This is a genomic window from Acinetobacter sp. S54 (genome assembly GCF_016624945.1).
In the GTDB taxonomy this organism is placed as follows: Bacteria; Pseudomonadota; Gammaproteobacteria; order Pseudomonadales; family Moraxellaceae; genus Acinetobacter.
This window is the reverse complement of record NZ_JACVUI010000011.1, coordinates 1-57,671: the sequence shown is the minus strand read 5'-3', so window position 1 is coordinate 57,671 and position 57,671 is coordinate 1. Positions and strand designations below refer to the sequence as shown.

The 57,671-nt window shown below is 40.3% G+C and carries 54 protein-coding genes and 1 pseudogene (1 of these 55 running past the window's edge); 33 read left to right on the top strand and 22 right to left on the bottom strand.

The annotated features are described in order from the left end of the window. On the top strand, window positions 1–173 hold the 3' end of the coding sequence (znuD, locus tag IAE20_RS13515; protein WP_200482529.1) for a zinc piracy TonB-dependent receptor ZnuD. The gene continues 1,885 nt to the left of window position 1, outside the view; 173 of the gene's 2,058 nt are visible here — the last part of the coding sequence; the start codon falls outside the window, past its left edge; the stop codon is at window positions 171–173. A 142-nt stretch (window positions 174–315) separates the two neighbouring features. Beyond that, the gene (locus IAE20_RS13510) at window positions 316–1,779 is read left to right on the top strand and encodes a phospholipase D family protein (RefSeq protein ID WP_200460551.1); all 1,464 of its coding nucleotides are present in this window, start codon (window positions 316–318) and stop codon (window positions 1,777–1,779) included. 83 nt (window positions 1,780–1,862) lie between these two features. On the opposite strand, the gene IAE20_RS13505 is transcribed toward IAE20_RS13510, so the two are convergent. Next, a complete protein-coding gene (locus IAE20_RS13505) occupies window positions 1,863–2,309 on the bottom strand; it encodes a hypothetical protein (protein WP_200460550.1) in 447 nt (148 codons plus the stop codon). Window positions 2,310–2,478: 169 nt separating this feature from the next. On the opposite strand from IAE20_RS13505, the gene IAE20_RS13500 reads away from it, so the two are divergent. From IAE20_RS13500 to IAE20_RS13490, 3 genes are all read left to right on the top strand, one after another. Further along, window positions 2,479–2,937 (top strand): RcnB family protein, encoded by a 459-nt coding sequence (locus IAE20_RS13500; protein ID WP_227611075.1) that lies wholly within the window; start codon window positions 2,479–2,481, stop codon window positions 2,935–2,937. A 144-nt stretch (window positions 2,938–3,081) separates the two neighbouring features. Next, window positions 3,082–3,438: an RcnB family protein gene (locus IAE20_RS13495; protein WP_200460549.1), complete on the top strand. Its 357-nt coding sequence runs from the start codon at window positions 3,082–3,084 to the stop codon at window positions 3,436–3,438. A 354-nt stretch (window positions 3,439–3,792) separates the two neighbouring features. Beyond that, window positions 3,793–4,218, top strand: a complete 426-nt coding sequence (locus tag IAE20_RS13490; RefSeq protein ID WP_200482530.1) for an RcnB family protein — start codon at window positions 3,793–3,795, stop codon at window positions 4,216–4,218. 50 nt (window positions 4,219–4,268) lie between these two features. Here the strand turns inward: IAE20_RS13490 and IAE20_RS13485 are convergent, their stop codons facing one another. From IAE20_RS13485 to IAE20_RS13470, 4 genes are all read right to left on the bottom strand, one after another. Then, window positions 4,269–4,763 carry a phosphate-starvation-inducible protein PsiE gene (locus IAE20_RS13485; protein ID WP_200460547.1) on the bottom strand — a complete coding sequence of 165 codons (495 nt, stop codon included), beginning with the start codon at window positions 4,761–4,763 and terminating at the stop codon, window positions 4,269–4,271. A 133-nt stretch (window positions 4,764–4,896) separates the two neighbouring features. Further along, window positions 4,897–6,678: an acyl-CoA dehydrogenase C-terminal domain-containing protein gene (locus IAE20_RS13480; protein WP_200482531.1), complete on the bottom strand. Its 1,782-nt coding sequence runs from the start codon at window positions 6,676–6,678 to the stop codon at window positions 4,897–4,899. Between the two features lie 173 nt (window positions 6,679–6,851). Further along, a complete protein-coding gene (locus IAE20_RS13475) occupies window positions 6,852–8,654 on the bottom strand; it encodes an acyl-CoA dehydrogenase C-terminal domain-containing protein (protein WP_200460545.1) in 1,803 nt (600 codons plus the stop codon). Window positions 8,655–8,947: 293 nt separating this feature from the next. Further along, window positions 8,948–9,328 carry a hypothetical protein gene (locus IAE20_RS13470; protein WP_200460544.1) on the bottom strand — a complete coding sequence of 127 codons (381 nt, stop codon included), beginning with the start codon at window positions 9,326–9,328 and terminating at the stop codon, window positions 8,948–8,950. Window positions 9,329–9,457: 129 nt separating this feature from the next. Here IAE20_RS13470 and baeS point away from each other — a divergent pair, with 129 nt between their 5' ends. Next, window positions 9,458–11,155 carry a sensor histidine kinase efflux regulator BaeS gene (baeS, locus tag IAE20_RS13465; RefSeq protein ID WP_200482532.1) on the top strand — a complete coding sequence of 566 codons (1,698 nt, stop codon included), beginning with the start codon at window positions 9,458–9,460 and terminating at the stop codon, window positions 11,153–11,155. Between the two features lie 6 nt (window positions 11,156–11,161). Beyond that, window positions 11,162–11,848, top strand: a complete 687-nt coding sequence (locus IAE20_RS13460) for a response regulator (RefSeq protein WP_200460542.1) — start codon at window positions 11,162–11,164, stop codon at window positions 11,846–11,848. A gap of 65 nt (window positions 11,849–11,913) precedes the next feature. Here IAE20_RS13460 and IAE20_RS13455 read toward each other — a convergent pair whose 3' ends face one another. From IAE20_RS13455 to IAE20_RS13445, 3 genes are all read right to left on the bottom strand, one after another. Continuing rightward, window positions 11,914–12,291, bottom strand: a complete 378-nt coding sequence (locus tag IAE20_RS13455) for an MmcQ/YjbR family DNA-binding protein (RefSeq protein WP_200460541.1) — start codon at window positions 12,289–12,291, stop codon at window positions 11,914–11,916. Window positions 12,292–12,439: 148 nt separating this feature from the next. Next, complete coding sequence (locus IAE20_RS13450) at window positions 12,440–13,882, bottom strand: protein adenylyltransferase SelO (protein WP_200460540.1); 1,443 nt, start codon at window positions 13,880–13,882, stop codon at window positions 12,440–12,442. A 92-nt stretch (window positions 13,883–13,974) separates the two neighbouring features. Beyond that, on the bottom strand, window positions 13,975–14,763 hold the full coding sequence (locus IAE20_RS13445) for an SDR family oxidoreductase (RefSeq protein ID WP_200460539.1): 789 nt from the start codon (window positions 14,761–14,763) through the stop codon (window positions 13,975–13,977). Between the two features lie 116 nt (window positions 14,764–14,879). Between IAE20_RS13445 and mazG the strand changes: the two genes are divergently transcribed. The 9 genes from mazG to yjgA all read left to right on the top strand — a co-directional run bounded on the left by mazG (window position 14,880) and on the right by yjgA (window position 21,531). Further along, a complete protein-coding gene (mazG, locus tag IAE20_RS13440) occupies window positions 14,880–15,653 on the top strand; it encodes a nucleoside triphosphate pyrophosphohydrolase (protein ID WP_200482533.1) in 774 nt (257 codons plus the stop codon). Between the two features lies 1 nt (window position 15,654). Next, window positions 15,655–16,089, top strand: a complete 435-nt coding sequence (locus IAE20_RS13435) for a ComEA family DNA-binding protein (protein ID WP_200460537.1) — start codon at window positions 15,655–15,657, stop codon at window positions 16,087–16,089. A gap of 130 nt (window positions 16,090–16,219) precedes the next feature. Beyond that, complete coding sequence (gene pcnB, locus IAE20_RS13430) at window positions 16,220–17,674, top strand: polynucleotide adenylyltransferase PcnB (protein WP_200460536.1); 1,455 nt, start codon at window positions 16,220–16,222, stop codon at window positions 17,672–17,674. Further along, window positions 17,671–18,159 (top strand): 2-amino-4-hydroxy-6-hydroxymethyldihydropteridine diphosphokinase, encoded by a 489-nt coding sequence (gene folK, locus IAE20_RS13425; protein ID WP_200460535.1) that lies wholly within the window; start codon window positions 17,671–17,673, stop codon window positions 18,157–18,159. The genes pcnB and folK overlap by 4 nt, the downstream gene beginning before the upstream one ends. Before the next feature lie 35 nt (window positions 18,160–18,194). Further along, complete coding sequence (gene panB / locus IAE20_RS13420) at window positions 18,195–19,004, top strand: 3-methyl-2-oxobutanoate hydroxymethyltransferase (protein WP_200460650.1); 810 nt, start codon at window positions 18,195–18,197, stop codon at window positions 19,002–19,004. 3 nt (window positions 19,005–19,007) lie between these two features. After that, window positions 19,008–19,853, top strand: coding sequence for a pantoate--beta-alanine ligase (gene panC / locus IAE20_RS13415; protein ID WP_200460534.1), 846 nt, complete (start codon window positions 19,008–19,010; stop codon window positions 19,851–19,853). 21 nt (window positions 19,854–19,874) lie between these two features. Beyond that, a complete protein-coding gene (rapZ, locus tag IAE20_RS13410) occupies window positions 19,875–20,726 on the top strand; it encodes an RNase adapter RapZ (protein WP_200460533.1) in 852 nt (283 codons plus the stop codon). After that, complete coding sequence (locus tag IAE20_RS13405) at window positions 20,723–20,992, top strand: HPr family phosphocarrier protein (protein WP_200460532.1); 270 nt, start codon at window positions 20,723–20,725, stop codon at window positions 20,990–20,992. The genes rapZ and IAE20_RS13405 overlap by 4 nt, the downstream gene beginning before the upstream one ends. Before the next feature lie 2 nt (window positions 20,993–20,994). After that, window positions 20,995–21,531 carry a ribosome biogenesis factor YjgA gene (gene yjgA / locus IAE20_RS13400; RefSeq protein ID WP_200460531.1) on the top strand — a complete coding sequence of 179 codons (537 nt, stop codon included), beginning with the start codon at window positions 20,995–20,997 and terminating at the stop codon, window positions 21,529–21,531. A 77-nt stretch (window positions 21,532–21,608) separates the two neighbouring features. Here the strand turns inward: yjgA and IAE20_RS13395 are convergent, their stop codons facing one another. After that, complete coding sequence (locus tag IAE20_RS13395) at window positions 21,609–23,249, bottom strand: acyl-CoA synthetase (protein WP_200460530.1); 1,641 nt, start codon at window positions 23,247–23,249, stop codon at window positions 21,609–21,611. A 412-nt stretch (window positions 23,250–23,661) separates the two neighbouring features. On the opposite strand from IAE20_RS13395, the gene thrS reads away from it, so the two are divergent. From thrS to IAE20_RS13375, 4 genes and pseudogenes are all read left to right on the top strand, one after another. After that, the gene (gene thrS / locus IAE20_RS13390; protein ID WP_200482534.1) at window positions 23,662–25,584 is read left to right on the top strand and encodes a threonine--tRNA ligase; all 1,923 of its coding nucleotides are present in this window, start codon (window positions 23,662–23,664) and stop codon (window positions 25,582–25,584) included. A 5-nt stretch (window positions 25,585–25,589) separates the two neighbouring features. Beyond that, window positions 25,590–26,141, top strand: coding sequence for a translation initiation factor IF-3 (gene infC / locus IAE20_RS13385; RefSeq protein WP_200460649.1), 552 nt, complete (start codon window positions 25,590–25,592; stop codon window positions 26,139–26,141). A 131-nt stretch (window positions 26,142–26,272) separates the two neighbouring features. Further along, a pseudogene (locus tag IAE20_RS13380) lies at window positions 26,273–26,604 on the top strand (hypothetical protein). A 155-nt stretch (window positions 26,605–26,759) separates the two neighbouring features. Further along, on the top strand, window positions 26,760–27,380 hold the full coding sequence (locus tag IAE20_RS13375) for a glutathione S-transferase N-terminal domain-containing protein (RefSeq protein WP_200460527.1): 621 nt from the start codon (window positions 26,760–26,762) through the stop codon (window positions 27,378–27,380). Window positions 27,381–27,537: 157 nt separating this feature from the next. Here IAE20_RS13375 and IAE20_RS13370 read toward each other — a convergent pair whose 3' ends face one another. Together IAE20_RS13370 and IAE20_RS13365 are read right to left on the bottom strand one after the other, a co-directional pair. Beyond that, a complete protein-coding gene (locus IAE20_RS13370; protein WP_200482535.1) occupies window positions 27,538–28,275 on the bottom strand; it encodes a TonB family protein in 738 nt (245 codons plus the stop codon). Between the two features lie 80 nt (window positions 28,276–28,355). After that, window positions 28,356–29,609, bottom strand: coding sequence for an MFS transporter (locus IAE20_RS13365; RefSeq protein WP_200460525.1), 1,254 nt, complete (start codon window positions 29,607–29,609; stop codon window positions 28,356–28,358). 236 nt (window positions 29,610–29,845) lie between these two features. Between IAE20_RS13365 and rpmI the strand changes: the two genes are divergently transcribed. From rpmI to IAE20_RS13350, 3 genes are all read left to right on the top strand, one after another. Beyond that, complete coding sequence (gene rpmI / locus IAE20_RS13360) at window positions 29,846–30,040, top strand: 50S ribosomal protein L35 (RefSeq protein ID WP_002054552.1); 195 nt, start codon at window positions 29,846–29,848, stop codon at window positions 30,038–30,040. An 11-nt stretch (window positions 30,041–30,051) separates the two neighbouring features. Beyond that, a complete protein-coding gene (rplT, locus tag IAE20_RS13355; RefSeq protein WP_000124858.1) occupies window positions 30,052–30,411 on the top strand; it encodes a 50S ribosomal protein L20 in 360 nt (119 codons plus the stop codon). A 576-nt stretch (window positions 30,412–30,987) separates the two neighbouring features. Next, window positions 30,988–31,185 carry a hypothetical protein gene (locus IAE20_RS13350; protein WP_200482536.1) on the top strand — a complete coding sequence of 66 codons (198 nt, stop codon included), beginning with the start codon at window positions 30,988–30,990 and terminating at the stop codon, window positions 31,183–31,185. 57 nt (window positions 31,186–31,242) lie between these two features. Here IAE20_RS13350 and IAE20_RS13345 read toward each other — a convergent pair whose 3' ends face one another. Beyond that, window positions 31,243–32,286, bottom strand: a complete 1,044-nt coding sequence (locus IAE20_RS13345; RefSeq protein WP_200482537.1) for a hypothetical protein — start codon at window positions 32,284–32,286, stop codon at window positions 31,243–31,245. A 176-nt stretch (window positions 32,287–32,462) separates the two neighbouring features. Here IAE20_RS13345 and pheS point away from each other — a divergent pair, with 176 nt between their 5' ends. Genes pheS through IAE20_RS13330 form a run of 3 tightly spaced genes read left to right on the top strand, consistent with a single transcriptional unit; the run spans window position 32,463 to window position 36,149 of the window. After that, on the top strand, window positions 32,463–33,443 hold the full coding sequence (gene pheS, locus IAE20_RS13340) for a phenylalanine--tRNA ligase subunit alpha (RefSeq protein ID WP_200460522.1): 981 nt from the start codon (window positions 32,463–32,465) through the stop codon (window positions 33,441–33,443). A 34-nt stretch (window positions 33,444–33,477) separates the two neighbouring features. Continuing rightward, window positions 33,478–35,859, top strand: coding sequence for a phenylalanine--tRNA ligase subunit beta (gene pheT / locus IAE20_RS13335; protein WP_200482538.1), 2,382 nt, complete (start codon window positions 33,478–33,480; stop codon window positions 35,857–35,859). Next, window positions 35,856–36,149, top strand: coding sequence for an integration host factor subunit alpha (locus IAE20_RS13330; protein ID WP_200460520.1), 294 nt, complete (start codon window positions 35,856–35,858; stop codon window positions 36,147–36,149). The genes pheT and IAE20_RS13330 overlap by 4 nt, the downstream gene beginning before the upstream one ends. A 484-nt stretch (window positions 36,150–36,633) precedes the next feature. On the opposite strand, the gene IAE20_RS13325 is transcribed toward IAE20_RS13330, so the two are convergent. From IAE20_RS13325 to trxA, 3 genes are all read right to left on the bottom strand, one after another. Continuing rightward, the gene (locus tag IAE20_RS13325) at window positions 36,634–36,930 is read right to left on the bottom strand and encodes a hypothetical protein (RefSeq protein ID WP_200460519.1); all 297 of its coding nucleotides are present in this window, start codon (window positions 36,928–36,930) and stop codon (window positions 36,634–36,636) included. A 414-nt stretch (window positions 36,931–37,344) separates the two neighbouring features. After that, entirely contained in the window at window positions 37,345–38,613 is a 1,269-nt protein-coding gene (gene rho / locus IAE20_RS13320) for a transcription termination factor Rho (RefSeq protein ID WP_200460518.1), read from the bottom strand. Between the two features lie 334 nt (window positions 38,614–38,947). Further along, window positions 38,948–39,274 (bottom strand): thioredoxin, encoded by a 327-nt coding sequence (trxA, locus tag IAE20_RS13315; RefSeq protein ID WP_004993046.1) that lies wholly within the window; start codon window positions 39,272–39,274, stop codon window positions 38,948–38,950. Window positions 39,275–39,552: 278 nt separating this feature from the next. On the opposite strand from trxA, the gene ppx reads away from it, so the two are divergent. The 5 genes from ppx to IAE20_RS13290 all read left to right on the top strand — a co-directional run bounded on the left by ppx (window position 39,553) and on the right by IAE20_RS13290 (window position 44,704). After that, window positions 39,553–41,073, top strand: coding sequence for an exopolyphosphatase (gene ppx / locus IAE20_RS13310; protein ID WP_200460517.1), 1,521 nt, complete (start codon window positions 39,553–39,555; stop codon window positions 41,071–41,073). A gap of 74 nt (window positions 41,074–41,147) precedes the next feature. Further along, window positions 41,148–41,972, top strand: coding sequence for an acetyl-CoA carboxylase carboxyltransferase subunit alpha (locus IAE20_RS13305; protein ID WP_200460516.1), 825 nt, complete (start codon window positions 41,148–41,150; stop codon window positions 41,970–41,972). After that, on the top strand, window positions 41,909–43,288 hold the full coding sequence (gene tilS / locus IAE20_RS13300; protein WP_200482539.1) for a tRNA lysidine(34) synthetase TilS: 1,380 nt from the start codon (window positions 41,909–41,911) through the stop codon (window positions 43,286–43,288). Before IAE20_RS13305 ends, tilS begins: the two co-directional genes overlap by 64 nt. After that, complete coding sequence (gene proC, locus IAE20_RS13295) at window positions 43,285–44,121, top strand: pyrroline-5-carboxylate reductase (RefSeq protein WP_200460514.1); 837 nt, start codon at window positions 43,285–43,287, stop codon at window positions 44,119–44,121. The genes tilS and proC overlap by 4 nt, the downstream gene beginning before the upstream one ends. 16 nt (window positions 44,122–44,137) lie before the next feature. After that, window positions 44,138–44,704: a YggT family protein gene (locus tag IAE20_RS13290; protein WP_200460513.1), complete on the top strand. Its 567-nt coding sequence runs from the start codon at window positions 44,138–44,140 to the stop codon at window positions 44,702–44,704. Window positions 44,705–44,774: 70 nt separating this feature from the next. Here IAE20_RS13290 and polA read toward each other — a convergent pair whose 3' ends face one another. Further along, the gene (gene polA, locus IAE20_RS13285; protein WP_200482540.1) at window positions 44,775–47,537 is read right to left on the bottom strand and encodes a DNA polymerase I; all 2,763 of its coding nucleotides are present in this window, start codon (window positions 47,535–47,537) and stop codon (window positions 44,775–44,777) included. Window positions 47,538–47,691: 154 nt separating this feature from the next. Here polA and IAE20_RS13280 point away from each other — a divergent pair, with 154 nt between their 5' ends. Then, the gene (locus IAE20_RS13280) at window positions 47,692–50,538 is read left to right on the top strand and encodes a DUF2339 domain-containing protein (protein WP_200482541.1); all 2,847 of its coding nucleotides are present in this window, start codon (window positions 47,692–47,694) and stop codon (window positions 50,536–50,538) included. A 55-nt stretch (window positions 50,539–50,593) separates the two neighbouring features. Here the strand turns inward: IAE20_RS13280 and IAE20_RS13275 are convergent, their stop codons facing one another. Further along, the gene (locus IAE20_RS13275) at window positions 50,594–51,514 is read right to left on the bottom strand and encodes a mechanosensitive ion channel family protein (protein WP_200460510.1); all 921 of its coding nucleotides are present in this window, start codon (window positions 51,512–51,514) and stop codon (window positions 50,594–50,596) included. A 9-nt stretch (window positions 51,515–51,523) separates the two neighbouring features. Beyond that, window positions 51,524–52,348 (bottom strand): hypothetical protein, encoded by an 825-nt coding sequence (locus tag IAE20_RS13270; protein ID WP_200460509.1) that lies wholly within the window; start codon window positions 52,346–52,348, stop codon window positions 51,524–51,526. Window positions 52,349–52,447: 99 nt separating this feature from the next. Between IAE20_RS13270 and gspE the strand changes: the two genes are divergently transcribed. Then, window positions 52,448–53,935, top strand: a complete 1,488-nt coding sequence (gene gspE / locus IAE20_RS13265) for a type II secretion system ATPase GspE (protein WP_200482542.1) — start codon at window positions 52,448–52,450, stop codon at window positions 53,933–53,935. 14 nt (window positions 53,936–53,949) lie between these two features. Here gspE and IAE20_RS13260 read toward each other — a convergent pair whose 3' ends face one another. The 4 genes from IAE20_RS13260 to IAE20_RS13245 form a co-directional block, all read right to left on the bottom strand. After that, entirely contained in the window at window positions 53,950–54,774 is an 825-nt protein-coding gene (locus IAE20_RS13260; RefSeq protein WP_200460507.1) for a carbon-nitrogen hydrolase family protein, read from the bottom strand. 31 nt (window positions 54,775–54,805) lie between these two features. Continuing rightward, complete coding sequence (gene gigB, locus IAE20_RS13255; protein ID WP_200460506.1) at window positions 54,806–55,327, bottom strand: anti-anti-sigma factor GigB; 522 nt, start codon at window positions 55,325–55,327, stop codon at window positions 54,806–54,808. Between the two features lie 113 nt (window positions 55,328–55,440). After that, the gene (gene gigA, locus IAE20_RS13250) at window positions 55,441–56,409 is read right to left on the bottom strand and encodes an RsbU family protein phosphatase GigA (RefSeq protein WP_200460505.1); all 969 of its coding nucleotides are present in this window, start codon (window positions 56,407–56,409) and stop codon (window positions 55,441–55,443) included. Between the two features lie 125 nt (window positions 56,410–56,534). Beyond that, window positions 56,535–57,449 carry a VacJ family lipoprotein gene (locus tag IAE20_RS13245; RefSeq protein WP_200460504.1) on the bottom strand — a complete coding sequence of 305 codons (915 nt, stop codon included), beginning with the start codon at window positions 57,447–57,449 and terminating at the stop codon, window positions 56,535–56,537. Window positions 57,450–57,671: the final 222 nt, after the last annotated feature.

Sequence of the window (57,671 nt, the reverse complement as noted above, 5' to 3'; positions counted from 1 at the left end):
TGCTTAATCTGGGCCTAGGTTATCAGGGGCAATTAAACCAGAAAGCAGGGTATCAGCTTTATGCCAAAGCCAATAATCTACTTGACAGTAAAGTCTATTTACATGAGTCATTTTTATCAGATGTACCACAAATAGGGCGCAATTTTACCGTCGGTGTAGATTTTAATTTTTAAATCACTAAAATTTTATCGAAGGGAAAGCGAAATGCTTTCCTTTTATGTTTTTGCAGATTTAGATCAGCTAATTTAACTAAATGTGTCTTGAAAAATAAGGAAATAAACTCTAGCCTGACGCTAATTGTTTAGGTTGTTTGTTATGCGTATTTTTCAACGAATTCACAAGAAACTGAATTGGACAGGGCGACGTTATATTGCCTTGATTGCAGGTGTTTTAGTTCTTAGTTATGTCGCTTCCGCGATTTATCATGTTTATAAACCTTTACCAGTGGGTTTAAATTTTACGGGTAAATTACGCCATGCCGATGTCAAATTTCTTTCTGACCAGACTTATGTGAATGCGCAGGGGCAGCAGCAACAGGATCATCAGATATTTAATGAAATTTTAAATCTCATTCATCAGGCTAAAACTACCATTGTGCTGGATATGTTTTTATTCAACTCAGAAACGGGTGAATCCAAACTGACTCAACGACCTTTAACCCAGCAATTGACTCAAGCCCTTATTCAAAAACGTCGTGAATCGCCTAATGTTGAAATTACCCTTATTACTGATCCGATTAATTCGGTATATGGGGGAATCTTGCCAGAACATTATCGACAGTTACGTCAAGCTGGCGTCGATGTAATCGAAACCAATTTGACGCCATTACGTGCCTCAAATCCTGCATGGTCAGGTTTTTGGTATATCTGCTGTCAGGATCTAGGTAATAATCCAGAAAAAGGCTGGTTATCCAACCCATTTGGGAAGGAAAAAATTACTTTACGAAGCTATTTGCAATTGGCAAATTTTAAGGCTAATCATCGTAAAACCTTGGTGGTCGATACTGAGGATGGCTGGAAATCGTTAGTCACATCGGCTAATCCGCATGATGGTAGTTCACGTCATTCTAACGTCGCTTTAGTCGTCTCGGGCCCAACGGCAATGGATGTATTAAAAACTGAGCAAACTGTGGCGCAAATGTCAGAAGGTTCATCTCCTGTGATGGTAATGGGGGAGATGAATGCCGAGAATAATACACCCCAAGTTCAAGTGTTGACCGAAGCTGCGATTTATCATGCTGTTGTGGATTTAATTCAGACTGCGAAAGCCAATGATCAGATTGATCTAGCGATGTTCTATTTATCAGAACGTCAAATTATTAATGAGTTAAAAGCCGCACAAAAGCGTGGCGTGAAATTACGCATTCTACTTGATCCAAATAAAGATGCGTTTGGTCGCCAGAAAAATGGCATTCCAAATCGTCAGGTCGCTTCAGAGTTAAATGCGGCAGGAGTACCTATACGCTGGTGCGATACACATGGTGAACAATGTCATAGTAAGATGATCATCAAATCTGGTGCTGATGAGACAGATATGATTTTAGGATCTGCCAATTTTACGGCGCGGAATCTGAAAAACTATAATCTGGAAACAGATTTATTGGTAAAAGGACAGGCACAGGCCGCCGTTTTTCAAGATGCGGAACATTATTTTAATACGGCATGGTCCAACTTAGATGGCCGTCAAATGAGTGTGGATTATGCCAAATATGCAGATGAGTCCAAACTAAAATATTGGATTTATCGTTTTATGGAATGTTCTGGATTATCTACTTTTTAGGATAAAGAACTCGACTGAGAACTTATGTCATTTTAAATGAAAAAAGAGAGGATATTCCTCTCTTTTTATTTTTATGATGTCGTTTAATGGGTTGGAGGAATAAGTTCATCCAGCTCTTTAGCAGTGAGCTGATCTAATTCTGTTAAATTGGTCGAGATGTTCCATTGGCTTTCATCTTCAACAGGAGTGGGTAACCGTGCCTCTAGCCAGTCACATACGATATCGGGTGTAAAGTCTGGATGATTACACTGAATTACCCAAGCCAGAAATTCTTTAGGACCACCATTCATATAAGGTGGAGGAGAAACTGGAAAAAATTGGGTGGGTAAACGTTCATTGGTCGATAAATAATTAAGCACATGTCCCAATTCTTGTACAGTCTGCCAAGCTAGAGGATGTTCATTATCAATCTGAAATTTAAACCACCATGCGTCTTTGCCATCTGTACCATGGGCATCAATTCTACTTTCCTGAATACTTGGTACTTTACTAAAAAATTGATAAAGGCGTTCAAAACTTAATTCAGCCACAAGATCTCATCCAGTCATACAATGAAGATCTAGTATAACGGCTTTTTCGATAAAGAAATGCTGGCTCCTTAGCCAAGTACAACTTTAAACAAAGCCTACATTTATGATGCAGATACTGTCTGTTTTTTAAGCTAAAATAATGCAAAGAGTACAAAATAAGCGGGGCGATATGATGCATATTTATGGTGTATATGCCTGTATTGGGGTAATACTATTCAGCCTCTCAACTCCAAGCATTGCCGAAAATCAGTGGGGAAATTATCGAGGCGTAGAACGACCTACCCCCCCTTCAAGACCCCCACAATGGAATCGTCCACCTCCGTCTCAAGGGCATCGGCCTCCGCCAAACTGGGGAGGACATTATCCTGAGTATCCACAGCGACCTCGTCAGGGTAGTTATATTGAGTATCACTATCAACCGAGTACCCAGTATGAATACCGGACTGAACGTTACGTGTTTGTTAGAGGTAATACACTACCTATCGAATATCGTAATGAACAATATTATATTAATGACTGGTCTGGGCATCAGCTTTATGAACCGCCATGGGGAACACGTTGGTATTCAGTAGGTGGACATTACTTACTCATCTCAGATGATGGTTTTCGTATTGAGGTTGTGCGTTAATGAAGGCTGATCTCATATGTTTTGTTACATATTCTTCATCTTTGAGAAAGTTGGCTTACAATCCTTAGCAAACTAGCAGTTTTCATCCATGCTTTCTCCTTGACTGTCGCCTAAGCTGGTGACAGATCAGAAGAGGATGAAGTTATGAAATTATCATTGAAGATGGCACTTGTTGTACTGGGTTTGGGTATTTCTGCAACAAGTATGGCGGCACCAAATGACTGGAATCAATATCGTGGCGTAGACCGCCATCACCATCAAGCCCAACCCGTGCCAAAAGCGCCACCGAAATGGTCAAATTCGAATCATGATCGTGATCGTTACGTCAATTTTAGAAAAGGTGATCGCTTGCCTAATCAATATCGTGACAATCGTTATCATGTCTCGAATTGGCGCAGCTCGCGCTTATCTGCACCGCCGCGTGGCTATCATTGGGTAAGAGCAGATCATCGCTATTTACTGGTTTCAAATAGTAATCATCGGATTTACGCTGTCCGATAAGTCTATTCAAAGATCATTAATCCCACCATCGCAAAGGTGGGATTTTTATTGTAAATTTCAAAATTCATTTATTTTTCATTCTATTATCTAAAGTGAAGGAGCATTTCTCATTCTAATAAAAAAAGCGATTTCATCGCTGAATTGATGGCTAAAGATTAGCTTTATGATATCGACCTATTCGTCATCTTTATTTTAATGTATGGAGGTTTTTTAAGGTAATTTACAATGCAATATGAACCGTATTACAACCCACTAAAATTATAACAATTGATTGCAGATGCATTCGTTTTATCCATTATTTCTCCCTGAGTATTTTCTACACTTTAGACTTGGCGTTATTGCGGACAACTGGATATGAAAAGGATCATTTCCGTTTCACTTTGTGTGTGCATGCTTGGTGCATCCACACTTTCACTGGCTGATGCACCATCTCACGACTGGGGTGGACAGGGTTGGGGGCGCTATCATGCGGGGCCAGACCGACATGCAGATTGGCATCCTCATGAGTGGCGACCTGATGGGCCACTGCCACCAAGGATAATCGAAAACCGTTATTATTATGCGCCACCACCGCCACGATATTACCGAGTACATGATTTCCGTCCGGGTTATCGTTTGCCACCGCAATATTTGGCAGAGAGATATTATGTCAATAATTGGTATGACTATCAGCTCCCATCGCCTCCACCACAGCATCGCTGGGCATATATTGACGGACGCTATGTGTTAGTAGCTGTTGCCACAGGAATTATTGCCCAGATTCTTCTTGGTGGGCATTAGATATCAGTTTTTATTAAACACCATAATCTGAGTAGAAAAATGGTGTTTTTTTATGCTAACTCATCATCCTCGGGCCTTGGAGTTTGACCTTTAGCTAGTGGGCGCTCCTGATGCTTATCTCGAATCACCGAAGGATAATGCCATGACGCATAACGTACTATCAAAATAGCGATTGCCAATATCAGAATTGAACCTGTCACAATCAATAAATCCACATCTGCCTGATGGTTATGTTGTATATCGGAGATGAGCAAACGTGTAAGCGCGGTAATCGCAACATAAATCAAAAAACGCACGGGCATATGATTGGTTTTGAAATAAATTCCAACCATTGCTCCCAACTCTAAATAGATAAATAACAATAAAATATCGTCAATCGTGGCATATTTTTTAACTGTAAAAATATCAATAGTGGTATGAATTGCTGACCATGCCACCATACAGCCAATAATAAATAAAGCCAGATAATGAAAAGCTTCTACAGCACGATTACCGAGTTTATCCAGAAAAGCCTCTATATTTTTGGGGGAGTTGGGAGTGGGCATGATATAACTCTTATATTGATTGATGGTGGTTATTAAATATCAAGCAAATTTCATGCACATGACGGTCTAATTTAAACCATTTAGACATAAAAAATGCCTGACGAATCAGGCATTTTTTATTTGAGCAAAACTCTTAAGACTGAGTAGTGAAGTAATCTTCACTAAACGCCATCACTAGTTCTGAACCAGCTTCAATTTTCTTGATGCGTGCTTCAAGTTCAGGCAGGATGCGAGCCACAAAGTACTGTGCAAGAGATAATTTATTTTGGTAGAAATCACCCGATTTTTCTTGAGCAGCGGCTGAAATTTTGGCAAACATATAAGCAAAGCTGAGTAAGCCAACAGCATGCAAATAATCAACTGCTGCTGCATTTGGAAAATCAACATTTTCTGCTGCTTGTTCTAAAATAAACTGAGTTACTGCCTCAACTTCAGTTGCTGCATCTAGCGTCGCATCTTTAATGAAATTAAGGTCGGCGCTTAATGTATTGGCAAAATCGCGGATTTCAGCGATATATTCAGCAATAAATGCACCACCAGATTTAATAGTTTTACGGCCAATTAAATCCTGAGATTGAACACCATTGGTTCCTTCATAAATTTGTGAAATGCGCAAATCACGAATACATTGTTCCATGCCCCATTCGCGAATATAACCATGTCCACCAAAGCACATTTGTGCATCTAAGGTCGCTTGGAATGCAGTATCAGTTAAATACGCTTTAGCAATTGGCGTAAGAAGAGCGACACGATTATTGGCTTTTTTGACAGCTTCAGCATCTGTTGAAAATTTGGTGATGTCAAGCTGCTGACCTACGTACACTGCAAAAGCACGTGATGCTTCATTATTAGCGCGGGCATTGAGCAACATACGACGTACATCGCCATGTACTAAAATGCTATCTGCTGGTTTATTTGGCGATTGTACACCAGATGCACTACGCCCTTGTAAGCGATCAGTTGCGTATTGAGCAGCATTTTGGTAGGCAAATTCTGATGCGCCAAGTCCTTGGATTCCCATGGATAAACGTTCATAGTTCATCATCACGAACATTGCTGCAAGACCTTCATTTTCCTTGCCTACTAGGAAACCTTTTGCACCATCAAAATTCATGACACAGGTAGCAGAAGCCTTGATTCCCATTTTATGTTCAATTGAACCTGGACCTACTGCATTGCGTTCTCCAACAGAACCAACATCATTGACTAGAAATTTCGGTACGATAAACAGTGAGATACCACGCGAGCCAGCGGGTGCATCTGGAGTTTTAGCCAAAACAAGATGAATGATATTTTCGGCAAGGTCGTGATCACCACCCGTGATGAAAATTTTAGTACCTGTAATGTTATACGTACCATCTGTGTTTGGTTCCGCTTTGGTTTTAATAATTCCTAAATCAGTACCTGCATGCGGTTCAGTTAGGCACATAGTACCCGACCATTCACCTGAATAAATTTTTGGTAAATAGGTTTGTTTTTGCTCTTGTGATGCATAACTATTTAATGCCATACCTGCACCGACTGAAAGAAGCGGGTAGAGCATAAATGATGGATTGGTAGCAAATAACATTTCGTCGGCAAGGACAGTCAGCATTTTTGGCATGCCTTGACCGCCCCATTCTTCATCTGCGCCTAAACCAATCCAGCCACCTTGAGCATATTGTTGAAATGCGTCTTTAAAGCCAGCAGGGGTAAAGACATGGCCATTGTCAAAACGCGCACCTTCTTCATCACCAGTACGGTTTAAGGGTAAGGTCACATTTTGTGCAAATTTAGCCATTTCTTCTAAAATAGCTTCAGCGGTTGCAGCATCAATATGAGCCAGATTTTCATTGGCTTGCCAGAACTGCTCAGCTTTAAATACATCATTTAAAATAAAGCGCATATCTGCAAGTGGCGCATTATAAATTGGCATAGTTTTCACCCTTGGTATTCTTACACTTATGTGCTTCATATTACACAAAAAATGTAGTCAGTCACTGTCTTTTGAATGGTTTTAATTTAGCATTGATTTGATAAAAAAAGGACTGTCAAAACTGATCAGTCCTTTTTGGTTAGCACGGTGTTGTTTTCACCAGTGAATTATGATTAGAACGCAAAGTGTTCTGCATCAAGTGCCATAAGTGGTTCCAAACCAGTTGAAAGCACATCCACATGAGAGCGAACGCGTGGAAGGATTTTCTTGAAGTAAAAACGAGCAGTCGTTACTTTAGCATTGTAGAAATCAACATCGGTTGTACCCGCTGCTAATGTTTCTTGAGCAACAAATGCCATACGTGCCCATAAGTAAGCCAGTGTGACATAACCAGAGAAGTACAGATAATCAACTGCTGCCGCACCCACTTCATCTGGGTTCTGCATCGCACGCATACCAATTTGCATGGTGAGATCGCCCCATTCTTTATTCAAGGCTACCAATGGCTCAACAAACTCTTTCATTGCTGCATTGTCTTTGTTGGCTTCAGCAAACTTATGAATTATTTTGGTGAAGTCACGTAACATTGCACCTTGAGTTTGTAGAACTTTACGACCTAACAAATCGAGGGCCTGAATCTCAGTGGTTCCTTCATATAGGCATGAGATACGAGTATCACGAACAATTTGTTCCATGCCATGCTCAGAAATAAAGCCGTGACCACCAAACACTTGTACGCCATGTTTTGCAGACTCTGAACCTGTTTCAGTCAAAAATGCTTTTGCAATAGGAGTCAATAAAGAAAGAATATTGTCCGCAAATTTGCGTTCTTCTTCAGTTGTACCTTGCTCAACCACATCTGCATATTGAGACAGGAAATAAACAAGGGCACGACCACCTTCGGCAAACGCTTTTTGAGTTAATAACATATTGCGTACAGCAGGATGCACAATAATTGGATCAGCTTCTTTTTCTGGCGCTTTAGGGCCAGAAAGTGAACGCATAGCCAAACGGTCTTTGGCATAAGCCAATGCACCTTGGAACGATGATTCAGATGCAGATAAACCTTGAACAGCTGTACCAATACGCGCAGTATTCATGAAAGTAAACATGGCATGTAAACCGCGATTTTCAGGTCCGATTAAGAAGCCTTTTGCATTGTCAAAGTTAATGACGCAAGTCGCGTTACCATGAATTCCCATTTTGTGTTCAATAGAACCACAACGAACTGCATTACGATCACCCATTGAACCGTCTGCATTAACATTGAATTTTGGTACGATAAAAAGTGAAATACCTTTAGTGCCTTTAGGCGCACCAGGTAAGCGCGCAAGTACGATATGAATGATGTTTTCAGCCATGTCGTGTTCACCAGCAGAGATAAAGATTTTCTCGCCAGAGATTGCAAAACTACCATCGTCATTGGGTTCAGCTTTAGAGCGGATAATGCCAAGGTCTGAACCCGCATGCGATTCAGTTAAGCACATGGTTCCAGTCCATTCACCAGAAACAAGTTTCGGTAAATAAGTTGATTTTTGCTCATCAGAACCATGGTGTTCAATAGTACGTACTGCACCATGAGATAGACCAGGGTACATACCCCATGCCCAGTTTGCTGCACCTACCATTTCAGAAATAGCAGTAGCTAGTGAACCTGGTAAACCTTGACCGCCATGTTCTTCAGGAACTGCAAGGGAAGGGAAACCTAGCTCGATATATTTTTGATAAGCTTCTTTAAAGCCTGTTGGTGTCGTTACCACACCATCATTCCATGTGCAGCCTTCGCGGTCACCCACTTGATTCAGTGGAGATAGTTCATTTTCACAGAAGTCCGCAGCAGCTTCTAAATATTGATCCACCAATTCACGGCTGACGTTTTCCTGAAATGCAGGAAGTTTTGCATAGTGTTCTTCGGCATTTAATAATTCATGCAAAACAAATTGCATATCACGTAGCGGCGCTTTGTATTGTGGCATATCGGGTTCCTCAATACTGGTTAAACCAGAGTTATAATCCTAATCAACGATAATGGTGTCTGATGACACATCTTTTACTTTTACATCGTGCAACAACTTATTTATATGTACAAGCATTTGCAGGTGAACATCCATGACTGTAAAGTCAAAGAAAATGCTGTTGAAATATCTAAGTACATTGAGTGTAAACACTTTTATCTAATTTTTAGTGAAAGGAATAGTCAAAAAACGTAAAAAGTTGTGTCCATAAAAAAAGACGCTCAAGCGTCTTTTTTTATGGGATTGGTTTTAGCTTAAGAAGCTTTAACTGGGGCTGATGGCGCAGGTGGAGCCATACGCTCATCCATTTTGTTTGGTTTAAAACGTAGCTGGCATGTACCATCAATCGTTTTATCGCCCACTTTGACCTGAATGGCTTGACCGTTTGCTTTACCTACGCAGGCTTGTTGAATTTGCTCAAATTGGGCTTGACGCTCGGCACGACGTTGTTCCATTTCAGCGCGTTGTTCAGGCGTTAATTTATGGCGCTTCATAAAATGTTTGCCTTGAGGGCCATCACCCATCATATGACGTGCTGGGGGTTCCTGTGGTCCTGTTGTAGATTGGCAGGCAGCTAGACTTCCCATGGTAATAACAGTAGCAGCTAGCATCGCAATTTTAGAGATTTTGTTCATTTTGGTCCCCACATCTATGTTGATTTCATGCATTAAAGATTAAGTAATAAACATGAAGAAAGAATGGAGAGTTTTTTGAGTGAGTGTTCGCTACAATAGTGAATATAGAAGAAAAATGAGAGATCACTTTTGAATATACGTCGTGTGCCAATCGCCTTACGTCTATTTTTGACGGTGTTGTTGACCACTTTATTGATCACCACCTTAAGTTTAGGCATTTTGCATTGGACCATGCAGAAAAATTTTGCCCGTTATGTGGCAGATGTTGAAATGCAAAAGTTGGATCATCTCATAACTAATCTGGGAAATGTATATAGCGTTTATCATGACTGGGGCAATGCGATTCAGGCACAGATTTTACAAATTGAAGGTGACGCTGCACCTGATGATTATGATCGTTTGTCACGTTGGTGGTTGCGCCGTCAGTACGATATTGCGATACAACAGCGGATGTTTAAAGACCAGACCTTGTTGAGCCTTTCTCCAGAACTTTCGCATAATATTGAGTTTCGTAATCGTCCTATTCTGGATGAACAAGAACGCAAATTTATTGAAGACAATTTGCCTTCGGAATATCAGCCTTTTGAAGGGCTTAAGTTTCCACTCAGTGCAAATCAAAATCTATTTCGTCCAAATGACAAAAATAAAGATCCTCATAAACCTCCGCGTCTTTCTGAAATGGCAGGCATGATGCCGCAAGACGGTAAAAAACGCTTTATTTCGATGCCTGACCGACTGGGTTTAAGTTCACGTCTTTCGTTATACGATGCCAAACATCAGTTTGTGGTCGGTGAACCTTCCAATGAGCAGTTATCTTTTCGACCTATTATTGTGGGCAATGAAGTCGTGGGTTATCTGGGGCTGAAACCTGTACTGGATGAAGATGATGCACTCAGTATCAATTTCTTTAGTAACCAAAAGCGGTTTTTGTTATTAATTTATACTTTTTCAGTTTTAGCCAGTTTAGTGGCAGCATTATTACTTGCAACTTATTTTAAAAAGCCAATTCAGCGATTACTTAATGCTACTCGTGAATTAACTCAAGGGAATTATCAACATCAGGTTATCATTAAACGTAACGATGAATTAGGCGATTTAGCAGCGCAATTAAATCAGTTGGCGGTAATTCTGGATCAACATGAACAATCACGCCGTCAATGGGTCGCAGATACTTCACATGAATTGAAAACACCGCTTAGTGTGCTACAGGCCCAGATTGAGGCGATGCAAGATGGTATCCGTAAATCCAGCCCTGAACATCTGGAGGCCATGATGCGTCAAGTCACCAGTCTGAAAAAATTAACACAGGATCTAGGTGATCTAGCTCAGGCCGATGCACAGCAACTAAAATGTTACTTTGCTGAGGTTAACCCTTGGGATGTGATTCTGCAGGAAGTTGAGAATTTTAAGCCGAAGTTTGAACAGGCTGGGCTTGAGGTCTCAATTGGAGGTAAGGGTGCGCTTTTACAATTAGATATAGACCGTTTTAAACAAATTATGGTCAACTTGTTAAGTAATAGTGTTCGCTATACTGAACAGGGCGGAAAAATTGATATTCATACCCAAGAGACCAATCAGCATTGGAGCGTCATTGTGGATGATAGTCCACTTGGCGTAGATGATGAACATTTGCAACGTTTGGGCGAACGTTTCTACCGAATTGATGATTCACGTACACGTAGTACAGGTGGCACAGGCCTAGGTTTGGCACTTTCATGCAAGCTTGCACAAGCTTTAGGTGGAACATTAAGTTTTGCACATTCACCATTGGGTGGTCTACGTTGTATTTTGACCTTTCCTAAAACACAGTCCATACATAAGGAATAATTGACGATGAAACATGTAATGTTGGTGGAAGATGAAGTTGAACTGGCTCATCTTGTCCGTGATTATCTGCAAGCAGCAGGTTTTGAAGTCAGTATGTTTCATGATGGTCAGGAAGCCTATGATAGCTTTTTACAGCGTAAACCTAGCCTAATGGTATTAGATTTAATGGTGCCTCGTATGGATGGCCTGACTATTTGCCGTAAAGTTCGGGAACAGTCAGACTTGCCTATAATCATGGTGACGGCACGTACTGAAGAAATTGACCGTGTTCTTGGTTTAAATATGGGCGCTGATGATTATGTTTGTAAACCTTTTAGTCCTAAAGAATTGGTTGCGCGGGTGCAAGCAGTATTACGTCGTTTAGATCGTAAAGCAGAACCTGAACAAAATGATTTATTTAGGATTGATAAAGCCCAGCAACGAATTTGGTATCAACAAAAATCTTTAAATTTAACGCCTACCGAGTTCCGCTTGTTAGAGCTTTTTTTGGAGCATGTAGGGCAGGTTTATTCTCGTGCACAGCTTTTAGATCATATCAATCCAGATAGTTTTGATGTAGCAGATCGGGTTATTGATAGTCATATTAAAAATTTGCGTCGCAAAGTTACGGAAGCTGCGGATACTGGAAATCGTCATGAATGGATTCAGGCCGTCTATGGAGTAGGCTATCGTTTTGAATATCCAGAAGATTAATCGTACATAAAAGCGTATGGGGCAGTATTTCAATCTTTAGTACTGCTCTTTTTAATACAGTCTGGCTATGAGCCAGACTGTAGTTTTAAACGCATTTTTTGTGTTTTATTAAGTTTGCTGACCACCAAAACATAAGAAGATTTGACTAAGTCTTGAATTAATTCTGCATCAATATTTTGACCCTCAAAAATTGAGATCCAGTGTTTTTTATTCATGTGATAGCCTGCTTTAATTGAGGGATATAATTCTTTAAGTTCTTCTGCCTGATCTGGCTCAATTTTTAGATTTATGAATTTTTGTTGATTGATTTCACCCGTCAGCATAAACATTTTGTCAAAGACTTTAATTACATTACATTGTGGCCCAAAAGGGTGGGATAACTCGGCTTCCGGTTGTTCTAAAGCAATTTTTAAAGCAAGTTGCTGAATTTTTGCTGCGTTCATGATGAGCTCTTTCAGTCGATTTTTTTGGTTAAGTTTTAACCATTGTGGATTTCAGAGTTTAAACTGAGTTGATGCTCTGAGGTTATCCTGTGGATAATCACAGTGTTATCCACAGAAAATGGGGATAACTGTGCTCATTCTTCATGCTTTAAGATGAACAACTTACCATCACTTCTGGTACATCATTTGGCAAGGGTACTAAATCTTCAGGCCGTTCTAGTTCAGGTTGTGAGGTAAACGGATGACGAAGCAAAGTAAATAACCGTTCGACTTCACTGAAGTCACCTTGTTCAGCTTGCTCGATGGCTTTTTGCGCCATATGATTTCTTAGAATATAAATGGGATTGGCTTTTTGCATTTGGGTATTGAGCTGTTCGGTATTCTGATGTTCACGAATACCATGATAAAGTTGTAAAAAATCATCAAACTGTCGAATATCTAGGCAATCATCACGAAGCGCCTTGTATTGCTGATTTTGCAATCGTAAAAAACTTTGAGTGTAGTCAAGTTGTTCACTTTGGAGGATGCGTAAAAAAGCCATACCACAATCGAAACTATCCTTATGAAAATTCGGAAGCCCCATTTTTTTACATAAACCTTGGGTATAAGTTTCTAAAAAAGTCGGTTCAAAATGTTCCAGACAATCGGCCAATTGCTGTTTAAACGCTTCCTTATCTTCTGGTTTTGCCAATGGAATCAAATTATTCAGCCACATCCATAAGTTCCAATGCGCGATGCTCGGTTGGTTTTGATACGCATAACGACCTTGATGGTCTGAATGGTTGTTGATCCAGTTAGGGCGAAACCGCTCCATAAAACCGTATGGACCAAAATCTAAAGTAGAACCTGTGATATTTAAATTATCTGTATTCATAACCCCATGAGCAAATCCAACCAATTGCCATTGTGCTATCATTTTTGCTGTATTTTTAATTACGCCTTGGGCAAAGGTCAGGACGGGGTATTCAGTTTCTAATGCTTCTGGATAATGCCATTCGATACATTTTTGAGTAAATTCTGTGAGTAATTCAGGTGCGTATTGATTGATCCATTCAAAATGCCCTAAACGAATATGACAATCCGAACTGCGTAATAACATAGCCCCTTGTTCCAACTTTTCACGTTGTATACCCTGACGAGAGGTCGTAAACCCGACTGCATTACTTGATGGAATATTTAAACTATTTAAAGCATGTCCAGCTAAGTATTCACGAATAACAGAACGTAAAACCGCACGCCCATCGCCCATACGTGAATAGGGTGTTAAACCAGCCCCTTTTAAATGTAAATCGATCGTTTGGCCTGAATGATTTAGTATTTGTGCGATTAATAAGCCTCGACCATCGCCCAGTTGACCCGCCCATTGCCCAAATTGGTGGCCCGCATAGACCATTGCCAAAGGCGGGAATTCAGTAAAAGTTTGTTGTCCGCTGCAGATGTCAATCCAACGCTGTTTATCTTGTTCAGACCATTGTAAATCATCAGCCAGCTCGGCATTAAAGTGGCCTGCGGTAGCACCTTGAAGCGGTACAGGTGCCTGTTGATGATAAAGCTTTGGATTTAGGTCAGGATAACGTGAATTGAAATGCATGATAAAAGGCGTATTGAGGCTGAAATTGCACTATAGCAAATAATCCAGCTTCTACCTAAAACATGGGATTAATGATAATCGTAGAATGTTTATTATCTAGATTCATTCTTTTTTCGACTAATCATTAAGTTGCTAAAACGATTCAAAAATTGTGGGCTTATGGCGGACAACTGATACAAAAATTTAGCTTTTAAACCAATGGGCGTATGAGTTACTCGAAAAAAATGATCTTTCTGTTGTGCAAGCTTTAATACTTGTGCAGCAACATCAGATGGACTTAAATTTACGCCCATATTTTGAATGCTGCCTGCATCCATATTTTTAACCATCGCGGTTTGTACAAATAATGGCATAACATCTAAAACCCGAATGCCATATTTTTGCCATTCGACGTCTAAAGCTTCAGTCAGCCCTCGTACCGCAAATTTACTAGCTGAATATGAGCTTAGATCTGCTTGCCCATAAATGGCAGAGGCCGAAGACAGATTGATAATACGGGCAAAAGAGGTCTGTTTTAAATAAGGCAAAGCGGCGTGACAACCATTCAGCACGCCTTTGACATTAATATCGATGGTTCGCTGATGTGATTCTATTGGGGTCTGTTCAAATGCACCTGAGTAAAGAATACCCGCATTATTCACCAGAATATTTAATTCGCCAGCCCACTGCACAAACTGTTGTAGGGCAGCTTGCCAGTTACCATAATCACTGACATTCAAATAGCCTGCAAAAGCGCGTGGACCTAATTCCTTAGCTAGTTTTTGACTCTGAATCTCATTAATATCAAAAATACCCACTAGGTAGCCTTGTTGATAAAAAGTTCGTGCAATTTCAGCTCCAATCCCTTGAGCTGCACCTGTAATCAGGATACTTTGAGCCATATTTTTCTCATTTGTTTTTGTTAAAAAATGACGCGGATTTTAATGCGTTCTATTCACATCATAACAAATCTGCTTTCGAAATAAATCTACTGCGATGCTCTGCCGAGGAATGAAACATGGAACAACTATTAAATATCATGCGCGAGTTACGTGAAAAATGTCCGTGGGATCGTGAGCAAACTCCATTAAGTTTGACCAAATATGCAATCGAAGAAGCTTATGAGGTTGAAGCTGCGGTTCGTGAAGGCAAGCTCGATGAAATTCGTGATGAACTGGGTGACTTGCTGTTGCAAGTCGTTTTTCAGGCACAAATGTATAGTGAACAAGGTTCTTTTGATTTTCAGGATGTGGTTAATGCCATTAGTGAAAAGATGATTCGCCGACATCCCCATGTTTTTCAGCCTGAAAAATTTTCGGCCTTAAGTCCTGATGAAGTAAATGAGCTATGGCAAGACATTAAGCAACAAGAAAAAAAAGATAAACCAAAGTCCCATTTAGATGAGGTTAAACACGGTTCTGGACTCGATCAGGCACAGGAGATTCAAAAGAAAGCAGCGAAATTGGGATTTGATTTTGAGACAGTTGACGATGCTTATGGCAAATTGAAAGAGGAACTGGGAGAATTGGAACACGCACTTCAATCACAACAATTCGATGAAATAAATGAAGAATTTGGAGATTGCCTATTTTCTCTGGTCAATGTTGGGCGTAAACTTGGTCTGTCCAGCGAATCTGCACTTTTGGGGACGATTTTTAAGTTTAGACAACGTTTTGCTTATATTGAGCAACAAGCAACTTTACAACAAAAAACTTTAGAAGATATGAGTCTACAAGAAATGGATTCGCTCTGGAATCAAGCGAAACAACAATTAAAATCTAGGTCTTTATAATATGATTACACTACGACAGCTTTGTGCATATTGGATACAAGCAGGTATTTTATGCTTTTTTTCAAGTTTAAGTTATGCGCAACAATTTGATCAGTCCTATCACTCATGGAAAACTCAGCAACAAGCCCATGATCAGCGCTTAGGTGCGTCATCTTCAGCGGACTATTATCTGGGAAAACCTACTTTACAAAAAGATGTCTCAAAAAATAGTACTTCTAAAAATAGTACGATTCAAAATTTGAGCAATAAGATTAATATTAACACTGCTACGGCTCAGCAACTCCAACAACTCAATGGCATTGGGGTAAAAAAAGCGCAGGCAATCGTGGACTATCGTAACCAGAATGGTCAATTTAAAACGGTAGAAGATTTGCTCAATATTAAAGGCATTGGGCCAAAATTTATTGAAAAAAACAAATCAAGTCTTCGTTTATAATGCCAAAGGTTTAACAAGATTTGTGAGCTAAGTGCCTAATCATTGAGAGAATCAAATTGCCCTTTAGTCGGGTTAGAGATATGATTAGCGCATCTTATCATTTACGTTCAGACGTAGGAGACAGCGTCTTTTGCAAACTTTGCGCGCGTCAAAATGTGGTTTATCTACAACGCAACTTCCTTCTTCTATCCTAGATGTGATCGATAGTCTGACCAAAGCTGGTTATGAGGCTTATATTGTCGGTGGTGGAGTCAGGGATCTAATGTTAGGCCTGAATCCTAAAGATTTTGATGCCGTCACTAATGCCACACCTGCTCAGGTGAAAGAAGTTTTTGGACGACGTTGTCGTATTATTGGACGACGTTTTGAGTTGGCACATGTCTATTCTGGACGAGAGCTGATTGAAGTTGCAACGTTCCGAGCTCCGCCGAAAAAAGCGGTGACTAGTACTTCTGGCATGATTCTGCGTGATAATAACTGGGGCACCATTGAGCAAGACTTTGCTCGACGTGATTTCTCGATCAATACGTTATATTATCAGCCGCGTAAAGGCATCGTGCTGGATTTTTGTGATGCCATTTCTGATGTAAAAAATAAAACGCTTCGGCTATTGGGTGATCCAAAACAACGTTTTGAAGAAGATCCTGTACGTATGCTGCGTACATTACGTTTTGCTGCTAAATTAAATTTTGATATTGATCCTGACATCTTAAAAATCTTTGATGTTGAAATGACACAGCTTTTGCGTGATGTATCACCACACCGTTTGTATGACGAATCGCAGAAACTCTTTACTATGGGGCATTTGGCTCGTGTTCTACCCATGCTCATTGAGTTTAATATCTGGAAGCAATTATTTGCAGATATTAAACCTGATATCAGCAAATTTATTGAACGCGCAGCGAAAAATACTGATCAGCGGATTCAGATTGGTAAAACGATTAATCCTGCATTTTTCTATGCTGTATTGTTGTGGAAACCTTTTTTAGAACGTTGTGACTTTTATCAATCCAAAGGTGTTGTTCCTGCTGAAGCTCGTGCGCAGGCAGGCTTGGATGTGCTTAAGCGTCAGGCAACTCGTACGGTTATTCCACGTTTTGCAGAAACCTTTATTCGTGAAGTTTGGGAAATGCAGGTACGTTTGCTTAATCCTAAACCGCAGCAAATCGAAGCATTGGCAGGACATGCGCGTTTTCGTGCAGGTTTTGACTTTTTATTGCTCCGTGAAAAATCTGGCGATGATTCAACACAAGGTATGGGACAGTGGTGGGATCATTATCAATCACTTTCCAGTGATGAAAAAGAAATTGCCATTAGCCAATATAATCGACAGCGTGCGAAAACACGTCGTAAGCAGAATACAGAATGGGTTGAGTCGAAAGAGGTCGTTGCAGAAATTGAACCGCTGGTCAATGTACCAGAACCACGCAGCCGACGCGCTCGCCGTGATCAGACACGGAATAAGGACAATGCTGGACGTATTTCTGAGTCTGCATCTGAAAATATGAGCACAGATCAGCCAATCATGAAACGCAAACGAGTGAAACGCGATTTAAGTCAGGTTGTTTTTGGGCCGACTCAATGAGTTTTGTCACGTATATTGGAATGGGAAGTAATCTAGGAGAGTCGCGTCAGATTCTCCAATATGCGGTCAAACGCTTAAAGGATCTGGGACAGGTTGAGGTTTCACGACTTTACCAAAGCCCTCCCATGGGCCCGCAGGATCAACCTCATTATTATAATGCGGCAGCGCAATTAATAACCTTGTTATCCCCTTTAGATCTACTTGATCAATTACAGGCTATTGAACAAGAAGCGGGCAGAGTGCGTCTACGCCGCTGGGGTGAGCGTACTCTGGATCTTGATTTATTGATTTATGCTGAAGAGCAGATTCAGAATGAGCGTTTGATTGTGCCGCATAGTGGACTACTTGAACGTGATTTTGTCATTGTACCGTTACTTGATATTGATACCGACCTTGTGGTTAAAGGTCAGAAGCTAAAAGATTTAGAGCTTGTAAAACATCCGTCTTTAACTGTTGTCGCGGATAGTAACTGGGTTGAAAAATAATCTGCCAGTTTGGTAGGTTGATAGAGGACATCATGATGATTAGTCTAAGTGACTTAAGAAAATTTAAAAGCGAAGGACGTAAGTTTTCCTGCTTGACCTGCTACGATGCAAGCATGGCCAAAGCGATGGAACTTGCTCAAATTGATTCAATTTTGATTGGTGATTCTCTGGGAATGGCAATCCAAGGGCACGACTCTACTTTGCCTGTGACGGTGGAAGATATGGCTTATCATACCGCAGCGGTACGCCGTGGTAACAGTCATGCCTTTATTATGACCGATTTGCCTTTTATGAGTTATGCGACCTTAAATGATGCTTTGCAAAGTGCTAAAAAAGTCATGCAGGCTGGTGCACAAATGATCAAAATTGAAGGCGGCGCATGGCTGAGTGAATCTGTACGTGTTTTGACACAAAATGGTATTCCAGTTTGTGTGCATTTGGGTTTAACGCCACAATCAGTCCATGTGTTTGGTGGTTATAAATTGCAAGCAAAAACCCGTGAAGCAGCGAATCAGCTGATTGCTGACTGTACTGCGGTGGTAAATGCTGGAGCTGCGGTTTTATTGCTGGAATGTGTACCCGCACAATTAGGTCAGGAAATTGCTGAACTATTTCCTGATACACCCGTGATCGGGATCGGGGCAGGCAATCAAACTGATGGTCAGGTATTGGTTGTACAAGATATGCTGGGTTTGACGTTCGGACGTGTTGCACGATTTGTACGCAATTTTATGAAGGAACAATCAGGTGAAACTGCAATTGTGGATGCGTTTAAAGCTTACCATGCAGCTGTACAAGACCAATCTTTCCCGGCAGCAGAACATACTTTTCAGGTCGAGTTATAACTCATGAAAACAGAAACAACCATTCAGGGATTGGCGGCATCTTTACAAGCTGCTCGTGCTGCACGTAAAAGTATTGGTTTTGTGCCAACGATGGGGAATTTGCATCAAGGACATCTGAACCTGGTGCGTGAGGCAAAAAAACTCTGCGATGTGGTCGTAGTCAGTATTTTTGTTAATCCAATCCAGTTTGGTGAAGGCGAAGACTTTGAGAGCTATCCCCGTACGCTGGAGCAAGACAGCCATTTATTGGCAGATGTAGGGTGTGACATTATTTTTGCACCCACTGTCGATCAGATGTATGGTAAACAACCCCGTCTGACCAATATTAGTGTGGGTGGTATTACCAATGATTTATGTGGTCAATCACGACCAGGTCATTTTGATGGGGTCGCAGTGGTTGTAACCAAACTGTTTAATATTGTACAGCCTAATTTTGCTTTTTTTGGTCAAAAAGATTATCAGCAATTGGCTGTCATTCGTCAGTTGGTCAAAGATTTAAACATTCCTGTTGAAGTGATTGGTGTGTCTATCGCTCGTGCTGAAGATGGTCTGGCATTAAGTTCACGCAATAGTTATCTAACCGAAGAACAACGTAAAACAGCACCCATTATTTACCAGTCACTCAAACAGGCAGAAAAAGAGCTGCACGCAGGTATTGCATTAGCTGAGGTGCTACAAACTATCAGAGCGCAATTGACAAATGCAGGCTTTGTTGTGGACTATGTCGAGGCACGTCAACCGAATTTGCAGCCAGTTGAAATATTTGATCAGGATATTGTTTTGTTTGCGGCTGCGAAGTTAGGTTCAACGCGTCTTATTGATAATTTACAGGTTCAATTTAAGGCATAATATTAAAAGGACAGCCATGCCATGAAGCGTATTCTTATCGTCACAGGGCAATCTGGATCTGGTAAATCCTCCGCATTGCAGGTTTTGGAAGATCTGGGTTACTACTGTATTGATAACCTGCCTTTGGCATTGTTGCCAGAAATTGTCTCCAAGCTCGATCATGAAAATAATCTTGAACAATTAGCGCTTGGAGTGGATGTTCGAAGTACGCGGGCCGATTTACAGGAATTTGATCAAGTGTTTGAACAATTACAGCGACACGGTTCTGTCGATGTAATTTATTTGACCACGCAAGATCAGGAACTTATTGCCCGTTTTAGTTCCTCACGTCGTCCACACCCATTGGCCAGCCGTTTTAAAAGTTTGAATGAATGTATTCAGGAAGAAAAACAACTGTTGATGCCGATTCAATTTCGTTCCACAGTACATATTGATACAACCGATAAAAGTGTGCATGACCTTAAACACACCTTGCTTTCAAAATTAGGGCAATCGGATCAACTGATTTTGATTTTACAATCATTTGGTTATAAACACGGTATTCCTCTAGATGCTGACTATGTCTTTGATGTTCGGCATTTGCCTAATCCTCACTGGGATTTGGAGTTGCGTAGATTTTCAGGACTAGATAAACCTGTTCAGGATTTCTTGGAAGCAAGTGCACAAACCAATGATATGTTTAACGATATCTATCAATTTTTAGATAAATGGTTGCCTGTGTTTGCAGAGGGGCACCGCCATTACATGACCATTTCGATTGGTTGTACAGGCGGGCAACATCGCTCGGTTTATATTGTAGATAGACTAAAAAAGGCGCTTGAGGCAAAATGGTCTATTCAGGTCTTACATAGAGAAATGAAGCACTGGTCATGATTGACAGCACAGTTGATGTAATTAATAAACTTGGCCTACACGCACGTGCGTCGGGGAAATTGATCGAAGTCACTACTAAGTTTCGATCTTCTATTCAGATTGGTAAAGGCGATAAACTCGTTGATGCCAAAAATATTATGTCCTTGCTCATGCTTGGTGCTGGCAAGGGAACCACTTTGCGTTTAGTGATTGATGGACCTGATGCTGAAAAAGCAGAAGAAGAAATCAAAGCATTATTCGCAGCAAAATTTTATGAGGCAGATTAACCGTGGCACGTCGTCCCAATAAGCGTTACAGTGAAGAAGATTTTGATTCTTTAGAAGGGCGTGCAAGTAAAACTGAACAGAAAAAAGCAGTGCAGCGTATGGCGGCACTGGGTGAGCAACTTGCGGAACTTTCAGCAAAACAAATCCAGAAGCTACCAGTTGATGAGCGTTTAATTGATGCGTTGCTTGATGCACAAACGATCACTTCGTTTGAAGCCCGTCGTCGTCAGTTTCAACGCGTCGGTAAGTTATTACGCAATGAAGATGAAACTGTAATTTTATCTTATTTGACTCCGCAGCAAGGTTTAAAAAAGCAGGCACAATTACAACGCTGGGTTGATCGTATGATTGAACAGGGCGATCCTGCTATTAATGAGTTTAGTAAGATTTATAATGCATCTGAACGCCATACTTTGCGCCAACATGTATTGCGAATTAAGAGAGATATTACTCAAGCAGCGGGGGAAGAGGAGCTTGCAGCATCCAAACTGAAGCTTTTTAACTATGCACAGCAAGTAGCTTTATTATCAGATAATTGATTTTACTTTATTTAAAATTTATAAATTATAGGTGTGATGCCAGTCAATTCTATGATTGACTGGCATTTTTATTGGATCTAATTAAACTCACCTACAGCTCGCTCTTTAGCCCAGTCACGTAAAATAAATTTTTGTAATTTACCTGTTGAGGTCTTTGGAATCTCAGTAATCACAATATCTTTAGGAACTTTAAAACGCGCTAATTGTTGTTGGCAATGTGCAATCAATTCATCAGTCGTAACACTGGCTCCTTGTTTTAGCTCAATAAAAGCACATGGAACTTCCTGCCAATGTGGGTCTGGTTTGGCAACTACTGCGGCGGTCATCACAGCAGGATGTTGATATAATACTTCTTCAACTTCGAGCGATGAAATGTTTTCACCGCCTGAAATAATCACGTCTTTAGCGCGGTCAGTAATTTTGGCATAACCATCCGCCTGACAAACCGCTAGATCTCCACTATGGAACCATCCCCCTGCAAAGGCTTCTTCAGTCGCTTTGGGATTTTTGAGGTAACCTTTCATTACGATATTGCCGCGGAACATAATTTCACCCAGCGTTTTTCCATCTGCAGGGACGGGTTGCATGGTTTCAGGGTTAAGCACCCGCATACTGTCCTGTAAAGGGTAAGGTACGCCTTGGCGTGAGTGTAGCTGGGCTTGTTCCTGAATTGAAAGATCATTCCAACCTGCCTGAGAAGCACAAAGTGCAGAAGGTCCGTAGGTCTCAGTTAGTCCATACACATGGGTAACATTGATGCCAATATGACGCATACCTTCAATAATTGCGGCGGGTGGTGCTGCACCTGCAACCATGACTTCAACCCGATGATCAAAACGAAGTTGCTTATCTTTAGGTGTATTAATCAGCATGGACAGTACGATGGGGGCACCGCAAAAATAATCTACTTTATGTTGAGCAATAAGCTGAAATACCAGTTCAGGATCAACTTTACGTAAACAGACATTGGTACCACCATTTGCTGCAATGGTCCATGCAAAACACCAACCATTACAGTGGAAGAGCGGCAACGTCCATAAATAATTAGCTCGTGGCGTCATACCGCAGGCAATGATATTACTTGCTGCATTTAAATAGGCACCACGATGATGATAAACTACGCCTTTAGGATTGCCAGTTGTACCAGAAGTATAATTCAGGCTAATCGCATCCCATTCATCATTTGGCAGTGACCATTCAAAATGTGTGTCGCCTTGACTGAGCCATGTTTCATATTCAATTTGACCAATAGGGTTGGAAAGTTCAGATTCATATTCGAGATCAGCAACATCAATCACAAAAATCTGCTGCGAAACCAGTGCCAGGGCTTCCTGAGCAATAATCGCAAACTCAGGGTCGACTAGTAAAACTTTAGTTTCTGCGTGCTCCAGCATAAATGCGATAGTTTTTGCATCAAGCCGGGTATTCAGGGTATTAAGTACTGCACCTGCCATTGGGACCGCAAAATGTGCTTCAATCATCGCAGGAATATTCGGTAGTAATACCGAAACAGTATCATTTTTTTGAATTCCAAGCTTTTGTAATGCATGCGCAAACTGGCAGCAACGCTGGTAAGTCTGTTTCCATGATAACCTGCGTGCACCGTGAATGATGGCTGCCTGATCTGGATAAATATAAGCTGCACGTTCTAGATAGCGCAAAGGGGAAAGAGCGACAAAATTGGCTGCCGTTTTTGGTAGCTCATTATAAGCATGCATGGCTTGACTCCGTGTCATTGTTTTAATTGCTATTACTTAAAGATATGGATTTAATTTGAGCAACGCATTTAGGCTTTAGTCTTAAAGGGATATTAACCCGTATTCAATTTAACAAGGAAATAAAGTCTTTTGGGTGTGCTTTTGTTGTAGCTATATGCCCACTCTTAGGGTGTGAATCTTCGCTGAGCTTGTAAATCCTACTTTTGCCCCCATCTAATACGGCATAATTGAGGAAAGAATTGAGAATCTTGGTTTTTTTTAATTCAGATTGTTTTCTCTCGCTGCTAACACGTGTAAAATTCTGTCTACTTTTTATTTTACCCACCGTTTTTATATTTTGAGGTTTTCCTCGATCATAATCTCGCGGTGATATGCTCCATTGTGCGGGGCATCACTCCTTAAGGATTTTCTTATGCCAATTATCACATTGCCAAATGGCGATCAAAAATCATTTGATCAAGCTGTTTCTGTTATGCAAGTCGCGCAAAGTATTGGGCCGGGTCTTGCAAAAAATACCGTTGCTGGTCGTGTCAATGATCGCCTAGTAGATGCATGTGACTTAATCACCGAAGACGCAACCGTCCAAATTATTACTCCTAAAGACCCTGAAGGCGTTGAAATTATTCGTCACTCTTGTGCGCATTTGGTCGGACATGCAGTCAAGCAATTGTTTCCTGAAGTACAAATGGTGATTGGCCCAGTCATTGAGGAAGGGTTCTATTACGATATCTTTAGTCCAAAGCCATTTACTTTAGATGATATGGCGGCGATTGAAGCACGTATGAAACAGTTGATTGATCAGGACTATGATGTCATTAAAAAAATGACACCACGTGCCGAGGTAATTAAAGAGTTTCAATCCCGTGGTGAAACTTATAAATTGCGTTTGATTGATGATATGCCAGATGAAACAGCGATGGGGCTGTATTATCATCAGGACTATGTTGATATGTGCCGTGGGCCCCACGTGCCAAATACCAAGTTCTTGAAAAACTTTAAACTGACCAAAATCTCTGGTGCCTATTGGCGCGGTGATGCTAAAAATGAGCAATTGCAGCGTATTTATGGAACAGCTTGGTCTGATAAAAAAGAACTGGCAGCTTATATCAAACGTATTGAAGAAGCGGAAAAACGCGATCATCGTAAAATTGGTAAGGCGCTTGATCTGTTTCATATGCAAGAAGAAGCACCAGGTATGGTATTCTGGCATGCAAATGGCTGGACCATTTATCAAGTTCTTGAACAATACATGCGTAAAGTTCAGCAAGATAATGGCTATCAGGAAATCAAGACACCACAAATTGTTGATTTTAGTCTGTGGGAAAAATCAGGACATGCAGCAAACTATGCTGAAAACATGTTTACGACCCATTCAGAAAACCGTAATTATGCTGTTAAGCCTATGAACTGTCCTTGCCATGTGCAAGTCTTTAATCAAGGTTTAAAATCATACCGTGATTTACCTATTCGTTTGGCTGAGTTTGGTTCATGTCACCGTAATGAGCCATCAGGCTCTTTACATGGTATTATGCGTGTACGCGGCTTTACCCAAGATGATGCGCATATTTTCTGTACCAAGGAACAGATTGGAAAAGAGGTTGCTGACTTTATTCAATTAACTCTTGATGTCTATAAAGACTTCGGGTTTGAAGATGTGCAAATGAAGCTTTCGACTCGCCCAGAAAAACGGGTGGGAGAAGACGCACTTTGGGATCTTGCCGAAAAATCATTGGCAGATGCTTTGGATGCAGCTGGGCTTGATTGGGAATTGCAGCCAGGTGAAGGTGCATTCTATGGTCCAAAAATTGAATTTTCATTGAAAGACTGTTTAGGTCGTGTATGGCAATGCGGTACGATTCAGTGTGATTTTAATTTACCGGAACGTCTGGATGCTTCATTTGTGACAGAAGACAATGAACGTGATCAGCCTGTAATGTTGCATCGCGCAATACTTGGCAGTTTTGAGCGTTTTATTGGTATACTTATTGAACACTATGCGGGTTTTATGCCACCGTGGTTATCACCTGTGCAAGCTTGCGTGATGAATATTACTGATTCACAAGCTCAAGCGTGTGAGCAGGTAGTGGCAAAACTCAAAGAAAATGGTCTTCGAGCGATTTCTGACTTGAGAAATGAGAAAATCGGCTTTAAGATTCGTGAGCGTACACTTGAGCGTATTCCGTACCTTTTAGTATTAGGTGACCGTGAGGTTGAGGAAGGTACTGTTAATGTTCGTACTCGCTCAGGAAAAAATTTAGGTACTATGTCGATTGATGCATTCGTTGACGTAGTGAAATCTGCCGTTGCCGAACGTGGCCGGTACATTGTGGAGTAAGAAAGATTAAACAGCCTGATCGTAACCAACAACAAGGTGCAAAAAGTAACCGTCCTGCTATTAATGACGAGATCCGTGCAAAAGAAGTACGCCTCGTTGCAGCAGATGGAGAACAAAAAGGGATCGTTTCACTTGCTGAAGCGTTGCGTGCTGCGGAAGAAGTAGATCTTGACCTCGTTGAGATTGTTGCCAATGCAGAACCACCTGTTTGTAAAATCATGGATTACAACAAGCACTTGTTTGATTTGAAGCAAAAGCAAAAAGATGCGAAGAAAAAACAGCATCAAGTACAGGTGAAAGAGATCAAGCTACGTCCAGCAACGGATGTAGGAGATTATCAAGTTAAGCTTCGTGCGATTTTAAAGTTCCTTGAAGAAGGGAATAAAGTCAAAATCACATTGCGCTTTCGTGGTCGTGAAATGGCTCATCAACAACTTGGATTGGCTCAATTACAAAAAATTGAAGCTGACGTCACTGAGTTTGGTGTAGTTGAACAGGCACCGAAAATGGAAGGTCGTCAAATGGGCATGTTACTTGGACCGAAAAAGAAAAAGTAATCTTTCCCTATATAAAAAACGCAGCCGAAAAGCTGCGTTTTTTTATATTTATTTATAAACTATTTTACCAATTCTATTGAAAAGGCGTTGAATAAACTCAAACTATAAAAAATAAGCTTAAGGAGAAAAACATGTCAGAAATTGAAGGAACGAAGCAACTCGCCAACATTAATCAGAAAGTTATTGAAAACGGTCAGGTACTTCCGTCTGTTAAACTTAAAGATGGTAGTCAGGTACAGACAGGAACAGTTGCAACGATGTTGCATAATATTCAACTTTATAATACGGTGAACGTGGAGTTGTAGAGCAGGAACTTATCCTAGCCATTCCAACATTATTCAAAGTTGGGTTGTTTGATCTATTTTCTGTAGATGAATGGATACAAGGAGAAAATCAAGGTCGAAAATTTGTAGGTGAGCAGGCGAAAGAGTATCAAAGTAAACAAAATGTAACTGCAAAATAAGAATTCAGATTCTCATTTCATGATTTTCTTTAAGGTTGTTAAGCAAAGTCGCTGTTAAAATAAATCACTTTGTATACTTTTAACACATGCTAAAAACCATGTTATAAACGTATACAAAGACTTAAAGATAGAAAAATAGGATAAGCAGGTATTTCATGATAGACCTATATTATTGGGGCACACCCAATGGACATAAGATCACCATCGCACTTGAAGAAATGGGACTGGAATACCAGATTTTTCCGATTAATATTTTAGAAAATGACCAGTTTCAGCCAGATTTCTTAAAAATTTCGCCAAATAATAAAATCCCAGCCATCATTGATCAAAATGGCCCCAATCATGAACCCATTTCCATCTTTGAATCTGGTGCAATTTTACAATATTTGGGCCGTAAGACTGGACTTTTTTACCCAACGGATGAGCAAGAGCGAGTCGAGGTTGAACAATGGTTAATGTGGCAGATGGGAGGTTTTGGTCCAATGCTCGGTCAAAATCATCATTTTGGTCGCTTTGCCAAAGAAAAGATTCCGTATGCGATCGATCGCTATGTGACCGAAACTAAGCGACTTTATAGTGTCCTAAATACACAGTTGATTGGACAGAAATTTGTTGCTGGAGAATATTCAATTGCTGATATGGCAATTTTGCCCTGGGCTTTACGTCACGAGTGGCAATCTATTGATTTAAATGATTATCCGTATGTGAAAGAGTATGTTGAGCGCTTGACCGCCCGTCCTGCCATACAAAGGGCTTTATCTATTCAAGTCACTTAATCGAGTCAAAAAGTGGATAGTTTTTTTAGATTTAATTCTTATTATGAAGTTAAATGCTGCTGATTCTCGATGTGATAATGTTCTGATGTGTTGAAAGAAAAAGATTTAATATTACTGATTGACTGACCAGACGTATTTTTCTGGTCAGTTTAAAGCGTTACGAATGTGGACATTCATCCAATTTAAAATGAATTTCATCTTTGAAATTAGATTTTTTAAAAAACCAAAGTTTCTTTGGAACTTCAACTTTTGTGTGGGAAATAGCCTGCATTACTTGAGCATCCAGTGAATAAATGCCTGAACCCTTTTTAATTTTAACTTTGGTCGTTTCACCTTGTTTATTTACTTTAAAATTGAAGCGTACTAAACGATCTTTGCCTTTGAGTTCATCACGAGATATTGTCAAAGCAGGTTGCTGAAGATAATCAAATGGAACGGATTTTGAGCTTTGCTGTTTTAACCAGTTATTTGAATTAAAATGATAAATGCATTCTGCTATTGCATCAGTGTCTTTATAATCAAGATTAAAGGTTTGATAACCAATCGTTGAAATCAAATTTCCATCTTGTTGAAATGGTTTAACTTTTGCTTGCTGGGTCGCTTTAACAAGTAAATCATCCAGCTTTTGACTGCCTGTACTTTCTTGAACTTTGACTTGAGTCACTGTTCCTGTTTCATCTGCGGTTACCCGTAAAATAGCAGCCCGATCCTGTCCCAATAGATCATCATTGTCATAATTAAGTTTGGGAAAATCACGCCATTCTATTCGGGTGGTCAAGTGCGCGGGTAAAGCAGAACTTTTTTGAGATGCTAATTGAGATGAGTTTTCTTTGGCATCAATTTGAATCATTGATAAGCTTGTACAAAGTGCAAGGCAGAAAATAGATCGTTTCATTTTATAGGGTGAATGGTTGTTAAAGCTTGTTGCGCAGTATTCCCTTTTCAGGAAATACACGCAACAAAAAAATGCAGACTTTAGTGATCAGAACCTTTATTAATATCGACATGAAATAAATCTTTGGTCTTTGTCCAGCTTAATACCACCACTGCCAGCGTCATACAACCACCAAAAATCGTTGCGGTAATCGTTCCGAGATATTTAGCAGCCAAACCTGATTCAAATGCGCCTAATTCATTACTACTTGAGACAAACATACCATTTACTGCTGCCACACGACCCCGCATATTTTCTGGTGGGAAAATTTGTAAAATCGTTTGGCGAACCACGACGGAGATACTGTCACATGCGCCTGTCATTGCTAATGCGAATAGAGATAACCCTATGTGATTTGAAAAAGCAAAAATAATGGTAAATACCCCAAAACCAGCAACTGCCAATAACATATTGCGCCATGCATGATGGGTTGGAGGGAATTTAGTTAAAGCAATCATAGTCACTAATGCACCAATAGATGGTGCTGCACGTAAATAGCCTAGACCTTCTGGTCCGACTTTTAAAATATCTTCTGCAAAAATAGGCAATAGTGCAATCACACCACCAAATAGTACGGAAACTAGGTCAAGAGAAATGGCCCAAAGTACAATTTTGGTCTTCCAGATAAAGCGAAAGCCTTCTCCCAGACTTGACCACATATTTTCATGTTCGATTGCGGGAAAACTTCTTTTCTTAAGTAATAAGATCAAACAAAAACAAACGAACAATAAAATGGAAACACTAAACAGACTGGTTTCGCGACCTAAAAAGGCCAGCATAAAGCCACCGAGCATTGGGCCTAAAATGACACCGCTTTGCCAACCAATCGTGGTCCAAGTTGCACCATTGGCATATAACTCACGAGGAATCAAAAAAGGTTTTAATGAGGTCGCTGAAGGGCTGTAAAAACCGCGAATCACACCAAAACAAAAAATAACAGCATAAATGCCAATTGCTAGAGCATGTACACTAATCTGGTTTAAACCGTATAAATGAAACAACCCCCACAGAACTAAGGGCAAAGGAAATGAAAAGAACAAACAAATTTTCATAATTAATTGTTTATTAAACTTATCTGCCACATAGCCGCCCAGTAGCGACAAGCTAATAAACGGAATTGCTTCCGCTAGACCAATTAGACCCAAAGTAAGCGGATCTTTGGTAATTTTATAAAGAGAATAGGCAACAATAATTTCCTGAATCAAAACGGCAAGTGTCAGGCAAAATTGATTGACAGTAATAATGGAAAAGTCGCGATATCGGAGGGCAGCAAAAGCATCCTGCTTGGGTTTCATAACTATCGTATATTGAGAATATTGCTTCAATTATAAGCATGAATTCTTAAAAAAAGATGATTAGCGTTATTTTTTTATCGTAGGAAAATAGCAAAACTTATTTGTACATAAGCCTTATAATTCGCCTTTATCTGCTTTTGTTTTGAGCAAAGATGCTATATCATACTGCCTTCCTTACCTGCAGGTCGATTTGCAATGGTGCAAACGAGCCGAACAGGTGCCTAAAAGAGGTTACTATGGCTAAGTTAAAAACTCGCCGTGGTGCAGCTAAACGCTTCAAAGCGACTGCAAACGGTTTTAAGCGTAAACAAGCGTTCAAGCGCCACATCTTGACCAAAAAATCTGCTAAACGTATCCGTCAATTACGCGGCTGTGTAATGGTTCATGTTTCTGACATGAATTCAGTTCGTCGTATGTGCCCATACATCTAAGGAGATTATAAATGGCTCGTGTAAAACGTGGTGTAGTGGCTCATCGTCGTCACAAAAAAATTCTTGCTCGCGCTAAAGGTTACTATGGTGCTCGTTCACGCGTTTACCGCGTAGCGTTCCAAGCGGTAATCAAAGCTGGTCAATACGCTTACCGTGACCGTCGTCAGAAGAAACGTCAATTCCGTGCTTTATGGATTGCGCGTATCAATGCCGGTGCTCGTCAAAACGGTTTGTCTTACAGCCGTATGATCGATGGCTTGAAAAAAGCTCAAGTGATCATCGACCGTCGCGTATTAGCTGACATCGCTATGCATGATGCAGTTGCATTTGCTGCTTTAGCTGAAAAAGCTAAAGGCGCACTAGCTGCATAAGCTTAGAGATTCAAAGAAGGCCGCTTTTTAGCGGTCTTTTTTATTTTATTCATTTTTATTTTAATCTGATCACGATTTCGAGAATTTTGAAATATGTAAGCAATGCTACTTTGTGAAGTTGGGGTAATATTTATAGCTGGGATAGTCATCATTTCGCTCAACTCAAAAAGAACCGATTGTGAAAGAAATGTGTCTAAATCAGATTCAGGGAATTGAAAGAAGCCTATTAATTTCTTGATGAATATCCGACAACGGGAAAAATTGTTGAACACGTTCCACATCTTTCAGATGTTGATCTTGATTAGCCTATTATTTCGTATGCAGATAGTCGGGTAATAGAGGGCATGCATCTCGTCGTGAAAGCAATGTTATTAATATAAACCGAGATATTTGCTGTTCAATTTGAGTGGATACCTGAGCCTGATTTTATCAATATAGATCATGCAGAGTTAAATGATGATAAATCAATTTATAATATTTTGATTTAATTATAAATTACACAACATCAACATCTTTGATTAGACATTTACCTTCGAATCTTTTTACAGTAAAGAAAACTGGAGGAGAATAAAAAAGATGTTAGTCAGCGTAGAAGGTTTAGAACAAGGTACAATTGAAACGGAGTTGAGTATTTTGCCTAGAAAGGGTGAAACGATTCGAATTTTTTATGGGCCAGATGCAGAAGTTGAAGGTGAAATCGAGAATGTTCATCACATTGTCAATCAACATGATGGTGGACATAAAGTAGTTATAAAAATTAGACCAAGTTTTTAAAACATTTGAAAAAACCTAGCACAAATTTGTTCTAGGTTTTTTAATGCTCTAAAATTTTTATAGTCCAAAATAATAAGCACAGGCACAGATAATAATCGTGAGGATGATCAGTTTAATTACACCTGACGAACCAACTTTATGCGTTTGATGATGATGCGGTGCAGATGACTTTTTGCTTTGCAATGTGGTTTGGACGTGAGGATCGAGAGGTGATGCAATTTCCACAGGAGCCCGTTGTGCTGATTTATAATGATTGGCAATTTTTACAATCAACTTGGCATTTAAATCATCCATTTTTTGAGAAAAATTGCGCAGATTAATTTGATCTTCAGGTGTCAGCATCTCACCAGATTCACGATAAGGATGCTGCCGCAATTGATCAATAAAATCTGACAGAGCTTGAGTACGATGCAAAAGTTCATGCGCGACATCTGCAGAATAATCAGTCGGAATGAGTGCCAGATATTGCATATCCTGTAAAGGTGAACCATCTGGTTTATGAACCAGTTTGGCGTCGATTCCATAATAAGGTAAATCACGATTTTGTGGTTCGATAAAATCATGAGTGTACTTGCTACGAAATAATTCATTTTCAATAAATGTCTGGATTTCATCCCAGTCCGATTCTTTTAAATCGGTTTCAATTTTTTTGGATAACTTATCCGATAAATCAAATCGCCAAAATGTTTCTTCGTGTAAGGTTGCTTGTTGTGATGCTGGAATTTCAAAGTCATTCTCATTTAGGTACCATTCGGCAAGTTCTTTACCTAAAATCCATGCAGTTTTTTTATTTTTTTCATGACTGACAATAAAATGTGTAAAAGGGAGCAACTCAACGTTGGCATTGGGGTTTTGTTCATCGCTGAGCAATGTAGAGAGATGAAGGCTAATGCGATAGACACCTTGCTTTTTTAATCCTTCAAGCCAGATTTGAAAATGCTGCGCAAGCAAATGTTGTGAATGAAGATCACGAAACTGAAAATAATGCTGATAAAAAATAGAATGCTGTAACCAACGGTTAAAACTTAGATCATGGCTTAGATATTCATTGCCATAAGTGACCAGACTAAGTTGTTGTTTCCAGATTTGATCAAGTTCCATTGTTCAGTTTTCTCATTGGTGCTGCTTTCAATCTTATACGTTTTATAATTCAAATGACTAGAGGGTGGTTGCATTGAATCGCAATTTTACTGTGTTTGATCTTCATCATTGTGTCTAAAAACTGTTAGAATGCAGAGTTTTATTTTATTTATAACTTTGTTGCTTTGAGAGTTACTATGTCACTGGAAGCCCTGACCACCGACGCGCTTGCTGCCATTGCAGCGGCTCAAGACCTTGCTGCCCTCGACCAGGTTCGAGTTCAATTTACAGGGAAAAAAAGCCAGCTTGCAGAACAATCGAAAGCATTAGGCAAAATGGATCCTGAGGAACGTAAGGTTCAGGGTGCTGCCATTCATGCCGTTCGTGAAGCGATTAATAGCGCATTGACTGAGCGCCAAAATGCGTTACAACAAGCTGCATTACAACAAAAACTGGCCAGTGAAACGATTGATATTACTTTGCCGGGACGAGGCCAGCATACAGGCAGTATTCATCCTGTCATTCAGGTACAAGAACGTATCTGCCAGTTCTTTACCAAAGCTGGCTTTATGGTCGCTACTGGGCCTGAAGTGGAAGATGATTATCATAACTTTGAAGCTTTGAATATTCCCGGACATCATCCTGCACGTGCTATGCACGATACCTTTTATTTTGATGCTAATCATTTACTGCGTACACACACCTCTGGTGTGCAAATTCGTACAATGGAAACGACGCAGCCGCCAATTCGTATTGTGTGTCCAGGCCGTGTTTATCGTTGTGACTCAGATCAAACTCATTCACCGATGTTTCATCAAATTGAAGGTTTGTATGTTGCAGAAAACACCAGTTTTGCTGAACTGAAAGGTCTATTGATCAATCTGCTTAATGAGTTTTTTGAAAAAGATTTAAACGTACGTTTCCGTCCCTCTTATTTCCCATTTACAGAGCCGAGTGCTGAAGTGGATATTATGGACGAGCGCGGTCGTTGGTTGGAAGTATTGGGCTGTGGCATGGTGCATCCAAATGTACTACAGGCAGCAGGAATTGATCCTGAAAAATACAAGGGTTTTGCCTTTGGTTTAGGGGTAGAACGTTTTGCAATGTTGCGTTATGGCATTAATGACTTGCGTATGTTCTATCAAAATGATGTGCGTTTTTTACGCCAATTTGCTTAAACATTTTTCAGGATTAAATTAAGGTTTTATACAAATGAAAATTAGCGAAAACTGGTTACGCACTTGGGTTAATCCCGCAATTAATAGTGAAACTTTAGCTGACCAATTGACTATGCTTGGTCTGGAGGTGGATGAACTTGCATCCGTTGCCAAGCCATTTACAGGCGTTGTTGTCGGTGAAGTCCTAACAGTTGAGCAGCATCCTGATGCGGATCGTTTGCGTGTAACTACAGTAAACATTGGTTCAGGCGAACCATTACAAATTGTTTGTGGTGCGCCCAACGTTCGTGTGGGCATGAAAGCACCTGTGGCTACCATCGGTGCAGTATTACCAGGCGATTTTAAAATCAAAAAAGGCAAGCTACGTGGTGTGGAATCACAAGGGATGCTATGCGGCGCTTCAGAGATTGATCTGGAAGATAAAATCGATGGTTTATTAGAATTACCTGACAATGCGCCCGTGGGTATGAATGTTCGCGAATATCTTAAACTTGACGATAATGTTATTGATATTAGCATTACGCCAAACCGTGGTGACTGTTTTAGTATTCGTGGAATTGCCCGTGAAATTGGTGTAATCAATCAATTGCCTGTGATTCAGCCTGCGATAGAAGGCGTTGCTGCAAGTATTGAAGATCAAAAGCAAGTTCAACTAGCAACTGAAGGTGCACCTCGTTATCTAGGTCGAATTGTCAAAAATGTCAATGTAAAAGCTACGACCCCAGCTTGGATGGAACAGGCATTAGCTCGTTCGGGCATCCGTACACACAGTATTTTGGTGGACATTACCAACTATGTGTTAATGGAACTCGGTCAGCCGATGCATGCTTTTGATTTGGCGAAATTGCAAGGTGATATTCAGGTACGTCAAGCCCAATCCCAAGAAAAGTTAATGCTTTTGAATGAACAGGAAGTTGAGTTGAATCCTGAAATCATGGTAATTGCTGATGAGGCTAAGGCCTTGGCGATTGCTGGCATTATGGGGGGGCTTGAATCTAGTGTGACTGATGCAACTCAAGATATTTTCCTTGAAAGTGCATTCTTTGCACCTCTAGCAATTGCAGGGCGCGCACGTCGTTTTGGATTACACACAGATTCATCGCAACGTTATGAACGTGGAGTAGATTTTGAATTGCCAATGTTGGCAATGAATCGTGCATCACAGCTGATTCAGCAGTATGCAGGCGGTGAGTTCGGTCCAATTAGTGTGGCAGAAAAAGTTGAGTTATTGCCACAGCGTAAAGCCATTGAATTGGATCAGGCACAGATAGATGCATTACTTGGTTATCAGGTTTCGGCTGAGTTCATTACAGATGCCTTAACCCGTCTTGGCTGTTTGGTAACTGTAAAAGCACAAGGCCAGTGGTCAGTTGTACCGCCTTCACATCGTTACGATATGGTGATTTATCAGGATTTGATTGAAGAAGTTGCACGTATTCATGGCTATGACAATATTCAGATTCGTCTACCGCAAATCGATGTGAAGTTCAGTGCGTATCAGGATGGATTTGAACAAGATCAATTGCGTCAAACGATTGCTACACTTGGTTATCAGGAAGCAATTAGTTTTAGCTTTGCGGATTTAAAGCTGGAGAAACAATTGAATCCAGATGTAAATCCACTTGCATTAGCAAACCCGATTTCAAGTGATTTGGCTGTAATGCGTAGCACTTTACTTTCCAGTTTAATTCCGTGTGTGCAATACAATTTAAATCGTCAACAAAGTCGTGTACGTTTGTTTGAGCTAGGTTTACGTTTTGATTATCAAAATGCACAGTCAATTAATGACTTAAAACAAATTCCGACCTTAGCATTAATTGCCGTAGGTTCACGTATTCCTGAACAATGGCATGCTAAAGCGCAGTCAATGGATTTCTTCGATCTCAAAGGTGAAGTTGAACAGATTCTAGCAGCGGGTCGAATTCAAGTTGAATATGCGCGTTCGGAACGTGCTTGGTTACATCCAGGACAATCTGCTGAGATTCTTGTGAAAGGTAAATCGATCGGATATTTAGGTCGTTTACATCCTTCACTTGAAAATGATCTTGATTTAGGTGTAACTTGGGTTGCAGAACTAGATCAAAGTGCAGTTTTGCAATCTTATGTATCTAATTTTACAGAATTATCACGTTTTCCATCGGTTCGACGTGATATTGCGCTATTAATCAGTGATAATATAAATGTGAGTGATATTCAGCAGTTAATTAAACAAACAGGTGGAAACCTTCTGGATTCTAGTTGGTTGTTTGATGTGTATACGGGTCAAGGTGTTGAACAGGGTAAACGCTCTTTAGCATTTGCACTATTGTGGCAACATCCTTCACGTACGCTTGAAGATGCTGAAATTAAATCTGGTATGGATCAAATTATTGAAGTGTTGGAAAACACTTATCAAGCGACATTGAGGGCCTCATGACAGCATTAACTAAAGCAGACATGGCGGATCATTTAAGTGAGCTCACGAGCTTAAATCGTCGTGAAGCAAAACAAATGGTTGAGTTGTTTTTCGAAGAGATTAGCCAAGCGCTCATCGCAGGTGAGCATGTAAAACTTTCTGGTTTTGGCAACTTTGAATTACGTGATAAACGTGAGCGCCCTGGGCGTAATCCTAAAACAGGAGAAGAAATTCCAATTTCTGCACGTCGAGTCGTAACCTTTAGAGCGGGTCAAAAATTTAGACAGCGCGTAGGAAATGAGCAGGATTAACCTGCTCTTTTTTTTATTCTTCATAAATGTTTGAAAATGGCAGGTCTAATCCTGCCATTTTTAATGCTTTACCTTGCAGCTAAGATAAAATTCTTAGATTTTATTTTTTCATAATAGTTAAAACTTAATACCCTATAACATTGGACAGGTACTAGCTTCTTGTTGTGGGTAAATAGTGACGAAGTCCTTCATTGTTTGAGAATAGCGATTAGAATAACTCTGGATGGCATCTTTATTAATTGATGACTGTTTACTTGGACAGATGTTAGGTCTGGTTCATAAATTTTCTTAGTATAAACGCTAGATTAAATGATGATCAACCCTTTAATAGAGGGCATCTTATTCAATTATGACGTGTATGATCAGGGTAGGAAGTAAGTTGAATTTTAAACAATAAATTAAATTAATTTATTTTATTTATAAAGTTTAAATAAAAAAGAGAGCTAAAAAGCTCTCTTTCTTGACACTAAATCTAAATATTAGATTAGTGAGCAGCTTCTGATGCAGAAGCAGCAGCGTCAGTTGCAGCGCCAGCAGCGTTAGTTGCAGCAGCAGCAGCTGTGTCTGCAGCAGCAGCAGCGTCAGATGCAGCAGCAGCAGCTTCTGGAGCAGAAACAGCAGCAGCGTCAGTTGCAGCAGCAGCAGCATCAGATGCAGCAGCAGTAGCTTCAGATGCAGCAGCGTTAGCGTCAGCAGCAGCTTCTTCAGTTTTCTTTGCACAACCAACGAAAGCTAAAGTAGTAGCGATAGCAGCAGCAATAGCGATTTTCTTGAATAACATGGCATCACTCTCATAAATATTGTGAGATTAAAAAAAACCGGTGTTAGCCTGTTTGTGCTTTAATTATTCCTAACGAAGCTAGGTAACAACGCATGGAGCAGTCTAACTGGTCTGCAAATATGCTATCACTGCCTATGATGAAATACTACTGCTGGACGATAAAATTCAGTGAAAAAAGCGATAAAATAGTCTAATTGTTAACAGAAAATAACAATTAAAAAGTCAGTTTATATTGGATAAATAATTGTTAACCATCTAAAACCTAAACATTTTTTACTCTTTAGTTGGTGAGTTTGTTATTTAAATGCAATATCTTTAACATTAAAAAATCACAATTGTATATTTATGTAAAAAAAGTCAACCAAAACAAAAGACTGCCCTCTAGGGCAGCCTTTTGCAAATATCTCAACGGGCTTAGTTTGCAGCTTTACGTTTCATTTGATCGAAAAAGTCATCATTGGTTTTGGTTTCTTTCATTCGATCGAGTAGAAATTCCATTGCAGCAAGTTCATCCATAGGATGAAGTAATTTACGCAGAATCCAGACTTTGCGTAGGTTATCTTCATCCATCAAGCGCTCTTCACGACGAGTACCTGATTTTTTGATGTTCATGGCTGGGAATACGCGTTTTTCAGCAATACGGCGATCCAATGTGATTTCTTGGTTACCTGTACCTTTGAATTCTTCGTAAATCACTTCATCCATTTTGCTGCCTGTTTCGATAAGTGCAGTTGAAATGATGGTAAGTGAACCACCTTCTTCAATGTTACGTGCTGCCCCGAAGAAACGTTTTGGACGTTCTAAAGCATGCGCATCCACACCACCTGTTAATACTTTTCCTGATGATGGAATCACTGTGTTATAAGCACGTGCCAGACGGGTAATCGAATCGAGCAGAATCACCACATCTTTTTTATGTTCAACCAAGCGTTTGGCTTTTTCAATTACCATTTCAGCGACTTGAACATGACGTGCGGGAGATTCGTCAAAGGTTGAAGCGACAACTTCACCACGAACAGTACGCTCCATTTCAGTCACTTCTTCTGGACGTTCATCGATGAGAAGAACAATGAGGAAAACCTCAGGGTTATTACGAACAATCGACTGCGCGATGTTTTGTAACAACATGGTTTTACCCGCTTTAGGTGGCGCAACAATAATTGAACGCTGACCTTTACCAATTGGTGCGATAAGATCTACCACGCGTGCGGTTAGATCTTCAGTCGTACCATTACCAAGCTCCATAATCAGTTGCTCGGTTGGAAAAAGGGGAGTTAAATTTTCAAAAAGAATTTTATTGCGCGAATTTTCGGGAGTATCGTAGTTAATCTGGTTGACTTTTAACAGTGCAAAATAACGTTCACCTTCTTTTGGTGGGCGAATGGTTCCTGTAATCGTATCGCCTGTACGCAAATTAAAACGACGAATTTGCGAAGGACTGACATAGATGTCGTCTGGACCTGCAAGATAAGAGCCTGCAGCTGAACGTAAAAAACCAAAACCATCAGAGAGGATTTCGAGAACACCATCACCAAAGATTTCTTCACCATTCATTGCATGGCGCTTTAAGATGGCAAAAATAATGTCTTGCTTACGGTTACGAGCCATTCCTTCAAGGCCCATAAACTCAGCAATCTTAATGAGTTCGCCAATCGGTTTTTTCTTGAGTTCGGTTAAGTTCATAAGTGGTCAGATTGATAAGGAAAATAAAGTGGAGTCAAATAAGAGAAGCAAAAGTCAGCCGCAAGTATTCAAATGCGAAATATACGCACTTGCATAGTCACAAACGCAGAAGTCTGGTTGATTGTTTCGGTACGAAATATATGAAAACAATTGCTAGTGCCGAGCGGCGATCTTATGTTTTGTGTCTTGCATGTAAGAAGGCAGGTGAAGTGATTTTCCTTCAGCACTTCTTGCTCAAGAAATATAAGCTAGATTAACGCGCTTGTCAATTTTTCAGCAAAAAAAATACGCTATTTTAAATAGCGTATGAGATATCGCATTTTATTGCAAAACCTTAGGTATTTTCATCAAGAAAAGCAGCCAGTTTAGAACGCGGCGCTGCACCTACTTGTTGAGCAACGACTTGACCATCTTTGAACAAAAGTAATGCAGGAATATTACGGATGTTGTATTTCACTGCAGTTTCTTCGCAAGAAGTCACATCTACTTTTACAATTTTTACTTTACCTTCATATTCTTGAGACAAATCTTCAAGTACAGGAGCAATGGCTTTACATGGCGCACACCATGCTGCCCAGAAGTCAACCAGTACAGGAGTTTGTGAATCTAGAACATCTGCTTGGAAATCAGCATCAGTGGTATTTACGATATTAGCAGACATAAGCTTGCTCCGAATTTTTAAAAAATTTTTAGAAGGTTAAGTAAATGTATCGGCATGAAGTATTACATAGCCTTCTAGGTCAATGTAAGGGCTGTTTTACATTATTCAAGGATTCGATTACTTTGTCTAATAGATGTTGGCAATGTTATTAATCGTGATAAACAATGCTGAATCATCATTATTTTTATATTAAAGCAGTCAACTGTTTGGCAAAAATGGCTTTTCAATTAGATGTATGTGAATTACTCTAAGCGACAATTCTGTAGGGGTTAGTTTCAATGGCTGATTTTTTAATTGATGAAGAATTACTTGCTGCCATCGACATGGGATCGAACAGCTTCCATTTAGCCATTGCACGTGTAGATCATGGTGAAGTCAAGAAAGTCGCTTCAATGTCTGAAAAAGTGCAATTGGCGGCAGGCCTTGATGAAAATAAAAATTTGACCGAAGCCGCGCAGCAGCGTGGTTTGGCGTGTCTGGCTCGTTTTGTCGGGCGTTTGGGTTCGGTACAGCCGAATCGTTTGCGTATTGTGGCGACCAATGCTTTACGTCAGGCCAAAAATGGTCATGAGTTTATTCAAAAAGCGGCTGAAATATTACCGAAACCCATTGAAATTATTGCAGGTCGTGAAGAAGCTCGCCTCATTTATTTGGGCGTATCCCATACTATGGCCAATGGCGGGCGTCGTCTGGTGATTGATATTGGTGGTGGTTCAACTGAATTGATTATTGGTGAAGAGTTTGAACCCATTCAAACCGAATCTTTGCAAATGGGATGTGTAGCTTATACCAAAGCTTTTTTTTCAGAAGGTGATATTAATCCTAAAGTTTTTGATAAAGCTGTGGTTGCTGCACGTAAAGAACTGTCTGCAATTGCCAATACCTATAAAGCCGAAGGATGGGATACAGTCGTTGGTTCTTCGGGAACGATTAAAGCTGCCAAGCAAATTATGGTCAATCTGGGCTTAAGTGACGAGCAGGAAAATGTCACGCGTGAAGGTCTGGAAAAACTCAAAGATAAATTACTCAAATTTAAGCATAGTTCCGAGATCGATTTTGAAGGTTTAAAAGATGATCGGCGAGCAGTTTTGCCAGCAGGATTGGCTATTTTATATGCTGTTTTTGATGTCTTGAATATCGATAAATTGGCGTATTCTGATGGGGCGTTACGCGAAGGTGTAATGTACGACTTATTAGGACGTTTTAAGCATGAAGATATTCGTGATCGAAGTGTACAAGCACTGATGGGGCGTTATAACGCAGATCTAAAACAGGCAGAGCGAGTGGTTAATACTGCACAGCAATTGTTTGATGATGTTGCGCAGCAATTAGATTTAAATAGTGAAGACAGTGACTTATTGCGTCGTGCGGCCTATTTACATGAAATTGGTCTGGCGATTAGTCACGGTGGTTACCATCGTCATGGTGCATACTTATTGCAACATTCGGACATTCCTGGGTTCTCCCAAATTGACCAAAATCATCTCTCTTTATTGGTTGCGTATCATCGTAGAAAATTGCGTAATGACGCTAAACAGGAGGTTTTAAAAGGCGGTGGCATTAAGTTAGCTTATCTTTGCTTGTTGCTACGTCTGGCTGTTTTACTCAATCATAGCCGAAGTGATCAGATGCTTCCTGCCATTGAATTGACTGTGCTAAATAGTCAACAATGGCAACTTAGTGTTTCTGGTGATGCAAAACAATGGCCGTTGCTGGTTGCTGACCTGCATGATGAGCAAGAGCAATTCAAGCATTGGGACATTGAATTGGATATTCAGTCGGAAAAATTTATCGATTAACTCGACTTGGTTGGGCGGTTGAGCATGTGTCATATGCGGCCAATACGCCCCAATTTAGGGATAATACTCGACTTATGAAAAGTAAAGCTACTCAGTCTAAAGCGTGGAAAACAGTGCAAATCGCGCGACATCCTGATCGTCCACAATTCCTAGATTATGTAGGTGAGATTTTTACCGAATTTGATGCTTTACATGGTGATCGTCTGTTTGGTGATGATGGCGCAATGGTAGGCGGTTTAGCACGTTTTGATGGTCGCCCTGTAATGGTTGTGGGGCAGCATCGTGGTCGTAGTACCCGTGAAAAGTTAAAACATAACTTTGGTATGTCTAATCCTGAAGGCTATCGTAAATCGCAGCGTTTACTCGATATGGCGGAGCGTTTTAATCTACCTGTATTTACCTTTATTGACACCATGGGAGCATACCCGGGTGTCGGTGCTGAAGAACGTGGTCAAGCCGAGGCGATTGCAACAAGTCTGGCGCAACTTTCTAACTTAAAAGTTCCTGTGATTGCGACAATTTTAGGTGAGGGTGGGTCTGGTGGTGCGCTTGGAATTGGCGTGGCTGATCGTGTCATCATGCTGTCACACAGTATCTATTCGGTGATTTCGCCAGAAGGCTGTGCTTCTATTTTATGGAAAACTGCTGAAAAAGCAGAGCAGGCCAGTGATGCATTGGCATTGACTGCGGATAAACTTCAAAAGATTGGTATTGTAGAATATGTGGTCGATGAAGGTGAAGGTGCGCATTTAGATCCAGAACAAGTTATGCAAAATCTACAAGCCGTGTTAAAACAGGCGTTGGATGAGTTGCTACCGATGGATGCAGATGAACGATGCGAAGCACGTTACCAGCGTTTAATGAAATTTGGCAGCGAAAATTTAGGACTTTCCTCTTAAATCGAGCTGAACAGTTTTCACCTGAAACGACATTTTTAATTGGATGCAGTGGTGGCATGGATTCCATGTTGTTACTGCATTTAATGTCTATTATTTTTCCAACGCATGTTCGTGCGATTTATATCGATCATCAGTTACAAGCTCCTAGCCATGAATGGGGCTTATTTGTGCAAAACTATGCACAGAAACTTAATATTTCCGTCAGTATTCAAAAAGTTGAGGTTGCAACGGGTAATCTGGAAAATCAGGCGCGTAATGCTCGTTATGTTGCTTTTCAACAGCATTTAAAACCTTATGAAATTTTGGTGTTGGCTCATCATCAGCAGGATCAGGCTGAAACAGTTTTATTACGCTTATTATCGGGTGCTGGAGTAAATGGTCTGGCAGCTATGCAAGAAGTGGAAAATCGGGAAAACTTTCAATTATGGCGACCTTTTCTCTCGTTATCGCGTGAACAAATTGCAATATGGTCGACCCAATTAGACTTACCCTTTGTTCATGATCAGACCAATTTTGATACTCAGTATGATCGTGCTTGGTGTCGTCAGGAAGTTTGGCCCTTACTGCAAAAGCGTTTTCCCAAAATGCAGCAAGCTTTGAGCCGGACGAGTATTTTAATGCAGGATGCTAATTGTATTTTGCAGGATGTATTGTTACAAGATTTGCAATATTGCGGGAATCCCACACAAATAGATTTGGAAAAATTACAACAATTGAGTTTGCCTCGGCAGCGTCAGCTTTTATCTGCTTGGATGAAAGGAGATGCGGAGTATAGGCCTTCTTTTGAGATGGTGGAACGTCTCCAACAAGAAGTGATCCATGCTAAACCAGATGCGCAAGCTGCATTGCACTGGAATAATAATTATTATTTACGCTATCAAAAACAACTTTATCGAATTACAAAAGCACTGTATTTAGCTGAAAAAAATTCTTCTGATGTAGTTTCTGAAATTTATTTGGAGAGTGATAAAAACATCTATTTGCTTTCGGGGACTTTTAAAATTATTTCTGCTGAAATGGGACTATCTACTGATTTATTAAAACAAAACTTAAAACTAATTTCGCGTCAGGGCGGTGAAAAAATTCATTTATATGGTCGTGTTGGGCATTGGCCATTAAAAAAAGCTATACAAGAGGCACAAATTTTGCCTTGGTTACGTCATACAATTCAAATATTAGCCATAGATAATGTTATGCTAGGGGTTTTTACCCCAAAAGGGTTTTGGTTAGCACAATCGAAGTATTGTGCAGTTGGTGGCTGGTTGCCACATTTAAGTTCTGAGATAGATAATTTGCGAGTTGAGCGTAATTCATGAATGCGACATTAAATTCAAATATCACATTTATTGGTGGTGGTAATATGGCGCAAGCCCTGATTGGTGGCTTGCTGGCACGTGGATTACCAACAACTCGGATTATGGTATCTGATCCTGTCGAGGCGATTCGTCAATTATTGCAGGAAAAAGAAATTCAGGCAGTTGATGATAACTTGCGGGCAATTAAAGATGCCGATGTCGTGGTTTTAGCAGTGAAACCACAGGTTTTGGGTACTGTACTAAAACCTTTACATGGTTTATTTGACGGGAAGTTGATTGTTTCAATTATTGCAGGCGCAGAAATAGAAACGATTGCTGCATTGACTGGAACTGATCGCGTTGTACGAGTGATGCCAAATACTCCAGCCTTGGTTCAAACAGGGGCACATGGTTTATATGCCAATGAAAGTGTGACAACCAAAGATCGTGATTTGGCGAGTCAGATTTTAGCTGCAACAGGTTTAACCATCTGGGTAAATTCGGAAGCACAAATTGATGCGGTGACAGCAGTTTCAGGCTCAGGCCCTGCATATTTTTTCTATTTAATGGAAAGTATGATTCGCGCTGGAAAAAATATGGGACTGGATGAAAAAGTGGCTACCGCACTTACATTGCAGACGGCATTAGGTGCAGCACAAATGGCGATTACCAGTTCTAATACTCCCGCAGAATTGCGTAAAAATGTGACTTCGCCAAATGGTACAACGCAGGCAGCACTTGAAGTATTTGATCGCGCCCAAATTTCACAAAATATCCAGACAGCACTTGCTGCTGCGCAAAAACGTAGTCAAGAATTAGCACATGAGCTAAGTGACAGTACCAAGACCCATTAAGTAGGAAAGTAACAGTATGGCGAGTTCTGCGCTTATTTTTGGTATTTTAATTAATGTTGCCATTTTATTGGTGTTCTTCCGCTTTTTAATGCAATTAACTGGGGTAAGTCCTTATAACCCAGTAGTTTTATCGACAGTAAAAGCAACTAAGATTGTTGATATTTTTAGTCGTATTTTTCCGACTGTGGCAAAAGGTCGTGTGAATCTAGCAGCATTGGCGCTTTTAATTGTTTTGTACTTGCTCAAAATTTTTGGAGTGATGTATCTTTCAGGTGCGATGCCTAATAGTCCAATTCATTTATTGATTTTGACTTTTGTGACTATGATTCAGGATTTAATCCGTTTCTGTCGTTATTTGATTTTTGCCACGATTATTCTGAGTTGGGTGGTGATGTTTACTCAATCTCGTTCTCCATATATTGAAGTGATTCAGGAATTGGCTGAACCATTACTCGCTCCGTTTCGTCGTTTATTGCCGAATATGGGAATGATTGATCTTTCTCCAATTATTGCATTTTTGGCGTTATATGTTGCCGAAATTTTGATGAACGAAGTCGCGAAAGTCTTGCTCACTGGATTGTAAAACCTATTAAGATTTTAAAACCATAAAACAAAGGCCGAATTAATCGGCCTTTGTTTTTATCTGAAAAAAGTTAATGTGCTTCTTCCCAATTTAAACCTTTTCCGACCTCAACCACTAAAGGTACAGAGATTTCAACCACTGACTGCATGGTTTCGGCTAGCTTTGGTGCAAGTTGTTCTGCAATATCGGCATCAACTTCAAATACCAATTCATCGTGAACTTGGAGTAATAATTTGGCTTGATCCTTTGGAAGCATTTTATCTACTTCGATCATGGCAAGTTTGATGATATCCGCAGCGCTACCTTGCAGGGGGGCATTAATGGCGGCACGTTCTGCACCCTTACGGACCATCATATTTCGAGCATCAATATCGGGGGTGTATAAACGACGACCTAAAATAGTCTCAACGAAACCTTGTTCTAAAGCCACCTGACGAGTACGTTGCATATATTCATAAATACCAGGATAGCGATGAAAATATTGTTTAATGTAGTTTTGTGATTCCTCACGGGTAAAGCCCAATTGACGAATTAAACCAAACTCTGACATACCATATAGTAAGCCGAAATTAACGGCTTTCGCTTGACGACGTTGATCACTCGTAACTTCTTCAAGCGGAATATTCAATACTTCTGCTGCTGTACGACGGTGTACATCCTGACCATGTTTAAATGCGTCTAGCAAGGCATCGTCCTGAGAGAAATGTGCCATCAAACGTAGTTCAATTTGTGAATAATCGGCAGCTAATAATATACGGCCTTCAGGGGCGATAAAGGCTTTACGAATTTGACGACCAATTTCCCCTCGAATCGGAATATTTTGCAGGTTTGGATCAGAAGAAGACAAACGTCCGGTTGCGGTTAATGCCTGATGATAGCTGGTGTGTACCCGGTGAGTTTCATTATGCGACTGTTCTACCAAACGATCCGTATAGGTATTTTTCAATTTCGATAAGGTTCGATGTTCCAAAATCACTTCAGCAATTGGATGCTCGACTTTCTCTAGAATACTTTCGCCAGTACTGTGCTGACCTGTAGCCGTTTTTTTGCCGCCTTTTAGGCCCATTTTATCAAATAAAATTTCTCCTACTTGTTTGGGTGAGCTGACATTGAAGCTTTCACCTGCCAATTCAATTGCCTGATTTTCTAGGCCTTGAATGGTTTCGGTAAATTCAACGCTAAGCTGTCCCAAGAAAGCATGATCAAGCTTAATACCTGCTTCTTCCATACCCGTAAGAATACGTGCTACAGGCATTTCAATGTTATACAGAATGTTTTCTAGCTCTGGTGATGCTTTAAGTTTTTGGGCCAATACTTCATATAAACGATAAGTAACATGCGCATCTTCAGCGGCATAGTGCGCTGCAACTTCAATCTCAATTTGATTAAAAGTTTTTTGTTTGGCGCCTTTACCTGCGATTTGTTCAAAAGTTGTGGTCAAGTGGCTCAAGTAAACTCGGGCTACGTCATCCATACCGTGACGGGTTGCAACGGAGTTTAATACATAAGATGCCAGCATCGTATCGAAATACCAGCCTTTAAGCTCAATGCCATGATTGGCAAAAATATGCGCATCATATTTAAGGTGGTGTCCAATTTTTTGAACTGTATGATTTTCCAAAATCGGCCTAATTTGTGCCAATATTTGCTCACGATCAAGCTGTTGTGGGGCCCCTTCGTAGTCATGAGCGAACGGTATGTAATAGGCATCTTTGGCATCAAAGGCCACAGAAAAACCGACCATTTCGGCAACACGATAATCCAGACTGGTGGTTTCAGTATCAATAGCAAAACGTTTTTCAGTTTGCAGCCTTTGATAGAGTTGTTCCCAAGCTTCTTGGTTCAAAACAGTGTGATAATTGGCAACACCAAGTTGATCATCGTCACTGGTCAGGCTGGCCTGATCTTCTGTTTCAATGTTGACTTGCGTTTCAGCTTTGGCAATTTCTTGATTAATTTCCTTGTAACTATTACTCACAGGATTATTGGGATGATCCAGTGACTGTAACTGATTTCTAAACTCAAGTTCAGTATACAAATTACGTAGTGTTTCTACACGCGGTTCGCAAAGTTTTAAGTCATCCCAAGTCAGACCAAGATCAAGATCACAAACGATACTCGCCAATTGATGGTCAATTGCAATTCCATCAGCATTGTCTTTAATGTTTTGTCCAACTTTCCCTTTGATGTGATCGACATTTTCTAAAATGCCACCAATCGAACCATATTCCGTTAAAAGTTTCGCTGCTGTTTTAGCACCAATTCCGGGTACACCCATAATGCCATCTGAAGCATCTCCCATCAGGGTGAGATAATCAATGATCTGGTTTGGCCATACCCCAAACTTATCAAAAACTCCCTGAATATCCATGGGTTTATCTTTGAAACTATCCTCAAGTGTCACTTTTTCAGTGACAAGCTGCGCCATGTCTTTATCGCCTGTCGAAATCAGGACTTGATGCCCTTGTTTTTCGGCGTGTTTGGCAAGTGTTCCAATAATATCATCGGCTTCTGCACCTGGCAGCATGTATAACGGAATGCCTAGAGCTTTAATTAAGGCATGCAAATACGGAATCTGCTGGGCTAATTCATCTGGCATGCTCGGGCGGTCACCCTTATAAATAGGAGAAAGTTCATGTCGGAAAGTCGGTTCTGGTGTATCAAAAATGACAGCCATATGCGTAGGCTGAGTTCGGCGCATCAATTTTTGAATAGCGGAAATAGCTCCACGAATTGCATTGGTTTGTAACCCTGTTGAGGTTGTTAAAGGTGGGAGTGCATGAAATGCACGAAATAAAAAATAAGACCCATCAACCAAAACAAATGGTGGCATTGCACACTTCCTCACAAACGATTGGGTCTTATTCTACGTGAAAATTGAGCAAAATGTGGAACTTCGATTTTAAGGGAGTTCTGTATGGCTAAATATACACTGGTGTAAGGATCAGGTAAGATAGCTTGAAAGGAATTGAGTTTGTTTTTTGATCATGTATAAAAATGATAAGCAGAATATCACGATGGTAATTATCATTTTTGCCATAGGTTTATTAGGTGCATTCGTTTTTGAAATCAAAAATGCAGTGATATTACTTGTTGCACTTTTGGTATTTGCTATCGTGCAGCAATTCACTCGTTTTGATCGGCGTATTCAGCAGCTCGAGCGGCAATATAATATCACTGCGCCTAAAAGTTCTATGCATTTACCGCAATGGGCCATATATTTGGGCACCCTGATCGGTATTACGGGTTATTATTGGCACACGACTTCCGCTATTTTTGTTGGAATCGGATTGGTGTTATTTAGTCTGATTCAAATGTTCAGCTTTATTAATGAACGGCTACAAAATATTGAAGATAAAAAACAGATACATCCATTAAAACTGCCTAGAAGCTCTGAGCCAGTTGCAGTCAATCATCAGATGCAGTTAGAGTCAGAGAATCCAGATGGGTTCCCATCTCAACAGGGCGCAAAAATATTGTCTGAGCCCGCGAATGATCAAACTGATCATTCTCTTCCTCTAAATTCGATTTCTCAAAAACAGGCATGGTGGCAACCTGCTTTGGATTGGCTTATTCATGGCAATCCAATTTTAAGAGTTGCCATTGCCATTTTGATGATTGGCGTAGTGCTGCTCTTGCGTTTTGCCAGTGAACACTGGCAACTCAGCTTGGGCATAAAACTATTAGGAATTGCCATTACGGGTGGTGCATTAACCGCTTTGGGCTATTATTTGAAAAAAAACAATGCACTATTCGCTGTGGCTTTACAGGGTGCGGGCTTAGCAATTATTTTTATGACTCTAATTTTTGCACATCATTATACTGTGATTGCAAGTTTGGGCATAGCAAGTAGTGGTTTTGCTGTTTTATTAATGATAACAGTCGCTTTAAGCTTAAAACAAAATGCCGTTTATCTATCAATGCTGGCACTCAGCATGGCTTATCTCGCACCTTTATTGATCCCACAATATCATCCCGATAGCATCTTTTTATTTAGTTATTATCTGTTGATTAATGTGGCTGTGGCTGCAATGAATTTTATCAAGCCATGGAAAATTTTAAATCAGATTGCTTTTTTTGCATCAGGATTGCTTGCGGGTAGTGTTATCGTTTTATATGCGAATTCAGCACAATACCATACGCTAGATATTATTTTATGGCTGCATATTGCCTTGTTTATCTGGTTAAGTGTGCGTTATAGCCAACTCATTCAGAAAGAATATCCTTCTTTAAAAAATCAGTCCTTAAATGAGCAACAGGTGATTCAACTTCCTCCACTTGTGGATGTTGGGTTAATTTTTAGTGTGCCAATTTTTGGTTTTTCTTTACATGCATTTTTGGTACAACAATCCAGTCTGGCACTTACCTGTGGCGCCGCATTACTGGGTATAACTTATGCTGTTTTGGGCTGGTGGATTAGACAAAAGCAATCAGAATTATCGATTTTGGCCAAAAGTTTTTTTATTTTAGCGGTAGCCTTTATCGCTTTGATTTTTCCTTTGTATCAAGGCGCACATTGGACTGCCATTGGTTGGGTCGTACAAGGAACTGCTTTAATAGTTTGGGGTGTTTCTGAGCGTTATCGATTAAGTCGCTATTTAGGTATCGTTTTGGTGATCCTAAGTTCACTGGCTTTGTTTTATCAAGTCTGGTCAGATGATCATTTCCCCGTTTTAAGCACCAGTATTTATGCAATTTCACAATTCATTTCAGCTTACTTCCTATTTCGATCTACATCTTCGAGTCAGGGTTCCTCTGTTATTGCGGGCAGTTTGTTTTTAAGTTTGGCTTTATATTCGGGTGCAGTCGCGGGCGTAGAGTTTCTGCAATTGCAGGGGCAGGGGTTAAGTCCTTATTTAGCCATTGCTGCCTTATTATGTTTTGGTTTTACCGTCGTTGTCTATTGGCGTGCAAGATTAAATTGGCATATTCCACAATTGGTGATTTTGAGCATTTTGATTGTATTGAGTTTTGTAGAATTAACTCAGCAGGGATTATTGGCGCAACTCTACTGGATTAGCTCGTTACAGCAAATAAGTTTTCTAATCGCAGCTATTACCCTCAGTTTACTTTTGCTGATGATTCAAAAAATACAGAGGATTGATTCACAACTCAATATTTGGTGGGCAGGGCTAGTATGGTTGAGTCTGGCTATAATGGGTCCTGCATTATGGTCGAATGCAGCATTGCTTTCTTTTGCAGTAATACCAGTTTTGTATAGTATTTGGTTATTTAAAAATCAACAATATCTTCTGCTGGATCAGCTTTCGGTCTGGATTCTATCTTGGTTCTGGTTAGTGGCGGCTAGTTTAAGTGATCAGGTTTTTGTGGCCTATTATCTGCCTGTTGTTAATCCTGCTGATGTGTTGTCTTTATTGGTATTATTGGGGGTGTTATGGATCATTTATCATCATGATTTTGCTACACAAACCAAAGCAGTCGAATGGCGTAATAAGATCATTAGCATTGTTATTGCTTTATTGGTTTTTAGTAGCGTAGTGGTCCGAGCCTTGCATTTTTATGCGGCAACACCACTTTGGAGTTGGGCTATTTGGTCAAATGGTACAGTACAGCTTAGCTTGACTTTACTCTGGGTGGTTTTAGCGTTTGTATTAATGACCTTTTCAAGTCAGCGCCAGATTCGTCAGCTCTGGTTTGTGGGAGCAGCGTTACTGGCTATCGTGGTGATTAAGCTGGTTGGATTGGATTTATCACAAAGTGGAACATTGACTCGTGTGATTTCTTTTATCGGGGCGGGAGGGGTAATGTTGGTCATTGCTTATTTGGCACCGCTGCCACCCGTACAATCTATACAGGATACGAGCAGAAAATAAGAAAATTGTGCTTGCATCAGCGAGTGTAAGAAGGGTGGCGATAATGCCACCTCAGCTAAAGCTTTGGTTCTCGCTTCAGTTCATCTTTATTTGCATATTGATCAATTTCATCTTCAGTTAAAGGCGTTACTGGTGGGCGATCTACAAAGCCCATTTTGGGTACAGGAATTTCGATCTGATTTTCCAAAAAACCATTACGGATACGTTCTTGTAATTCATCACGGGTTTTTAAATACAATTCCTGACGACACCACACTGAAAATAATAATTCAATAGAAGATTCACGAAATGCGGTGACGGTGACTTCAGGCTTGGGATCATCCAGTGCGATCGGGTATTTTGCCGCTACTTCGAGTAATACCTTGCGTACTTTCATAATGTCTTCCTGAAAATTAATCGCAAGGGTAATCGGAATACGCCGTATAGGATATTTTGACATATTCATAACGGGGGCACGAATCAATTGCTCATTGGGTAAACGCACATAAACATTATCTAATGTAAGGAGTTTGACGGAGAGTAAATCGATCGAAATGACTTGTCCTTCAATGGTATGACCACGAATTAACGTAATTTGAATCGTATCACCCACTTCAAATGAACCTTCTCCAATCAGAAATAAGCCACTGATAAGGTTGCTAGCAGAAGTTTGCGAAGCAAAACCCAACGCGACTGTTAGAATTCCCGCTGCCCCTAAAAATACACTGAGTTTAAAGCCGGCTTCTTTTAAACTAGCCATCACAAAAATGATAAAAATAAAGTAAAAAATACCACGTCGCCACACCATCCGCTGATGTGCGTTAAATCGCATTCCTACCGTTCGGATAAATGTATTTGAAACTAAACGCGCAAAAATAAAGCCAATTAAACATAGAACAACAGCAACCAGAATTTCACTGAGTCGATCCAGATTAATATTGGTAAAAATCCCTTTAAGGCTAACAGCTACATCTTTGGGAATATTGGAATCTGCCATGATGCCTCCCTAAAAAAATGAATCAAACATATTAAACAACGCACCGCCCGGTGAGCGTGGAGGATGTACATAAATCACTTCACCTGCCAAAGGTGGAGTGCGATTTTCCAGACGAATACGAGGTGGGCGATCGGAACCTTCGTGAATAACTTTAATCTGCGATGTCCATAAACGATTGGTACTTTCGCTATAGAACAGCGGAAGCGCAGATACAGGAACATTCATACGGTCAAAACGTAATTGTTGGCTGCTGGTATTATGAAATTCCACGGGAGTAACAGCACGAAATGCACGAGGTTTGAGCAAATTCAAATCTGTACGTCCATCTACTGCTGTGGCATAACACATTTCTCCAGTCCGATGATCTGGGCCAAACCATGTGTCTTTTGGGCGAATGACAGAGATATCGAAAATAGGTTCGCGCTGATTTTCTACAAATCCTGCGATCCATAAGGGTGTACTAATATAAAGTGTTCCTCGTTCACCCGCTGGAATATAAATCGGATCAACAGGTTTAATCACCACAGACCGATCGGCCAGACGTGGCATCAGTTGAAACTCATTATGGGTATTGCGAAACATGTAGCGTTCAATCTTTGCGCCTTGTGGAAAGGCAAAATGCGGATCAGCAATACTCTGCCATTGTTGTTCATAGTCATACTGATGTTGCGGGCGATAATATTCTAACCGCCATTCCTTGATTCCGCGCGTCAGACGAAAAAGTAATGATCCGAACTGCCATGCTTTGGATTCACTGAGTTCAAATTTTTGTTCACCCCACCACTTTAAATTGGTCTGTTCGGGTTCTAGATGATCGTATTGCTGTTGTGCCAAGTTTAAAAATTCCTCTGGTGAGTTTGTAAAAACAGACTTCACGCTGTAGTACGCTTAGAGTACACTCAAAACTCTCTTTTTGATCATTATAAATTTGTGATGCAAATACTTAAACAAATACAAATTCCATATAGTTTTGCCAAACGTCATGGCGTTTTGTTGCGTTATGAAGGGGATCAGGTCTTTATTGTACGCCGTCAAAATACAGAATGGATTGCCTTACAGGAAGCGAGACGTATTGTAGGAAAACCAGCGCAACATCAAGTGTGTGATGATCAGAGTTTTAACGCATTATTGAGTTCGAGCTATGCAGGAGATACAGGAGAATCACAACAAGTCGCTGCGGGGCTTGAAGACCATCCAGATTTATTGAGTTTGGCAGATCAGGTGCCAGAAGCTGAAGATTTGATGGATCAGGAAGATGATGCCCCGATCGTCAGGTTGATTAATGCATTGTTGTCTGAAGCAATTCGGGTGAATGCTTCAGATATTCATATTGAATCTTTTGAAAAGAAACTCTCGGTACGTTTACGTGTCGATGGTCAACTTCGTGAGATTGTACAGCCACGTCGTGAACTTGCGCCTTTATTGGTTTCACGGATAAAAGTCATGGCGAAACTGGATATTGCTGAAAAACGAATTCCTCAGGATGGACGTATTTCTTTGCGTCTGGCTGGGCGTGAAGTGGATGTGCGGGTATCAACCTTGCCCTCTTCACATGGCGAACGAGTGGTGATGCGTTTATTAGACAAACAGGCTGGTCGTTTGAATATGACCCATTTGGGGCTCATGTCTAATGATTATGAGCGATTAACTCATCTGGTACATCGTCCGCATGGTATTATTTTAGTGACCGGACCCACTGGCTCGGGTAAGACGACGACTCTATATGCAGCACTTTCTGACCTAAATGACAATACACGTAATATTCTGACTGCTGAAGATCCGATTGAATATCAGCTTGAAGGGATTGGACAGACTCAGGTCAATACCAAAGTGGATATGACTTTTGCTCGTGCTTTAAAAGCTATGTTACGTCAAGATCCCGATGTGGTGATGGTCGGCGAAATCCGTGATCTGGAAACAGCAGAAATTGCAGTACAAGCTTCTTTGACTGGTCATTTGGTTTTATCCACTTTGCATACCAATACCGCGATTGGTGCTGTCACACGTTTAAAAGATATGGGAATTGAACCTTTTCTATTGTCCAGCTCCTTAATTGGCGTGATTGCACAGCGTTTAGTGAGAACCTTGTGTTCACATTGTGCTACGTGGCGTGAAGCTGATGATTTTGAACGCCAGTTGTTTCAGCATGTGAGTACTGAGCAAAGTTTAAAGTTACCGGAGCCGCAAGGGTGTGAGCATTGTTCGCATTTAGGTTTTACTGGGCGAACTGCGATTTATGAAATTGTTCCTGTCGATGATCAAATACGCCGTTTCATTCATGGCAATGCGGCTGAATTTGAACTGGAACGTTACGCGCGCCAATATTCAGGATCGATTCGTGATGATGGATTAAGAAAAGTTCTTGCTGGGAAAACCACATTGGAAGAAGTCTTGCGTGTAACCAATCAAGCAGAAGAATAGCGTATCGAAATAAATTAAAAACGGATTAAACGTCGATGCTGCATCAGTGGCATTGACTCACGTATCTGATCCTGTTCTTTTAAATCAAATGACACGGTGATCAAGCCAGCTCCATCATCATTCATGAGATTTAAAAGCTGCCCTCGACTATTAGTCGCTCCAGTATGCCCCCAGGTTTGGCGTTTTTCACCATGCCAGCCTTGCTGTGCCGCACCTAGTACATAACATTGGCTATCCATAGCGCGTGCTTGCAATAGAAGCTGCCAATGCATTTGACCTGTAGTGTAGGTAAAAGCGGCAGGTGCGGTTAAAATTCTTGCGCCTTGTGCTCGAAGATTTAAAGCTAGTTCAGGAAAACGAAGATCATAACAGACCATCATCCCAATATGGCCAAAAGGTGTTTTAGCGACAACAACCTGATCACCAGGTTCAAAAAATTTAGATTCCTGATAACCTCCGACAGCATCACCGACTTGCACATCAAACAAATGAATTTTGTCATAACGCGCTTCTGTACGTTCAGGACTAATACATAAACTTACTGTGCGTACACGCCCATCCTGAATGATTGTCCCATCAGGACGAAAGGGGCAGGGTAATGTTCCTGCAATGATCCAAATATTGTATTGCTGTGCAAGTTGCTCTAGTCGTTGCTGAATACTTTCAAATTGTGCCGCAGTTTCGCGCTGTTTACCCGCTGCGAAACAAACAAAATTTTCAGGAAATACAACCAGTTCAGCATGTTCAGCTTTACTCTGTTGAATCAATGAATCAATGACACGAAAATTATCTTCAATGTCATTTTGAGAATTCATTTGAGCAACAGAGAGTAAAGTCATCGCTAGATTTTATCCTGGAAATATGAGAAGGCTAAGCGTTTTGCTTAGGAGATACCTGATCCAGTGTATCTTGCTCTTTTTGAAGTTGTTTCACCAATGGTTCAAACATATTTTGGTTGTTTTCGTTCAGTTGCATTAGCGTTTTGTGGGCATCAAGAACGGTTTTTAACATAGCATTATGTGTGATTTCCTCTTCACATAATTCATGCGTGCACATTTGAGGTTCTTTACAATAATTTAAAATGACAAAAACCTGCCCTAGCCCCATGCTGTTGGCCAGAGTCGTAATATCCGGATTGGTTGAGAGCATGACTGCCTGAATATGATGAATCTGCTTCAGTTTTAAACCTAGCTTTGCCAATATTCCAAGAACCGTACTATCAATAAAAGTTGTTTCAGTTAAATCGACAATTGCACCAACCACATTTTTCTGTTGTTCAATTCGATTTAAAAGTTTGTCTAGACTTATGCAAGACTGGGCGCGTACTTCACCAATAAGTTTGAAAATATGCGTTCCATTCAAGCTTGCATATTCAACATGACCTGTTGACATATAAATGCCATTTTCAGAGAAGGATTGCAAAATTATCACATAGGGCGCATAGATACTCAAGTATCTAACAGTGCTATAAATATTGATTGAAATGTATCTTATTGATTATAAAATTAATTCAGTCGACAAAGACTCAAGATAGCAATGTCATCGGCAACATGTTCAGGTGCTTTAAAAGACTGTTTTTGCAAATGATCAACCAATTGAGCAAACTGCTCATTCAGCCCACCGTCAAAAGGTTCAAGTGCGCCATCTGAACAAATAATAAACCGGGTATGACGGTTTAGCGTACATTCAAATTCCTCAATTTCCAGATCATCGGTTAATCCCAATGGAAAACTACTGGTATTTAAAATTTTTGGTGGTTGATTCGGTTCAAAAATAATTGGAGGAGGATAATGTCCCGCGCTAGTCCAGCGAATCTGATGTGTTTGCAGGTTTAAGATCCCTGCAACCATCGTAATATGTTTTTCGATATTCTCTTGTAACAACATTCCATTTAGTTTTTTGATTAATTCGCGTGGTGTTTTGGAGCGACCATGAAAAGCTGCCATCCATGAGGTAAGTAAACTACTAGTCACACCATGACCAGAAACATCAGCTAAATAAAACAAGACTTCTTTATCATTTAGTTTCCAGTAATCATACCAGTCACCTGATAAATACGCAGACGGTTGAAAAAAAGTTTCAATTTTATAATCAAGTAAATCAAGCGCATTAGGTAGAAGTTTTCTTTGCAAATCTGCGGCAGCAGGAAGATCTCGGCTGTCTTGATTACGCTTGTATTGAGCATCGATCTGAAATAAGGCTTCTACAGGATTTTGAGGTAATTTTCCCCAAATCCAGCCAGCTAGAGCTCCAAGTTGCCAAGCCTGAGCAAGTGCTGCGCCTTCGTCTTCATGTGCAATAACGACCGTTGGTAATGACCATTGGTAATGTAAAAAATCCTGAACGTCGGCAATAGCGATAATCGTAGGGTCATATAGTTCCAGATCATCTATGTGAATGACTTGTAGGCTCGGTAGCTCATCAATGGCTTGATCTAAATGAGGGACTGAACGTGTCGGTTGAATAAAATACATAGACGATTAAATGGAGCCTTATCAATAATCACATTTACTATATAGATGTACTATAGAAATCAAAAGATTGCTAGAAAAACTCACGATCTAACAATCTTAAATTAATACATCATGTAAGTTAAAGCTTATTTCTGATTACTTGAATCATCAGAATTGTCATCTGAATCATCATCGATAAACTGGATCTGTTCTGCTGAGTTACCTTTTTTCTCTGCAATCTGGAAGTTTTTGCGTTGTAAATATAAATCACGAATCACCGCATATTTATCGCCCTGCAAAATTTGTTCAATATCCAGCACTTGAGCACGAGTATCAATAGCCTGTAGCATATTGGTAGACCAATATAAGCCGTCTTGATCATCCATAATATATTTTTGTGGACGTGTTTGACTATCTACAGCTAGACCAAAACCGTCACGTAAAGTACTTGGGCCAAAAAATGGCAACATGAGGAATGGCCCTGATGGAACACCATAATAGCCTAGCGTCACACCAAAGCTCTCTTCTTCGGCAGGTAAGCCCAATCGACGTGCTGGATCAGCCAGACCGAATGTAGTTAAGGTATTAATAGTAAAGCGGCCTAATGTTTTTGCTGCACGGGAAGGGCGTCCCTGAATCAACTGATTTACAGCATTCCACGGTTCACCCAGATTTTTACGAAATTGCCGATAAGAGCCACGAACTTGTTCAGGTGTTTTTTGCGTATATTGAACCGCAATTGGACGAACAATAGTTCGATCGAGCGCATCATTAAATGCATAAAATTGACGGTTCAGTGGTTGTAAAGGATCTTTGACTTCATCCGGTTGTGCTGCATTGGCATTCACCTTAAAGTCACTTGCCTTTACATTTTTAAGGTCATCTTTGAGATCCTTTAACTTTTGAAAGCGTGCACGGTGTTCTGGTGTATCGGATTCAGGTATAGAAGATACGTCTTCTACAGCATCAGTCGCGACATCATTTGTACTCTCTTGAGCAAAAAGATGAAAAGACAAACTTGTTGAAAGAAGTCCAATAAAAACGAGTTTTGAGTAATGCATAAGAATCCTTAAGCGCCTATTGAGGCAAGATTTTATACCATTCTATATGAAAGATGGTTCTATTGAATGATTAGATCATAGCGAGTATTAAAACAAATCTGGGTAAAAAATGTTATAAAAAAGATAAAAAGGTTAAAAAATAAACATACGCAACCAAACTCTTTAAAAAGGGGTTGCATGGCTAGGGGAATGCTGTAGAATGCGCACTCATCGGCGGTGATG

Bases quoted from the DNA above. Each gene is read 5' to 3' on its own strand.
- panB (WP_200460650.1), top strand. From the start codon at position 18,195: ATGATTAGTCTAAGTGACTTAAGAAAATTTAAAAGCGAAGGACGTAAG.
- folK (WP_200460535.1), top strand. From the start codon at position 17,671: ATGAGTTTTGTCACGTATATTGGAATGGGAAGTAATCTAGGAGAGTCG.
- IAE20_RS13445 (WP_200460539.1), bottom strand. From the start codon at position 14,763: ATGGCTCAAAGTATCCTGATTACAGGTGCAGCTCAAGGGATTGGAGCT.
- IAE20_RS13490 (WP_200482530.1), top strand. From the start codon at position 3,793: ATGAAAAGGATCATTTCCGTTTCACTTTGTGTGTGCATGCTTGGTGCA.
- gspE (WP_200482542.1), top strand. From the start codon at position 52,448: ATGCAAATACTTAAACAAATACAAATTCCATATAGTTTTGCCAAACGT.
- IAE20_RS13405 (WP_200460532.1), top strand. From the start codon at position 20,723: ATGATTGACAGCACAGTTGATGTAATTAATAAACTTGGCCTACACGCA.
- IAE20_RS13330 (WP_200460520.1), top strand. From the start codon at position 35,856: ATGACAGCATTAACTAAAGCAGACATGGCGGATCATTTAAGTGAGCTC.
- IAE20_RS13495 (WP_200460549.1), top strand. From the start codon at position 3,082: ATGAAATTATCATTGAAGATGGCACTTGTTGTACTGGGTTTGGGTATT.
- IAE20_RS13365 (WP_200460525.1), bottom strand. From the start codon at position 29,609: ATGAAACCCAAGCAGGATGCTTTTGCTGCCCTCCGATATCGCGACTTT.
- pheS (WP_200460522.1), top strand. From the start codon at position 32,463: ATGTCACTGGAAGCCCTGACCACCGACGCGCTTGCTGCCATTGCAGCG.
- IAE20_RS13500 (WP_227611075.1), top strand. From the start codon at position 2,479: ATGATGCATATTTATGGTGTATATGCCTGTATTGGGGTAATACTATTC.
- gigA (WP_200460505.1), bottom strand. From the start codon at position 56,409: ATGTATTTTATTCAACCGACACGTTCAGTCCCTCATTTAGATCAAGCC.
- ppx (WP_200460517.1), top strand. From the start codon at position 39,553: ATGGCTGATTTTTTAATTGATGAAGAATTACTTGCTGCCATCGACATG.
- IAE20_RS13260 (WP_200460507.1), bottom strand. From the start codon at position 54,774: ATGACTTTACTCTCTGTTGCTCAAATGAATTCTCAAAATGACATTGAA.
- IAE20_RS13290 (WP_200460513.1), top strand. From the start codon at position 44,138: ATGGCGAGTTCTGCGCTTATTTTTGGTATTTTAATTAATGTTGCCATT.
- IAE20_RS13305 (WP_200460516.1), top strand. From the start codon at position 41,148: ATGAAAAGTAAAGCTACTCAGTCTAAAGCGTGGAAAACAGTGCAAATC.
- rpmI (WP_002054552.1), top strand. From the start codon at position 29,846: ATGGCTAAGTTAAAAACTCGCCGTGGTGCAGCTAAACGCTTCAAAGCG.
- tilS (WP_200482539.1), top strand. From the start codon at position 41,909: ATGCGAAGCACGTTACCAGCGTTTAATGAAATTTGGCAGCGAAAATTT.
- IAE20_RS13275 (WP_200460510.1), bottom strand. From the start codon at position 51,514: ATGGCAGATTCCAATATTCCCAAAGATGTAGCTGTTAGCCTTAAAGGG.
- IAE20_RS13350 (WP_200482536.1), top strand. From the start codon at position 30,988: ATGTTAGTCAGCGTAGAAGGTTTAGAACAAGGTACAATTGAAACGGAG.
- IAE20_RS13395 (WP_200460530.1), bottom strand. From the start codon at position 23,249: ATGCATGCTTATAATGAGCTACCAAAAACGGCAGCCAATTTTGTCGCT.
- rapZ (WP_200460533.1), top strand. From the start codon at position 19,875: ATGAAGCGTATTCTTATCGTCACAGGGCAATCTGGATCTGGTAAATCC.
- IAE20_RS13325 (WP_200460519.1), bottom strand. From the start codon at position 36,930: ATGTTATTCAAGAAAATCGCTATTGCTGCTGCTATCGCTACTACTTTA.
- panC (WP_200460534.1), top strand. From the start codon at position 19,008: ATGAAAACAGAAACAACCATTCAGGGATTGGCGGCATCTTTACAAGCT.
- mazG (WP_200482533.1), top strand. From the start codon at position 14,880: ATGGAACAACTATTAAATATCATGCGCGAGTTACGTGAAAAATGTCCG.
- rplT (WP_000124858.1), top strand. From the start codon at position 30,052: ATGGCTCGTGTAAAACGTGGTGTAGTGGCTCATCGTCGTCACAAAAAA.
- pheT (WP_200482538.1), top strand. From the start codon at position 33,478: ATGAAAATTAGCGAAAACTGGTTACGCACTTGGGTTAATCCCGCAATT.
- polA (WP_200482540.1), bottom strand. From the start codon at position 47,537: ATGCCACCATTTGTTTTGGTTGATGGGTCTTATTTTTTATTTCGTGCA.
- thrS (WP_200482534.1), top strand. From the start codon at position 23,662: ATGCCAATTATCACATTGCCAAATGGCGATCAAAAATCATTTGATCAA.
- IAE20_RS13370 (WP_200482535.1), bottom strand. From the start codon at position 28,275: ATGAAACGATCTATTTTCTGCCTTGCACTTTGTACAAGCTTATCAATG.
- IAE20_RS13475 (WP_200460545.1), bottom strand. From the start codon at position 8,654: ATGCCACAATACAAAGCGCCGCTACGTGATATGCAATTTGTTTTGCAT.
- IAE20_RS13460 (WP_200460542.1), top strand. From the start codon at position 11,162: ATGAAACATGTAATGTTGGTGGAAGATGAAGTTGAACTGGCTCATCTT.
- trxA (WP_004993046.1), bottom strand. From the start codon at position 39,274: ATGTCTGCTAATATCGTAAATACCACTGATGCTGATTTCCAAGCAGAT.
- IAE20_RS13435 (WP_200460537.1), top strand. From the start codon at position 15,655: ATGATTACACTACGACAGCTTTGTGCATATTGGATACAAGCAGGTATT.
- IAE20_RS13470 (WP_200460544.1), bottom strand. From the start codon at position 9,328: ATGAACAAAATCTCTAAAATTGCGATGCTAGCTGCTACTGTTATTACC.
- IAE20_RS13510 (WP_200460551.1), top strand. From the start codon at position 316: ATGCGTATTTTTCAACGAATTCACAAGAAACTGAATTGGACAGGGCGA.
- IAE20_RS13480 (WP_200482531.1), bottom strand. From the start codon at position 6,678: ATGCCAATTTATAATGCGCCACTTGCAGATATGCGCTTTATTTTAAAT.
- proC (WP_200460514.1), top strand. From the start codon at position 43,285: ATGAATGCGACATTAAATTCAAATATCACATTTATTGGTGGTGGTAAT.
- IAE20_RS13280 (WP_200482541.1), top strand. From the start codon at position 47,692: ATGTATAAAAATGATAAGCAGAATATCACGATGGTAATTATCATTTTT.
- IAE20_RS13345 (WP_200482537.1), bottom strand. From the start codon at position 32,286: ATGGAACTTGATCAAATCTGGAAACAACAACTTAGTCTGGTCACTTAT.
- rho (WP_200460518.1), bottom strand. From the start codon at position 38,613: ATGAACTTAACCGAACTCAAGAAAAAACCGATTGGCGAACTCATTAAG.
- IAE20_RS13375 (WP_200460527.1), top strand. From the start codon at position 26,760: ATGATAGACCTATATTATTGGGGCACACCCAATGGACATAAGATCACC.
- IAE20_RS13450 (WP_200460540.1), bottom strand. From the start codon at position 13,882: ATGCATTTCAATTCACGTTATCCTGACCTAAATCCAAAGCTTTATCAT.
- IAE20_RS13455 (WP_200460541.1), bottom strand. From the start codon at position 12,291: ATGAACGCAGCAAAAATTCAGCAACTTGCTTTAAAAATTGCTTTAGAA.
- IAE20_RS13245 (WP_200460504.1), bottom strand. From the start codon at position 57,449: ATGCATTACTCAAAACTCGTTTTTATTGGACTTCTTTCAACAAGTTTG.
- gigB (WP_200460506.1), bottom strand. From the start codon at position 55,327: ATGTCAACAGGTCATGTTGAATATGCAAGCTTGAATGGAACGCATATT.
- IAE20_RS13485 (WP_200460547.1), bottom strand. From the start codon at position 4,763: ATGCCCACTCCCAACTCCCCCAAAAATATAGAGGCTTTTCTGGATAAA.